This window comes from Ruegeria sp. A4 (assembly GCF_056543025.1).
This window is the reverse complement of record NZ_JBQGAW010000003.1, coordinates 223346-281016: the sequence shown is the minus strand read 5'-3', so window position 1 is coordinate 281016 and position 57671 is coordinate 223346. Positions and strand designations below refer to the sequence as shown.

The window sequence follows — 57671 nt, the reverse complement described above, 5'->3', positions numbered from 1 at the left end:
TCGGTCCCGTCCGAAGGGTTGATCAAGGGCAGGCTGTCGCCCGCAGCCGCCTGGCTCCAACGCCCGCCGATCAGGCACAAGGTGGGATCAAACCAAATCTTCTGGGTCATTTTGGGCCTCCATTCAGGCTCTAACAAGGAACTTTATGCCATCAGTGGCCTTATCCCGGGCAACCGGGGCGCAGCGGCAATCAGGGTTTGCGTATAGGGATGTTGCGGATTTTCGAACACCTGCTTGGTCTGACCCTGTTCGACGATCCGCCCGGACTGCATCACAAGCACACGGTCGGTGATCGTGCGCACAACGCTCAGGTCATGGCTGATGAACAGATAGGTCAGGTCATAGGCGTCACACAGTTCAGCGAGCAGATCGAGGATCTGAGCACGGACCGAAACGTCAAGCGCCGAAACCGCCTCGTCGAACAGGATCAGATCGGGCCGGATGATCAGGGCGCGCGCAATGGCGATCCGTTGCCGTTGCCCGCCCGAGAATTCGTGGATGTACTTGCCCGCGTCGTCGGGGCTGAGGCCGACGGCCGTCAGTATTTCCGAGATCCGATCCTGTCGATCTGATCCGGTGGGCGGGGTGTCCAGCAGGTGGAAAGGCTCGGTGATCAGGCGCGCGACGCGGTGGCGGGGGTTGAAGCTGCCATATGGGTCCTGAAACACAACCTGCATCCTCCGACGCACGGCAAGGTTGGGTTTGTGACCGGTGAATACCGGCTGACCACCCAGCCGGATTTGACCGGACTGAACCTCCTCCAAGCCCAAAATTGCCCGTGTCAGGGTCGATTTTCCGCATCCGGATTCCCCGACCAGCCCCAACCGCTCGCCTCGGTTGAGGCAGAAGCTGACACCATCCACCGCCCGGTGATGGCGCGGCGCGACCAACAGGCCTTTTCGGGGCAATCGGTAGTCCCGGACAACCTGGGTTACCTCCAGCAACGTGTGCGGTTGCGCGGGTTCCGGCAAAGTGACCTGATGGCCAGACGCCTCGAACAGCATTCGGGTATAAGGGTGTTGCATGTGACGCAGCAGGTGCTGTGTGGCCCCGCTTTCAACCACTTCTCCGTGGCGCATGACGATGATCTGGTCGGCCATATCAGAGACAACGGCCAGATCATGGGTGATCATCAGCAGCCCCATGTCGTATTCGCGCACCAACCCCTGGAGCAGGTCGAGAATCTGCGCCTGTGTCGTGACGTCCAGCGCTGTCGTCGGCTCGTCCGCGATCAGCAGCCTGGGGCGCAGAGCGATGGCCATGGCAATGACCACGCGTTGCCGTTGCCCGCCGGACAGTTCGTGCGGATAGCGGGAAAGGGGGAACCGATCAGGTGGCAGGCCGACGCGGGTCAGCACCTCTTTGGCGCGTGTTCGGGCCTGGGTCGGGGGCATCGCCTTGTGGATCAGGATCGTCTCCATCACCTGATCACCGATGGTTTTCACCGGATTGAGCGCTGTCATCGGTTCCTGAAACACCATCCCCACGGACGCGCCGCGCAAGGCGCACAAATCGGGCTCTGACCGTGTCAACAGATCCTGACCGTCCAGCCAGATCGCACCTTCCGTGCTGGCCCCATGCGGCAGCAGTTGCATCACCGCCAATGCGGTCATCGATTTGCCCGAGCCGCTTTCACCCGTCACCGCCACGATCTGGCCGGGGGCGATGGAAAGGCTGACCTGTTTCAGGATCGGTATCCCATGGATCGTCAGCGACAGGTTTTCAATCTGCAACAAACTCATGCCCGCGCCACCCTGATCCGGGGATCCAGCCAGTCCCGCATTCCGTCACCCAACAGGTTCAGACCCAGCACCGTGACGATGATCGACAGACCCGGAATCAGAGCCAAATGCGGGGCAAAACTGACCATCGTCTGCGCGTCTGCCAGCATCCGGCCCCAGCTGGGCGTTGGAGGTTGAGCGCCCAGACCGACATATGATAGGCCCGCTTCGGCCAGAATGCCAAGGCTGAACTGGATGGTCCCCTGCACGATCAGCAGATTGGCCACGTTGGGCAGAATATGTTCAGCCGATATCCGCGCGGCCCCTTTGCCCGACACACGGGCGGCGAGGATGAACTCTCTCTCCCAAAGCGACAAAGCAGCCCCGCGGGTGATACGGGCAAAGACGGGGATGTTGAAAATACCGATCGCAACAATGGCGTTGATCGCTCCGGCTCCATAGACGGCCGTGATCAGGATGGCGATCACCAGCGAAGGGAAAGCGAAGACCAGATCGTTGCCACGCATGATGACCTCATCCAGCCATGAACCTTTGCGCGCGGCCGCTGCCAGGCCAAGAGGAACGCCAAGTGCCATGCCGATGCCGACGGCCACCAGCGCCACCGCAATTGACGTACGCGCACCGACCATGATCATCGAGAACATGTCGCGGCCGAAATGATCGGTCCCAAACCAATGCTGCCCGTTTGGTGGCTGCAATTTATTGGGAATATCCAGCGCGGCATGGTCGTAGGGGGTCCAGATGAACGAGACCAACGCGGCCAGAACTACCAGCGACGACAACAAGGCCCCAACGATCAGGTTCCGGTTCATGTCCTGCTCCTCAGTCGTGGGTCCACGGCCGCATAAGCAAGATCGACAAGGAAATTGACCGTTATCACGGCAAAGACCAGCAACATCACGACCGATTCCACGACGATGAGGTCTCGGGCAGAAATGGCCTGAAACACCAGCCGCCCGAGGCCCGGCAGATAGAACACCTGTTCGATGATGATCGATCCCGCCAGCAGAAAGGAAAACTGCAAGCCGATGATGGTCAGCACCGGAATCAGCGCATTTCGCACCCCATGCCGCCAAAGGGCCTGACGACGGGACAGACCCTTGGCCCGAGCCGTACGCATGAAATCCTCACCCAGAATGTCCAGCAAGGCCGACCGCATGACGCGCGCCAGAATCGCCGCCTGTGGCAAGGCAAGAGCCACGGCAGGCAGGGTCAGGGAATGCAGGCCGACCCACAGACCATCGTTCCAACCGGCAAACCCGCCCGCATTGAACCAGCGCAGATTGATGGCGAAGATCAGCACAAGCATCATCGCGAACCAGAAGTTCGGGACTGCGATGCCAAGCTGCGTCGCCCCCATCACTGCAAGGTCCCCCGGTTTGCCCCGACGCGCAGCGGCATAGATTCCGGCGGGAAAGGCGATCAACGTGGACAGTGTCAGCGCGTAAAGCGCCAGGGGTAACGAAACCCACAGCCGGTCAGCGATCATCTGCGCCACTGGTGTGCGATAGGTGTATGACGTGCCAAAATCGCCCACCAGCATGCCGCCAACCCAGTGGAAATAGCGCTGTATCTTTGACCCATCCAGGCCCAGCTCGGCCCGCAGCGCCGCCAGCGTGTCCTCCTGCGCGTTGACGCCCAGCATGAACGAGGCCGGATCACCCGGGGCAACCTCGATTACGGCGAAGATGACCACCGAGGCGACGGCCAGGCTGACAAGCAAGGAAATCAGTCGTTTGAGGACGTAGCGGAGCATTGGCACCACGTTAGGGTCACATCAGGCACGGGTCCAGCGTCTAAGGCACCAGAAGGAAAGCGGAAACCGCATAGGCAACGATCGCGGCATAGCCCAGTGGATAGATCCACTTGATCGCATAGTTGTCCAGGATGCGCGCCGCCCCCTCCTTGCCGGACACTTTCAATCGTCGCAGCGCGACGTTGAACACGATCAGCGCCCCGGTCATCAGGAACATGCACTGAAGGACAAAATCCAGAAAAGTCAGATAACCCAGCTTGGGCAGATCTGCGGATATTGCCCAGTTGAACGCGACGAAGACCAGCAGGTTGCCGCCCGCAATCTCGATCCTCCGGCGGTATTCATCCAGAAAAAACAGCGCCCAGCCGACCGATATCAAGACAAGCATCGGCAGGAAAACCCGAATGACGTAATAGGTCAGGTGTCGATTGCCCTCAAAAACAAGCGCGACCTGATCGCTTTCTTTGCCGGATAGACCCAGGACCCTGGATGTTTCCAACCGTGCATTGTTCAGAATCCATTCTTCTTCGCCCAACTGATCTCCGAGGCCAGAGAATTCGTTCAACGGATGGTAAGTGACGTATTCAGAGGGAAAGACCGAAACGACCTCGAAATGAAACTCCTGCGTGTCGAACGGGTATTTCCGGAAATCGAAATGAGGCGCCTGGAGTGTAAGAGACGATTTTTCGACATACAGCACCCGCCCGTCGTAACGCAGGGATGCAGCGGATTCGTGGATCCACTTGTTGGACTGCTGATTGTGAATGACAAAAGCCGGCAGAACGGACCCGATACTTGCCGCATGATTGGCAAGGTCGGGCGGGTTGAAGACCCTGATATCCCTCCCCAGTTCCTCGGGATCAAACGCCAGCGCCGGATCGGTCCATTCCACCCGCAAGACCACAACCGCGCCATAGTTTTCGGCCTTTTGATCAACACCGGTGATCTGGTCGATGCGAATTCCGATCCCAACATTCAACGGGTTCTCGGGCGTTCCGGGAAGGGCATCCATCCGACCCCCCAACACATTCTGCGCCGTGGCCGCGACAGAGGAACCGAGCACCAGGAAAAAACCTAAAACCAAGACGGGAATGGCACGGAGCAAGAACATACTTGAGAACACCCTGACACAATGGAAGGCCCGGGCCGCCCGGCGCGGCCCGGGCTGTAACATTACTCGGACCAGCTGATCTGAGTCAGATCGATTGCAGCGGTGGGCGCGTTCTCCCAAAGGCCCTGAACGCCGACTTTCGCAACGCCCAGTTTGGCCAACTGGAACAGGTAGCCATTGACATAGTCGCTTGCGATCAGGCGCTGCGCCTCACCCAGCAAACGGGTGCGTTCTTCGGGGTCGGTGGTGGTGTTCAGAGTGTCCATCAGCGCCTGAAAATCCGTGCTGTCATACTGAAAGTAATAATCAGGCCGCGCATAAATACCGATATCCATAGGCTCGGTATGGCTGACGATGGTCAGACCGAATTCCTTGCCCTTGAACACGGATTCCAGCCATTGGGCCCATTCCACATTGATGATCTCGGCCGTGATGCCGACCTCGGCCAGCTGCGCCGCTATGATTTCGCCCCCACGACGGGCGTAAGACGGCGGAGGCAAATGCAATGTCGTCTCGAACCCATTTTCGAATCCCGCCTCTGCCAGCAACTGTCTGGCTTTTTCGGGGTCGTAAGCGGATTGCGCGGTCAGATCGACGTAAGCCGGATTGTGCGGCGCAAAGTGGGTTCCGATCGGCGTGCCATAGCCAAACATTGCGCCGTCGATGATCGCCTGCCGGTCAATGGCATGGGCCAATGCCTGACGAACAAGGATATCATCAAACGGAGGCTGCTTGTTGTTGGTGGACAGGATCGTCTCACCTTCGGTCGACCCCACAAGGACCTGAAAGCGCGGGTCGGCCTCGAACTGGGGCAGGTTTTCCGGCGCCGGGAAGTTGTCAAACACGTCGACATCCTCTGCCATCATGGCGGCAAAAGCGGCGGTCGGGTCCGAGATGAACTTGAACGTAGCAGTCTCTAATGCGGGCTGTTCGCCCCAGTAATCGGGGTTTCGGTTCAGCGTGATACTGTCGCCCTGCACCCAGTTTCCAAAGGTATAGGCACCGGTACCAACTGGATTGGTCTTGATGTTTTCAATGCTCTCAGGCGCGACGATGACTGCGTCCCCCCAGGCCAGGTTGAACAGGAAATTTCCGTTCGGTTCTGACAGGGTGACTTTCACCGTCAGCGGGTCGACGACCTCGACGGTTTCGATACCGGCAAACAGGGCCTTCTGCGCATTGGCGCTGTCTTCAGCGGTTGCGCGGTCAAGGCTGAATTTGACATCCTCGGCGTCCATGGTGGTGCCATCATGGAAGGCCACCCCGTCATGCAGGTTAAAGGTATAGACCGTCCCGTCTTCGGAAATCTCCCAGCTTTCCGCCAATCCGGGCACAACCGAGCCGTCGCCCATAAAACGTGTCATGCCTTCGAAGATATTGGTGTAAACCACCGAGTCGATGGCTTGCGCCGCGGCGCTTGTCGGGTCCAGATGCGGAGGCTCAAGCTGCATCGCAATGGTGATGTCCGACTTGGCCAAAACCTGCGTAGCAAGCAGGCTGGCCCCTACGGCCAGGGTCGATGCAAATGTCCGGAACAGGAATTTTGTCATGTGAACTCTCCCTACTGAAATGGGTTGTGCCCTTGTTTTCAGGGCCATTTTACTGACAGTCTTCCTGTAAACCTCAGGTCAATCAAGGGAATGTTCGCGCAACCGGGGTTTCTTCGGCCCCTCCCGATCTGCTATGCCGCACTGCAACATAATACTGCAGGAGCGATCCATGAGCGCCACCGCCCGCAAGAAAGCCCCGAACGCCGAGGACATTCGCGCCCGAAAAGGCGGCGAACCTCTGGTCTCTTTGACCGCCTATACCACGCCAATGGCGCGCCTGATGGACGCCCATTGCGATTTCGTGCTGGTCGGTGACAGCGTCGGCATGGTGCTGCACGGGCTGGAATCCACGCTGGGGGTCACGATGGAGATGATGATCCTGCATGGTCAGGCCGTATCACGCGGTCTGGAAAGTGCGATGATGGTCATCGACATGCCTTTCGGAAGCTATGAGGAGAGCCCGGCACAGGCCTTTCGCAACGCCGCACGCCTGATGGCGCACACAAATGCCGGCGCGGTCAAACTGGAAGGCGGTGTGGAGATGGCTGAAACCATCCGCTTTCTGGTGAAACGAGGCATCCCGGTGATGGCTCATATCGGACTGACGCCGCAGTCGATCAACACGCTGGGCGGCTACAAGGTGCAGGGCCGTGACGAGCAGGCTGAAGCCGTCATGGCGGATGCCCGCGCCGTGACCGAGGCTGGCGCGTTCTCGGTCGTTCTGGAGAAAGTGCCCCAAGGTCTGGCGAACCAGATCACCGAAGAGATTGCAATCCCGACCATCGGCATCGGTGCATCTGCGGGCTGTGACGGGCAGATTTTGGTCGTGGACGACATGGTGGGCTTTTTCACCGCCTTCAAACCCAAATTCGTCAAACGCTATGCCGAGCTTGGTCCGTTGGCCGAAGCGGCCATCGCGGAATACGCGGCCGAAGTCCGCGCGCGGACCTTCCCGGCGGACGAACATGTCTTTGCCGATCAGGCTCCGGCCACAGGACAAAATACATGACCGCACCGATTCTGCGCTCTCTGGCCGAGCTGCATGCCAACACCACCACATGGCGCCGAAACGGTGAGGTGATCGGCGTGGTTCCGACCATGGGTGCGCTGCACGAGGGGCATTTGTCACTGGCGCAGGCTGCGAAACAGGGCTGCGACCGGGTGATCGTGACGATTTTTGTGAATCCCAAGCAGTTCAACAATCCCGAAGACTTGGCAAATTACCCCCGCACCGAACATGAAGACGCCCAAAAGCTGGCCCCGTATGGCGTGGATGCGATCTATGTGCCGGACCCGCAGGAAATCTATCCGGAAGGTTTTTCGACGACGGTATCGGTTGCCGGTCTGACCGACGTGATGGAAGGACCTTTCCGCCCCGGACACTTCGAAGGCGTGGCCACGGTGGTCGCCAAACTGTTCCTGCAAACACAGGCGGATCGAGCCTATTTCGGGGAAAAAGACTATCAACAGCTGCTGGTTGTCCGCCGGATGGCGCGCGATCTGGACATCCCAATCGAGGTGATCGGCTGCCCGACTGTCCGAGAACCTTCGGGCCTGGCGATGTCGTCGCGCAACCTTCTTCTTTCCCCCCAAGGGTTGAAGATCGCAGAGCAAATGAACGGCGTCATGCGGCAGGTGGCGTACGATCTGGCCAAGGGCGCGGACTTTGCCGTGCTGGCGCAGGATGCCAAGGAAACCCTGCTGAAGGTCGGGTTCACCGAAGTCGAGTATGTCGACCTGCGCTGTGCCGAGACGCTGGAAAGCCTGTCCAGCGCAAGTCAACCCGCGCGTCTGTTCGTCACAGCTTGGGCCGACGGTGTTCGCCTGATCGACAATATTCCTGTCAATCCGGCCTGATTTCTGCACTGGCCCCTGCGCCGTTGTTTGCGCTAAAGTCCGGCAAAACGATACCGGGGGAGAGCGGAAATGACCCATATTCTGGCAATCGATCAAGGCACTACGTCTTCGCGCGCCATTCTGTTTGACGCGCAGATGCGGCCTGTTGGCACCGCCCAGCAGGAGTTTCCTCAGCACTTTCCGCAGGAAGGCTGGGTTGAACACGACCCCGAGGATATCTGGTCCAGCGTTCTGCACGTGTGCCGCGAGGTGATGGAAACCACCGGTGTTTCAGCGGATCAGATTGCCGGTATCGGCATCACCAACCAGCGCGAAACGACGGTTGTCTGGGACAAACAGACCGGCAAGGCCATCCACAATGCCATCGTCTGGCAGGACCGCCGCACCGCCGATATCTGCGCGCGCTACAAACAGGCCGGGTGCGAGGATGACGTCACAGCCCAAACCGGTTTGCTGCTGGACCCGTATTTCTCGGGCACCAAGGTCAAATGGCTGCTGGATACCGTTTCCGGTGCACGCGAGCGCGCAGAAGCCGGAGAGCTGCTGTTCGGCACGATCGACAGTTTCCTGATCTGGCGGCTGACCGAAGGCCGTGTTCACGCAACCGATGCCACCAACGCCGCCCGTACTCTGTTGTTCGATATTCACTCGGGCACGTGGAGCGCCGAGATTTGCGACCTGCTGGATGTGCCTTTGAACCTCTTGCCCGAAGTGAAGGATTGCGCTGCGGATTTCGGAACCACCACTTTGCTCGGGGGCGACATTCCCATTCTGGGCGTTGCAGGCGACCAGCAAGCCGCCACCATCGGGCAGGCCTGTTTCCAGCCCGGTATGATGAAATCAACCTATGGCACGGGCTGCTTTGCGCTGCTGAACACCGGCGCGCAGCCGGTTCAGTCGAAAAACCGCCTGCTGACGACGATCGCGTATCAACTGGACGGCCAGCGAACTTATGCGCTGGAGGGTTCGATCTTTATCGCGGGGGCCGCAGTGCAATGGTTGCGCGACGCGTTGCAGATCATCGACGCGGCACCACAAAGCGGCGAACTGGCGGCTCAGGCCGATCCGAACCAGCATGTGGTGCTTGTGCCCGCCTTCACCGGCCTCGGGGCGCCTTATTGGAAACCTGACTGTCGCGGAGCACTGTTCGGGCTGACGCGCAATTCCGGCCGGGCCGAGATTGCCCGCGCCACGCTGGAAAGCATCGCCTTCCAGACCCGCGACCTGTGGCATGCCATGCAGGGCGACTGGGGCGCCGATGCCGATGTCATCCTGCGCGTCGATGGCGGGATGGCCGCGTCTGACTGGACCATGCAAGGCCTGTCGAACTGTCTGGGCGCGCCTGTGGACCGCCCTGTCATGCAAGAGACGACAGCCCTTGGCGCCGCATGGCTGGCAGGCATGAAAGCCGGAATTTATCCCGATCAGGCCGGGTTTGCGGAAACATGGGCGCTGGACCGCCGGTTCGAGCCAACGCAGGAACAAGTCGAACGCGATGCGGCTTATGAGCGTTGGCAACGCGCGGTACAGGCTGCGATGGCGTTCTAACCGTGGTCTTTCAACAAACGCTGTTTCTGCCGTGACCAATCGCGCTTGGCCTGGGTTTCGCGCTTGTCATGGGTTTTCTTACCCTTGGCGATGCCGATCTTGATCTTGGCCAACCCCTTGTGGTTGAAATACAAAACCAGCGGCACCAGCGTCATGCCCTTGCGCTGGGTTGCATTCCACAAATCGGACATCTGTTTGCGGGACACCAGCAGCTTGCGACGGCGGCGTTCTTCGTGCTTGAACACTTTGGCCTGCTCGTATGGCGCGATATAGCTGTTGACCAGCCACAGCTCGCCATCATCGACGGTGGCATAGCTTTCCGCGATGTTGGAGCCACCCGCGCGCAGGGATTTGACCTCGGATCCTTGCAGAACGATACCGCATTCGATGTCGTCCTCGATGGCATAATCGAAGCGGGCGCGCCGGTTTTCGGCGATCACTTTGTAATTCGGGTCTGTCTTCTGCTTGGCCATGACGCGTTGATTTAGGCGGCTTGCGCCGCCCTTGCAAGGCACGGATTTCCAGCCGAGGTCATGATTTGGCAGAAATGATCAGATCCGGGCCAAAAATCGTGTCCGCGTGGTTGTGAAGATATATCTTCAACCAGGGCGTAAACCGGTCCGGGTGGCGTTTCACCTCGGCCAACAGATCGTGATAGTCGATCCAACGGATATCCATGACTTCATCCGGGTTGGGCGCGATTTTCAGCGGGCCGCGGACATGGGCCAGAAAGACGTCGACAACCTCGTTTTCCACCATGCTGTTGCCGACATCGGCGTGATATTCCAGCCGGTGTCGGTATTCGGGATACAGACCTGTGATCCCAAGCTCTTCACGCAGGCGGCGCACGGCACAGGTGGACGAGCTTTCGTCCCAATCGGGATGCGTGCAGCAGGTGTTCGCCCAAAGGCCGGGCGTGTGGTACTTGCCCAATGCGCGACGCTGTAACAGGATCTCGGTCCCCCGTACGACAAAAACCGACACAGCCTTGTGCTTGAGCCCCTTCTCGTGAACTTCAAGCTTGTCTACAGGGGTCAACTCACCATCGACCCAAGCTGGGATCATGATACCCATCTGTCCTCTCCTGCTGCCAATCCGCCTGACGAGCCCTGATTTTGATTATTGCTGTTGCCGGATCGGCTTGGCTTTGCGGCGTTGCTTGGCAATCCGCCGTCTGACTTCAAAGTGCGGCTGTTCCACATTGTTATCAATCGCACCAAAGGCCGCAGGGGCTGCGGCCTTTGGTCCTTGTGCAGTGGTGCACAATATCAGATGTTATTCACCCGACACGCTTGCGATGTAGGCATAGACGTCTTCGGCGCCCTTTTTCAGCTTGAAGGTCATTTTCGATTTGGCGGATGTGTCATCCAGATAGGTTTTCAAAAATGCCTTGGGGTCCTGAGCATACTCGACAAAAGTAGTTTCGTCCCAGACCAGACCCTTCTCACCGGCGGCAACGATGCTGTCTCCGTATTTGAAACCCTCAACGGTACCAGCGGTGCGGCCCGCGATTCCATAGAGGTTGGGGCCGGTCTTGCCACCTTTGACGATCACTTCGCCTGCCGGGTCGGCGATCATGTGGCAGGACTTGCATTTGTTGAAGGTTTTCTTGCCCGCCTCAGCGTCACCTTCAGCATAAGCAGGAAGGGCCAGAAGGCCGACGATTGCGGTAGCGAGGATGCGATTCATAGCTTTTGCTCCGATAGAAATTGGCTGCACCGAATGGACCGTCGGCGCAAAAAAGAGTCAACGCGCAGATTGCCGCGCGCGCTTAATGTGCCACTGCGACAAATAGGATGTCCTTAACTTTTGTCATGTACCTCGGACCAGCAAGGCAACAGATCGCCCGCGGCCGGAGTCGCCAGATACACGGCGCGCGCAATAGCTCGCGCCAGGCACAGCGAGGCCGCATGCCCGATGACACCTGGTTCGGTGTCGGTGGCGACACTCCGCGCGCCCGTGCTGACCCCGAATACCAGATCACCATCCCCCGGCGTGTGGGCGGGTACAATGGCGCGGGCAATACCGTCATGGGCGGCAACGGCCAGTCTCTGACATTGCGGTTTGGTCAGGGCCACATCCGTCGCAACGATGGCAATCGTGGTATTGGCCTTGTCCGGGTTCGCGGACTGCATCACCTGCGCCTTGCGACTGACCGTTGGTTGGCCAAGTCCGGCATTGGAATCAGGCCCCAACCCGCCGAATTCGCCGCCCACTTCAAAGGGGGCTGCCCAGAAATGCCTGTCACCCGGCGTGGTGACACTGCCCAGCGGATTGACCGCAACCAATGCGCCAACGGTAACACCACTGTCCAAAACAACCGAGGCCGAACCCAACCCGCCTTTGTGCATCGCGGTCAAAGCCCCGGTTCCTGCACCTGCAGTTCCGAGTTCGAATCGGTCCGACGCGGATTCGAACGCCGCGCGGCCCAAGGCGCGATAGGGATTCTCGTGCCACGCCTTGTCGCCGCCATTCAGCAGGTCGAACAGGATTGCCCCGGGCACGATCGGCACCACGGCGGAACCCACCTTGAACCCGCGGCCCAGGGCATGCAGCGCATCCATGACGCCCGAACAGGCATCCAGCCCGAAGGCCGACCCGCCCGAAAGCACGATCGCATCCACCTGGTCAACGGTCTTGTCGGCGGCCAGCAAATCTGTCTCGCGTGTGCCGGGTGCGCCACCCATCACGTGCACCGAGGCGCGGAGTGGTTGCGCGCCGGTCAGGACGGTGACGCCTGATTTCAAAGTTGCGTTCTGTGCGTTGCCGACCTTCAGGCCGGGGACATCCGTGATCAGGTTTCTGGGTCCGGGGATCATGCAAGCCTCGGTGGTCGAGCGGGAAAGCGCGCTGGCGCGCGCTGCCTCCGGCGGGGATATTTTTGGCCAGATGAAGAGCGGATCAGATGCATCGGCCTCCGTCCACCTCGAGCGCGGCGCCGGTGATCATGCTGGCCTCGTCCGAACACAGGAAACAGGCGGCATTGGCCATATCTTCGGGGGTTGAAAAGCGGCCCAACGGGATGGTCGACAGGAATTTGGCACGGATTTCGGGCGTATCCTCGCCCATGAAGGATTTCAATAGCGGCGTTTCCCCGGCGACCGGGCAGATCGCGTTCACCCGCACGCCGGACGGGGCGAGCTCGACCGCCATCGTTTTGGTTGCGGTGATCATCCAGCCCTTGGAAGCGTTGTACCAGTTCAGGTTAGGGCGCGGTGACAGGCCCGCGGTTGAAGCAACATTCAGTATTGAACCCGCCCCGCGCGCCTTCATGGGTGGAACCAATGCGCGGGCGGTCAGATAGACGGATTTCATGTTCACGTTGAAAACACGGTCGAAATCCGCTTCGCTGACCTCCTCCAGCGGCGTTGGCAGGTGGGTCACACCGGCGTTGTTCACAAGGATGTCCAGATGGCCGAAGGTTGAGAAAGCCGCATCCGCCATCTTTTGAACCGAAGCGCCCTCGCCTACATCGACCTGCTGGGCAACCGCCTCGGACCCAAGCCGGGTTGCGAGTTCATGCGCAGCATCGCCATTGATGTCAGCGATCATGACACGCGCGCCTTCGGCCAGGAACTTCCTTACGATCCCAGCACCAAACCCGGATGCACCGCCAGTGACGATTGCGGTTTTTCCCTCCAGCCTCATGGTGTTACTCTCCTGCACCTTTTGCAGGCCAGACTATCAACGCCCGGACGAGATGCCAGATCAATCTTCGGACACCTTGCCGCGCAGCGCCTTGACGTCGCCCCGCGCCTTTTTCGCCGCAAGCCTGCGTTTGACCGAACCATAGGTGGGTTTCGTCGCGATGCGCCGCTTGGGTTTGACCAGCGCCTTGCCGATCAGCTCGGCCAGCCTTGTTCGCGCAATTTCCCTGTTGCGGGCTTGGGAACGTGTTTCTTCGCACTGAATGATGATCGCGCCATCCTTGGTCCATCGGCGCCCGGCCAGCCGTTTCAGCCGCGCCTTGACCGGATCGGGCAGCGAGGGTGAGCGCGCGGCTTCGAAGCGCAGTTCAACGGCGGTCGAGACCTTGTTCACATTCTGCCCGCCAGGCCCGGAGGAACGCATGAAGCTCTCGGTCATTTCCCAGTCTTGCAGAGTGATTTCGTCAGAGATGTGCAACATGGGTGAGACCATAGCTGGAGCGGTTAAAAACAGAAAGGGCCGCCCCGGTGGGACGGCCCTTCGAAAGTTTAGGAGGTCGGGTCGGTTAGATCAATCGACCAGCCGGAGCGTACGCTCGGCCAAGGGCTGCCCTAGCAGGCTTTCCCCCCGGTTGTTCCGACACCTCTCTCCAATCTCTTTCTCGACACTGGATCACCTCCTTTTCTATCTGTTGCGGTTGAAAAGTAGCGTGACACAAGATGCGCCATTCTCAAAGCACTTTTTTACGCAGGCTGTGCAGCGGTCAGTCGCGCAACGATCACCTTGAACGGGATCAGCGCGATCAGGGCCAGCGACAGTTTCACCAACCAGTCGGCAAAGGCCAGCGTCACCCACAGCGGCGCCTCGGGGCCCGACAGCATGAAGGGCACGGGCTCCCACGCCCAATTGATGGCCGCATCCGCATCGGCACCAAAGAAGGTGACCGAGGCCGAGAAGGCGATGGTGAAGAAGATCGCGGTATCCAGCGCTGAACCTACCAGGGTCGAGACCAGCGGCGCACGCCACCATTGACCGCCGCGCATGGCGTTGAACACTGTGACGTCGGTCAGCTGTGCGATCAGGAACGCGGTGCCCGAGGCGACGGCGATGCGCAGCGGCACGGCGGCATAGGTGAACCCGTCGCCCTGAAGCATGATCTGGCTGCCGATCAGCGAGCAGATCACCCCGGTGACGAAGCCCGCGAAGACAACCTTGCGGGCCGGGCCCACACCGTAGACGCGGTTCATGATGTCAGTGACCAGAAAGGCCAGCGGATAGGTGAAGGCACCCCAGGTCAACAGGCCATCAAAGATCAGGAACTGGACCAGGATGTTCGAGGCCACGACGATGGCGGCCATGGCAAGAATGCCGGGAATATAGTTGCGTTGCATTTTTTGATGCCCGTTTTGACAAGGTAGCGGCGACTTGGCCAAGGGACCGTCCCAAGGCAAGCTGTGCGTTTAGACCTTCATCTGCCGCGTGTCAATCGGGCAGCAGATACTCGACCAATTCGGTCCGTTGCAGCGCCAGAAAGTTGTCGTCCGAGATCATCGTGGCCCGCAAACGTCCCTGACCATCCCGCCAGATCGTCAAACCTTCGAGGTTGTCATGCGCGCCGGTTCCGGTTTCGAACAGGGTTTCCTCGGCGTTTGGCACGTCGCCTGTCAGATCCCATCGCCGCAGGCGCGAGCGAAAGCCGATTGCCGAGAGGCTTCGCTCCAACACGTAGAACCGCCCATCAGGACCGAAATCAGCGGCAACCGGCTTGAACCAACCACGCTGGGGCAGAACAAATGGGGTCGACCAGGTTTGGCCATTCCAGCGGTAGACGGGAATATCTCCGTCCGGGGTGCGGTTCGTTTCCGGCAGCGTATACACCCGCCCGCGCCTGTCGATGGCCAGACCTTCAAAGGACCCGTTGTCGGCGAGATGCTGAAATGCCCGCGGGCGTGGCAACACACGCGCCTTCGTGCCCAGAGCGGGGTAATGGGCGACGCGGTGCACCCCTTCGAATGAGATATAGAACCCACCGTCAGGAACCGCCGCAATCCCTTCGGAATCGCCAACGCCGCCGGACATGCGATGCCCGTTGCTGGACAGAACCGGCCATTGCCCCAGAATGCGAATGCCGGTGATCTCGCCATCAAGACGGTCAATGCGCGCCGTCACCAACCGTGCCCGGTCGCTCAGCGCCATCATCTGCTGCCCATTGTCCGAAATGTGCAGCGCCGAGAATCCACCGAACCAATCCGCCTTGTGACGCCATGCAAAACTGCTTTGATGTGTGGCGGTTTTTACATCCACTCCAGGGGCTGCCGTGGCCAGAAACAGTGCCGCACCTACTTGGATTGCAAGACTGAGGCGCATTGTTTCGGCAAATCGGCCAGCACATATTCCCGGCGTTTCTTGGGCGCCGGCGCGTTCGGGTCGGGCGGCGGCGGGTTCAGGATGTTACGCACCCATTGTTGCGCCTCGGCACAGCCATCGCCCTTGGGTGGTGCATCCTGGTTGACGCATCCCTTTGATCCTCTTGGGCATTTCAGGCGCACGTGAAAGTGGTAGTGATGCCCCCACCAGGGCCTGATCTTGCGCAGGTAGGCCCGGTTGCCTTTTTCATCGTTGCACATCTGAACCTTAGCCCCGGGGAACACGAAGATACGTGCCACGCGCTTGTCCTTGGCGGCTTCGCGCAGTACCGCGTGGTGCTGTTTGGTCCAGTTGCTGTTGACATAGGCACCGTTCGAGCGGCGCAGCGATATGGACGAAATATTCTCGCGCGCCTTGCGCGACAGGCGCATGTTGTCACCCGGAAGCATCCAGATATCGATATCCAGCCCCAGCTGGTGCGAGCGGTGGCCCGAAGTCATTGGCCCGCCCCGCGGCTGGCTGATATCCCCGACATAGAGACCGTTCCAACCCGGCTGTTTCGCCGCGAACCGGCTGAGGTCCTGCACGAAATCGATCGCTTCGGGATGCCCCCAGTTGCGATTGCGCGACAGTCGCATTGCCTGCCACGTGGGCCCGGTCTCGGGCAATTGAACCGATCCGGCCGCACATCCGCGCGAATAACTGCCGAACGCCGCTGCTTTTTGTTGCGAGCTTACCTTCTGTGCCCCGAACAACTGCTTTGCCAAGGGCTGCGCCGATGCCGTATTCGCCAGCGCGGTTATTACCAATAGTGCCAAAAAACGTAGTAAAATCATCTGCTCTGATCCCCTTCAGGTCTGACCCAGCGCATCAGGAATAGACCCAGAATAAACAACAGAATGATTGGTGACACCCCCAGACGCGCACTGCCGGTTGCGGTTGTTGCAATCCCGATCAACAACGGGGCCGCAAAAGCGGTCGCGCGCCCCGACAGACCATAAAGACCAAAGCTTTCGACCGGGGTTTCGGGGTCGGTGTGGCGCACCATCATCGAACGGCTGGCCGATTGCAGAATGCCTCCCATGCCACCGATCAGCACACCACAGCCAAAGAAGACCAGGTCAGGCAGGTTGGATCCGTCAGGCAGGCCGATGCCGTAGATCTGCGTCCGGTCCATCGACACCACTGTGACGCAGACAAAAATCAATACCCAGATCGCCACCAATATCACTGGTTTCGGGCCGTATTTCTTGTCTGCCTTCCCTCCGATCCACGCAAAAACGGCCGAAGCGAGAACGCTGACGATCCCGAATACTCCGATCTTGATCAGATCCCATTCCAACACCAGCCGCGCATAGACACCACCAAAACTGTACAGCCCGTTAAGTGCGTCGCGATAGAACATGGACGAACCGAGGTAACTGGCCAAACTGACGCGATAGCGCAAGTTAGACACTGATTTCGACAGCAGGCGCAGCGCCTCACCCACGCTTCCCTTCCTGTCCGTCGCCGCATCGTCGCGGACCCACAGGAAGTACGGCACCATGAACAAAATGAACCACATTGCGGTAAAGGGGCCGACAAAACGCGTGCCTTCCCGGGTGGCGGCATACAGACCAAAGGCGGGCGTCATCCCGATCAGGGTTTTGCCGTTTGGCTGTTCCACAAACAGCGCCAGCATGATCGCCAGCGAAATCAGCCCTCCAAAATAGCCAAAGGCAAAGCCCGAGCCCGAGATCTCGCCCACTTCGCTGTCATCGCCCAAATCGGGTAGCTGCGAGTTGATGAAGATCAGCGCATATTCTGCACCTACGAAGCCGAAACCGAAAGCCGACAGCATCAACCACATGTTCGAGCCATCGGGCATCGTATACCAAAGCGCCGCAGACCCGACCGCATACATGACCGAAAAGGCAAATATCCACGGGATACGCCGCCCCGAAACATCCGCCATCGCCCCCAGCAGCGGCGCGCCAAAAGCGATGATCAACCCGGTGATCGTCAGACAGTTGGCCCAAACGGTCTGCGCGCGCGCCGCGGCCGCCTGCGCATCCAGCCCTTCAGCGGTGAAATACCCGGCGGCGACGCCTGCGAAGTAAGGGCCAAAGACAAAGGTGACCAGAAGGGTGTGATAGGGCTGGCTGGCCCAGTCAAAGAACCACCAGCCCCAGATGCGCCTGCGCTTGGATATTTCTGCCATCTCTGCCCCTGTTTATCGTTGCGATTATATGACTGGGCTTTAATTCAAATCGCAAGCGTTGAGTGCCAGACACTTGCTCTTTGTCGCCATGGTGCTTAGGTCTCGGCCAACAAGAATACGGAGAACCCATGCTGTCGCTGATCCAAATCCTGCTGCTGATCCTGGACATTGTCTGGTTCATCATCCTGGCCCATGTGATCATGAGCTGGCTGATCAACTTTCAGGTGCTCAACCTGCACCAACAGCTGGTCGCGCAAATCTGGTACGGGCTGAACCGCCTGTTAGAGCCTATTTATGGCCCGATCCGGCGTATCTTGCCCAATATGGGCGGTCTGGACCTGACGCCGCTGGTGGTGCTGATCGGGGTCTATGCGCTGCGGATCATCCTGATCAACAACGCGGTCTATTTCTACTGACCTCTTGTTCCCCGATTCCGACTGTGTGATTGTCCTTTCAAGAGCAGTCAAATCTTGAAACAGGGCACCCCCGCACATGTTCGACGCCGCGCCTCTGCTGCGAGATGTCTTTGGATTCGATGACTTCCGCCCCGGGCAGGAAGAGATCGTCGATGCCGTAACCGCCGGCCAGAACGTGCTGGCCATCATGCCCACGGGCGGCGGCAAATCCCTGTGTTATCAACTGCCTGCCCTGCTGCGCGACGGGGTGACGGTGGTGATTTCGCCGCTGATCGCGCTGATGCGCGATCAGGTGCGGGGGCTGCAAGAGGCCGGGGTCGAGGCCGGCGCGCTGACCTCGGGCAACACACCCGAGGAAACCGACGCCGTGTGGGAAGCGCTCGAAGCCGGGCGGCTGAAGCTGCTGTATATGGCGCCCGAACGGCTGGCGGCGGGCTCGGCGCTGGGGATGCTGCGGCGGATCAATGTCAGCCTGATCGCCGTGGACGAGGCCCATTGCGTCAGCCAGTGGGGCCACGATTTCCGCCCCGACTACCTGCGGATCGGAGAACTGCGGCGCGCGCTGAACGTGCCCCTGGCCGCCTTCACCGCCACGGCGGATGCGGAAACCCAGGACGAAATCGTAGAAAAACTGTTCGACGGCACGCCCCCGCGCAAGTTCCTGCGCGGCTTCGACCGGCCGAACATCCACCTGGCCTTTGCCGCCAAGGACAGCCCGCGCAAGCAGATCCTGGATTTCGCCGACGCCCGCCGGGGCCAGTCGGGCATCATATATTGCGGCACACGCAACAAGACCGAAGTTCTGGCGCAGGCGCTGCGCGAACAGGACCACAGCGCCTGCCACTATCACGGCGGGATGGAGGCCGAGGACCGCCGCATCGTGGAAACCCGTTTCGCGCGCGAGGACGGGCTGATCGTGGTAGCCACCGTGGCCTTTGGAATGGGCATCGACAAGCCCGACATCCGCTGGGTCGCCCATGCGGACCTGCCGAAATCCATCGAGGCCTATTACCAGGAAATCGGCCGCGCCGGGCGCGACGGCGGGCCGGCCGAGACCCTGACTCTGTTCGGCCCCGACGATATACGTTTGCGGCGGTCCCAGATTGACGAGGGGCTGGCGCCACCCGAACGCCGCATGGCGGATCATGCGCGGCTGAACGCGCTGCTGGGGTTGGCCGAGGCGCTGGAATGCCGCCGCCAGACCCTGCTGGGCTATTTCGGGGAACAGGCCGCACCCTGCGGCAAATGCGACCTGTGCGATACACCGCCCGAAGTATTTGATGGCACAACACCCGTCCGAATGGCCTTGTCCGCGATTCTTCGCACCGAGGAGTGGTTTGGCAGCGGTCATCTGATCGACATCCTTCTGGGGAACGAGACCGACAAGATCCGCGCCCGTCGTCATGATGGTCTGTCCACCTGGGGCATCGGCAAGGACTGGTCGCGCGCGCAATGGCAGGCGATATTCCGCCAGATGATGGGGCACGATCTGGTGCGCCCCGACCCCGAACGCCACGGGGCCTTGCGCATGACCGAGGCCGCCAAACCTATTCTCAAGGGCGAGGCAAAGATCAATCTGCGCAAGGACGCCCTGCGCAAGGCAACCCGTCGCCCCGCCGTGAAAGCCATGGTGTCCGATGAAGATGCGCCCTTGCTGTCGGCTCTCAAGGCCAAAAGACGCGCTTTGGCAGAATCCGCCCGAGTCCCGGCCTATGTCATTTTCCCGGATCGCACCCTGATCGAAATGGCGGAAAAGCGCCCCATGACGCTGGACGAGATGGCCCGGATCGGCGGCGTCGGCGCCAAGAAGCTGGAGCGCTATGGCGACACCTTCCTTGAAGTGATCGCGGGCGAGGCCCAGGCGTTGCACCCGGCGCGCCGCAAACTGGCCGGTCGCGATCAGGGCGACATCTATGACCGCTTGCTGGAAGTACAGTCCCAATTGTCCCGCGGCCCCGACGGGATAGACAAGCCTCTGACCTGCTCGGCCTCGCAACTGGCAAAGGTGGCGCAGATACGCCCTGACGACCTGCGTGGACTTGAACAGGTGCTGGGCGACCGGCGTCACGAAAGGTTTGGCACTGCCTTTCTGGACGTGTTGCGTGGCGCGGGCTAGATACGTCAGAGCAGGCAAGAAAAGAGGGCAGGTATGCTGGTAGTGATTTCCCCGGCCAAGCGGCTGGACTGGGCAGAGCGGGACGTTCAAGTCACACAGCCGGATTTTCAGGATGATGCGATCAGACTGTCCAAAACCGCGCGCAATCTGACCCTTGGCGATCTGAAAAAGCTGATGGGTCTGAGCGATGATCTGGCGCGCCTGAACCGCGATCGCTATCGTGCTTTTTCCGACATGCCAGACGCCGATGCAACGCGCCCGGCCGCGCTGGCCTTTGCGGGGGACACCTATCAGGGTCTGGAAGCAGCTTCGCTCGATCCTGACGAACTGGCATGGGCACAGGATCATCTGCGCATCCTCTCCGGTCTCTATGGTGTGTTGCGGCCACTGGATGCGATACAGCCTTACAGGCTGGAAATGGGCAGCAAGCTGAAAACACGGCGCGGCAAGAACCTTTACGAGTTTTGGCGCGACCAGCTGAGCAAAGCTCTGAACGCACAAGGCAACATGATCGGCAGCGACGTTCTGATCAACTGCGCCAGTCAGGAGTATTTCGGCGCCGTGGACCCGAACGCGCTGAAATTGCGCGTCATCTCGCCGGTGTTCATGGAAGACAGGAACGGCACACCGAAGATCGTGAGTTTCTTTGCCAAAAAGGCGCGTGGCGCAATGGCGCGATATGTCATTCAGCACCGCCTGACCGACCCCGATGCCCTGCTGGATTTCGATACGGGCGGTTACGCGTATCGTGCTGACCTGTCGGAAAAGGACAAACCTGTCTTTGTTCGACCTTATTCGGCCTGAAACCGTGACAGCCTGATCGATGCTTCCCTCCACGGTTTTGGGCCGAGGGTCCGGGCGAGGGGCCAGCCCCTCGCGCTCCCCGGGATATTTTCAGCCAGATGAAGTGGGATCCTGTTTGCGGTCACACATGGGTGCGTGTTCCTGGGCGAGGTGATTGTCCATGACTTCGCTTACGCCATCTGGTTGGTGTTGCAGGATCATTTGATGAATGTGGTTTTTGCGCAGCGGTTTCGTCATGTAGTGATCCAACCCCGCGGACAGGATGCCCTGATCGTCACCGGCCATTGCATGAGCCGTCAAGGCGACGATCGGGACATGACGCCCTGTTTCGACCTCAAGCCTGCGGATTTCAGCAGTGGCTTGTTTGCCGTCCATTTTTGGCATCGATATATCCATGAAGACCAAGTCCGGGTCAAATTCCTGAAAGATCTCGACGGCTTCTATTCCATTGGACGCAAATCGCAGATCTATATGCAGGTCTTTGACCATCTTTTTCAGGATCAGCTGGTTGGTAAGATTGTCCTCGGCCGCAAGTACCTTCATGCGCCTTGTTTCCAAGACCTTGGTTTCTCGGCCGTCGGCAACGGGTTTTCGCTGCGTCGAACGACGTTCTGGCGGCGGGGTGTCCTTGAGAGCCACGAGCCTGGAATACAACTCGGCCCTGGGGATCGGCTTCTGCAACACACCGTCGATCAGTTCGCGGGCTGGGTGCGTGTGGATCAGAGATGGATTTGCAGACATCACGATGACCGAAGCGTCGCCCCACCCACGGTCTTTGAGGGTGACGGCAAGATCCAAGCCATCCATATCCGGCAGATCATGATCGCACAGGACAAATTCAATCGCGTCATGCATTTCTGCCAGCGCCTCGGCCGCTGATGCGCAAACCGTCACTTCGGCCCCCAAACGGCCAAGTTGTTTCGCCAGAATGGCCCGGTTTACGGCCAGATCCTCGACCACCATGACGTGTTTCACGCAATCCGCCAGTTTCGGAGGCTCGGGCTGTGGGCCTTCTGCCGTGGGCAGCGACACCCTGAACCCGAAACAGGATCCCCGACCCGGTTCGCTTTCGACCCAGACTGAACCGCCCATCATGGTGATCAGGCGCCTGGTGATCGCAAGACCCAACCCGGTACCTTCAAATTGACGATTGCGTTCATCTTCGACCTGATTGAACTCACCAAAAACGTGGTTGATCTTGTCCGCATCGATACCGATGCCGGTATCTTCGATGGCAACATGGATGTCGCATGTTTGAGCCTGGGCATGCGGAACGCCTGTCACACGGACCAGGACATGCCCTTCCGTGGTGAATTTGACTGCGTTGCCGACCAGATTGGTCAGAACCTGCCGTATTCGGCCCGGATCGCCCACGAAAAGGGTGGGCAGGAACAGGTCGTAATCCACAAGCAACGTGAGCCCCTTGTCACGCACGCTTGGCTGCAACAGCATTGCGACTTCAAGAATGCAGCGCTCCAGATCGAAGGGTTCAGGGTGCAAAACCAATTTGTCCGCCTCGATCTTGGAGTAATCAAGCACGTCGTTGATGATAACCAACAATGCCTCACCCGAATTGCGGATGGTGTTGACATAGAGCCGCTGTTCTTCGTCCAGCGGAGATTCATCAAGCAGTTCGGCCATACCCACGATACCATTCATCGGCGTGCGGATTTCATGGCTCATATTGGCGAGAAAGGCTGATTTGGCCCTGTTGGCCGCTTCCGCCCGTTCGCGGGCAGCCTTCAGTTCTGATTCGTGCCGGACCGACGCGGTGATGTTGAGCGCCAGGCTGACCACGTCACCGCCGCTGCCACGCTGATCGATCAGGCGGATGTAGTGACCGTTCCACAGTTGCATGACGATCGGAGGTGGATTGGCCCGATTCCAGCGTGCCTGCATTCTGGCCTGCCATTCCTCGGCAGTTTCGTCACCGGTATCGACAATTCCTTCGGTGGTCAGCAATTGCAGAATGCGCTGGTAGGAAATCCCTGGCGCCACCTCATCCAGCCCTTCAAACACGCTGAGATACGCAGCGTTTGCGCTGATGAGCCTGCTGTCGCCGTCAAAGAATGCAAACCCGTCCTGAATGGTCTGGATCGAATGCCAAAGGCGGCGTTCGGCAATCTCGATCTTGGCATGAGCGACGGTGAGATCCGATTTGACCTTTTCGTTTTCGCCGCGAACAGTTTCAACTTCGGCCTGAGTTTCACCAATGCGCCTGGTCAACGCCATGGCGTGTTGGCCCAGTTTGCGATTGGCGGCCGAAAGTTCGGCCTGTTTCAAGGCAAGCATTCGTTCGGCTGCCAGACGCGCACGCCGTTCCTGTGCCAGTTTGTTTGCAAGACTCATTTTGATCGTTTCCGGGACGTTCGGATCTCAGCATCGCGACAGAGAATGAAAAACTGTTTAAGCCGTTGCGCTACAGGCGCGCGCCATGCAAGGTTGAGCGCAAAGAGGAGAGCACGATGCACCGCTTTGTTTTTATTTCAATAACTTACTTAGTTTTCCTTCTGATCCTTCCCGCTGCCGTTCTGGCGCAGAGTGCGGTGCCTGAGTTCCGCTATGTCACCTCTCGGGATACGGATTTTTACGGGGCGGATCTGGATCCGTTGTTCGACACCGATCTGAAGTCCTGTATTCAGGCCTGCTCGGCCAACGCGCAATGTACGGCGTTCACCTACAACACCCGATCCGATGCCTGCTTTCCCAAAAGTGGCGTGAACCGACAAGAGGCGTATCAAGGCGCATTGTCCGCGCAAAAGGTGCCAAGCGCTGAACAGACCCTAACCTTGGGAAAAACGCGCGAGCAAGCACTGAGCGTCCTGAGTTCTGACGATCTGGTGCACGCAAGAAAGCAAGCCCGCGATCTGGGATTCCTGCACCCGGCAGGGGGGTATGACCTTCAGGCCGTTCTGGATGCGGCGCGCGACACGGGCAGTGTCGCACAAGCGATGCAGTGGATCGGTGTCGCCGTATCGCTCAGCGACAGCGCGGATCTTTGGGTGGAATATGCGCGCCTGCTGCTGGCCATGAACCCTTCGGGTTGGAATGAGCGGCGCGACCTGCGCAACCGCGCGCTGAATGCGTCGATCAATGGCTATCTGCGCGCCGAAACCCCCGGCACCCAGATCGCTGCCCTGATGACCCTTGCGGAAGCCCTGGAAGAGGTTGAGCGCGGGCGCGACATGATTCCCGTTCTTCGGCTGGCCGAGCAAGTGCAGCCGCGCGAAGACGTGCTGTCCGCATTGGACAAAGCGATCGGCAAATACGGTTTCCGCGTGGTCGACGGCTCGGTCGAAAGCGATGCGGCAACACCCAGGATCTGTATCGAATTCTCGGAATCGCTGGTCAAGGCCGGGGTCGACTATGATCCCTTCGTTCAACGTGACGCCGACGGGCTGGTCGTGCAGGCCGAGGACAGCCAGCTTTGCGTCGATGGGGTCGCGCATGGCCAGCGTTATCGCCTGACGCTGCGCGAAGGCTTGCCTGCCGCCTCGGGCGAAGCACTGAATCGCAGCATCGAACTGACCCATTATGTACGCGACCGGACGCCTTCGGTTCGGTTTCCCGGACGCAGCTATGTCCTTCCGAAATCTGCCGACGTGGCCTTGCCCGTCGAAACGGTCAATGTCACCGAACTTGACCTGACCCTGCGGCGGGTCAGCGACCGGAACCTGTTGCGAGCCGTGCAACAGGGTTTTTTTGGCCGCCCGCTCAGCGAATGGCAGGAGGAAGAATTCTCGGACCAGATTGCCCAGGACATCTGGACGGGTACTGCCGAGGTTTCAAACCAGTTGAACCAGACCATGACGGCACGTCTTCCCATGGCCGAAGCGATCTCGGATCAACCTGCGGGTATCTATGCATTGACCGCCCGGGTTCCGGGGGCCGATCCCTATGACAATCCCGGCGCAACGCAATGGTTTGTGCTTTCTGATCTGGGGATCAGCACCGCCCTGGGCACTGACGGGCTGCACGTGACCGTGCGCGGGCTAAGCGACGCGGCACCGCGCGAGGGTGTCGAAGTTTCGCTGGTCTCAGGGGCGAACGCCGTTATCGCATCGGCACAGACCGATGAAACCGGCTATGTAAGGTTCGATCCGGGCCTGACACGCGGCAAAGGGGCCAGCGCGCCTGCTTTGGTGACGGCGGCAATCGATGACAGCGATTTCAGCTTTCTCTCGCTGACCGATCCTGCCTTTGACCTGTCGGATCGCGGCGTTGAAGGGCGCGCACCGGCGGGGCCGGTCGATGTCTTCCTGACCACCGACCGAGGTGCCTATAGGGCCGGCGAAGTGATCCATGTCACCGCCCTGTCCCGCGATGGCAAGGCGCAGGCCATCGAGGGCCTGCCTCTGACGGCGATCCTGTATCGCCCGGACGGGGTGGAATACCGCCGGTCTGTCTCGGATGGCGGTGTTGCCGGGGGCCATGTCTTTGCCCTGCCCGTGGCCGCAGACGTACCGCGCGGCGCATGGAAAATTGAAATCAAATCCGATCCAAAAGGCGATGCGCTGGCGCGTCAGACCGTTCTTGTCGAGGATTTCCTGCCCGAACGGATCGATTTCGAACTGACCCTGCCCGACGCACCCTTGCGCCCCGGCGACAGCCCACCGCTCTCGATCGACGCGCGCTATCTATTTGGAGCGCCGGGGTCGGACCTGAGCATCGACGGGCAGGTCATCGCACGCCCGGCGGACACGGTCCCGGGCTACGACGGATATCGCTTTGGTCGCTATGATGCAGAAACCTCGATCAAGAGCACATATTTCGGAGACACGCGCACAGACGCGACGGGGCACGCGACCGTGGCGGTCAAAGTCCCCGTGTTAGAGACTGAAGGAAAGCCAATCGAGGCCGAAATCATCGCCCGGCTGGCCGATGGCTCGGGCCGCCCGGTCGAGCGTCGCCTGACCGCGCCCGTCCTGCCGCCGCAGCCTGTTATTGGTGTCAAACCCCTGTTCGACGAAGTCATCCCAGAAGGCACCGAGGCTGCGTTCGAGATCGTTGGCCTCTCGCCCGGGCTGACGCCCATTCCGATGCGTCTCCGCTGGACGCTGAACAAGATAGAAACGCGCTATCAATGGTACCAGCTTCACGGCGACTGGAACTGGGAACCGACAACGCGCCGCAGCCGTGTCGCCACCGGCGAGGTGGACGTCTCCTCTGACCCTCTGACGCTGACCCAACCGGTGGAATGGGGGCGCTATGAACTGGTCGTGCAGCGAGTTGACGGCACATATACCGAAACCGCCGTCGATTTCTATGCGGGCTGGTATCAGGCCGCCGATGCATCGACCACGCCGGACCGGCTTGAAATGTCGTTGGATCGCGACAGCTATCGCATAGGGGATACCGCGCAGTTGCGGATCGTGCCCCGCATGGCCGGTGTCGCTCAGATCGAAGTCCTTTCGAACCGTCTGATCCATCGCCAGATCGTGGAGGTGCCCGAAGGGGAAACTCTGATCCCGATTGAGGTGACCCAGGATTGGGGCGCCGGGGCTTATGTCACCGCAACCGTGATCCGCCCAATGGATGTTGCAGCTGGTCGGAACCCCGCGCGGGCGATGGGCGTGGCCCATGCCAGCATCGATCCAGGGGACCGCAGACTTTCCGTAACTGTCGATGTGCCCGAGGTCACCGCACCGCGTCAGACGCAAAAAGCCCGTATCAGGGTCGAAAATACCGTGGGTGATGAGCCGGTCTGGCTGACGCTGGCCGCCGTCGACCTGGGCATTCTGAACCTCACCGGGTTCAAAAGCCCGGACCCGCAAGGATACTATTTCGGGCAGCGCCGTCTGGGTGTTGATCTGCGGGATGTCTACGGGCGACTGATCGACGGCATGAACGGAGCCATGGGCACAGTGCGCTCGGGCGGCGACAATGACAGCGGGATGCGTCGCCAGTCTCCGCCACCGACACAAGACCTGATGGCCGTGTTCAGTGGCCCGGTCGAGATCGGCGCGGATGGCGAAGTTGAGATCGACATTCCCCTTCCTGCCTTCAACGGAACCGTCCGGCTGATGGCGGTCGCGTGGTCGCGCAAAGCCGTCGGTCAGGCCGAAGCTGAAATGATCGTCCGCGACCCGGTGGTCGTCACCGCCAGCCTTCCGCGCTTCCTTGCCCCGGGCGATCAAAGCCGGATGCGTCTTGAGATCGTCCATGCGGATGGCACATCCGGAGAAATGGCACTTGGCCTGACCGCCTCCGATGGTTTGGAACTGGGCGCGGCACCGGCCAGCTTTGTGCTGGAGGACGGTGGCAAGGCGGTTTTCGAGACCCCGATCACGGCCAGCGCCATCGGCGATCCTGAAATCAGCGTATCGATCACCACACCTGATGGGCGCGACCTGTCGCAAACCTTGCGCATGCCGGTGCGGGCCAATGACCCGGTGATTGCACAGACGCGGCGTTTTGCCTTGGGCGCAGGCGATAGCTTCCTGTTTTCGCAGGATGTGTTTGACGGGTTCCAGCCGGGTTCAGCCAAGGCCATCCTGTCCGCCGGAGCGTTGGCCAAATTCGACACGCCCGGTCTGCTGGATCAGCTGAACCATTACCCCTATGGATGCACCGAACAGATCACCAGCAAAGCGCTGCCGTTGCTGTACCTGTCATCCGTTGCGCAAGCCACGGGGCTGGGGGATGGCCCGGTTGTGGATCAACGCATCGCCGATTCGATCCGCAGTATCCTGACCCGTCAGGCCGCAAACGGCGCCTTTGGCCTGTGGCGCGCAGACAGCGGGGATTTCTGGCTGGACGCCTATGTGACCGATTTCCTGTCCCGTGCCCGCATTCAGGGGCATCCCGTGCCGGACCGGGCGTTTGCTCAGGCGATGGACAATCTTCGGAACAGGGTCAATTCCGCGCCTGATTTCGACGAAGGCGGTCGGGACATAGCCTATGCCCTGATGGTTCTTGCGCGGGAAGGCGCGGCCTCGATGGGCGATCTGCGCTATTACGCGGATGTCAAAGGGGATGCCTTCGACACCCCTCTGGCGGCGGCGCAACTGGGCGCAGCTCTGGCCTCTTACGGCGACCAGACCCGCGCGGATGCGATGTTCAACCGTGCCGCGCGGATGCTGGATCGGCAACAGAACCAGCAACAGAACGTCTGGCGCGCTGACTACGGCACCCACCTGCGGGATGCAGCGGGCTTGTTGAGCCTTGCCCTGGACGCGGGCAGCGAGGCGATTGACCGCGATGCTTTGATCCAACGGGTGAGCACGGGCCGCACGCCGCTGTCCACTCAGGAGGCCACGTGGTCATTGCTGGCGGCGCACGCGCTTGTGTCTGACCCAACGGGGTCGGGCTTGATGGTCAACGGGGCGCCGGTTTCCGGTCCGTTCGTGAAAGTTCTGCAATCCGGACAGGCGGACGAGATCAACGTCACGGCCGCCGACGGTCAGGCGACGGATATCACCTTGACGGTCACAGGCATCCCTGAGATTCCGCCCGAGGCAGGCGGCACCGGCTATGCAATCGAACGGCGGTATTACTCGATGGATGGCGATCTGATCGATTCAGACAGCTTTGCCGTGGGTGATCGGTTCGTCACTGTGCTGCAAGTTACACCGTTCGAAAACGGCGGTGCGCGGCTGATGGTGAACGATCCACTGGCCGCCGGGATCGAGATTGACAACCCAAGCCTGCTGCGCTCGGGCGATGTCCGCTCGCTGGACTGGCTGGATCTGTCCGACGCCACCCATACCGAGTTCCGCTCGGACCGGTTCCTGGCCGCCGTTGATTTGTCCGGTCGTGAAACCGTGACGCTGGCCTACGTGGCGCGCGCCGTGACACCTGGCGTGTTCCATCATCCGGCGGCCTCGGTCGAGGACATGTACCGCCCACAGAACCGGGCGCGGACATCTACCGGACGGGTCGAGATCCAGTGACCGGCCATGCGCCATACCCTTGTTTGGGTGGTCGTCATGCCTAAGCGGTCGCGGCTCTTGTTTGCGCTGGCCGGAGCACTCTACTTGACGGCACTGGCACGGGATGGTGTTGACCGCTGGGTCGATGCCACAACCCTGCCTTCCGTTCTGGCTGAAACTTCAGTCGAGATGCGGGACCGGAATGGCGAGCTTTTGCGTGCGTTTCCAGTCGAGGATGGCATCTGGAGGCTGCGGCCCGGCGCAGTTGACCCGGATTTCATCGCAATGCTGATCCGGTACGAGGACAAACGGTTCTGGACCCACGCCGGAGTGGACCTCATCGCGATGCTGCGGGCTGCCGGGCAAAGCCTGTGGAACGGGCGCAACGTGTCGGGCGGGTCCACCCTGACCATGCAGGTGGCGCGGTTGATCGAAGATGGCCCAACCGGGCGCTGGAGCGGGAAATTTCGCCAGATCCGAGTCGCATTGGCGTTGGAGCGGCGTCTGAGCAAACAGCAAATCCTGAACCTTTATCTGACCCATGCCCCCTATGGTGGCAATCTGGAAGGGCTCCGTGCCGGCGCCCGCGCGTGGTTTGGAAAGGACGCCGCGCGGCTGACACCCGCGCAAAGCGCCCTGTTGGTTGCGTTGCCGCAATCCCCCGAGGCCCGGCGCCCGGATCGCAGGCCAGAGGCTGCCCGACAGGCCCGCGACCGGGTTCTGAACAGGCTGGTGCGCCACACCGTCCTGACCGATGCCGAAGCGCGCGCGGCCATGACCGAACCCCTTCCGGATCGGATGACTCCGTTTCCGCGCTTTGCACCCCATCTGACTGACCGCGCAAGGCGGCAAGCACCCGCAATCCAGGCCTTCGATCTGACCCTGGATGCCGGATTGCAGGCCCGGCTGGAAACCTTGGTGGCCCAGGCCGCCACCCGCGTCGGACCACGCGTTTCCGGGGCTCTGATCGTGGCCGACCATCGCAGCGGCGAGGTTCTGGCATCGGTCGGATCTGCCGGGTATCAAGATGCCCGTCAGGGGTTCGTGGATATGACCCGGGCCGTACGGTCGCCCGGATCGACCCTGAAACCTCTGGTCTACGGGCTGGCCTTCGATCAGGGGCTGGCCCATCCCGAGACCCTGATCAGCGACAGCCCCGTGATGTTTGGCCGATACGCACCGCGCAATTTCGACGGCGCTTTCCGTGGCGATGTCCGGGTGCGGGACGCCCTACAGCTGTCGCTGAACATCCCCGTCGTGCGCCTGACGAATGAGCTGGGGCCCGCTCGGTTGATGACGGCTTTGCGGTTGGCAGGGTCAGAGCCACGCCTGAATGGCGCAACACCCGGATTGGCGATTTCTTTGGGTGGCGTGGGGTTGAGCCTGCACGATCTGGTGCAGCTTTACGCCACTCTGGCAGCTGGCGGAACAGGCCCGATCCTGCATCATGACGTTCTGGCAGACGCCCAGCGCACCCGGCGCGTTCTGTCGGAAAGCTCGGCCTGGCAGGTTTCGGACATTCTGGCCGGGCTTGCGCCACCGGCAGGCGGTGCAACAGGGTCGCTGGCCTACAAGACCGGCACGTCTTATGGCCACCGCGATGCCTGGGCCATCGGCTTTGACGGGCAGCACGTCATAGGGGTCTGGCTGGGCCGCGCCGATGGAACGCCTGTTCCCGGTGCATTCGGGGGCGACCTTGCCGCACCCCTGTTGGCCGAGGCTTTCAACCTGTTGAAACCCGAGCTCACGCCCCTGCGCCCACCGCCGCCTTCGACCCTGCTTGTGGGCGCGGCCCAATTGCCTCAGCCGTTGCAGCGATTTCGCCCCCGCGCGACAGCTTTCAAGGATGATCCTTCGGCGCCAGACCTGCTGTTCCCGCCCGATAACGCCGTGTTAGAGACATCAGGAGCACCTCTGACGGTCAAACTGCGTGGCGGCGTCGGGCCGTTTTCCGTACTGGCGGATGGCGTGCCGGTGCTGACCGGGCAGCGGCGACGAGAGTTCGAAATCCCCAATCCGGGAACCGGCTTCACCTCACTGGTCGTGGTGGATGCGCAAGGTCAATCCGACAGGGCGTCAATCAGGCTCGATTAGCGCCGCCCCTCGCGCAGCCAACCGCCCAGCAGGAAACCTCCTGCCAACAGCAAAACCAGCCAAGGTGGCAGCAGCCCCGCCTGGGTAACATCCCGTGTCTCGTAGGCATCGCGCGGGGTCAGACCGATCCAGCCCCGACCAGCCGCCGGGCGCCCGGCGCGCACGTTGCGGATCGACGGCAACCCATCTTCCACCCGGATCACGCCGCCCCGCAGGCCAGCCAGAACCGGTTCAAGAACATCCCCCGTTGCGATGGTGCGTTCAAACTCCTTCGGCGCGGCAGGACCAAGCCCGATCACGGCCAAGTGGTCACCTTCCTGCAAACGGTAAAGACCAATCTCGGGCCCATAGTATTGCGCTTCGAACCGCCCCGGAGAGACCTCTTGCAAGGTGATTTCCAGCGTTTCGCCGTTCGGGCGCGTCACAGTCACCGGACCCACATCATCCCCAAGCGTCTGTCGAATGATGCGCATGGACTGGCCGTTGGCTTCGGCCCACAGCGCCTCCTCCTCGAGTTCGGGTTCCTTCATCATCCAATGGGCCAGCCGGCGCAAAAGCTCCAGTTGCGGGCCGCCACCTTCAAAGCCGCGGCTCCACAGCCAGGCATGGTCCGATGCAAGCATCGCAACACGTCCTTCGCCCACTCGGTCCAGAACCAGCAGGGGGCGTTCGTCAATGCCCGTCATCAGAACCTCGCCCGAGCGATGGTTCACATCGATCTGGCGCAACCAGGCCCCCCAATCCTCGGAATCGCCAAGATTTGTTGTCACCGGATGGCGCTGACCCAACGCGCTGACATTCGGAACAAAGCGTTCCTCGAAGACACGCGCGGAAGGTTGCGCCGGCAGGATCGGCGCCAGCGGCGACCGGAAAATGCTGTCAGCTCCGGCGAAATCAGGACCGGCCGCAATCAGAACGGCGCCGCCGTCATTGATATAACTGGTGACGTTGTCCAAATAGATCGCAGGCAGGATGCCGCGCCGCTTGTAGCGGTCGAATATGATCAGATCGAAATCGTTGATCTTTTCCAGAAACAACTCGCGGGTCGGGAAGGCGATCAAAGACAATTCGTCCACCGGCACACCATCCTGTTTCTCGGGCGGGCGCAGGATGGTGAAATGCACCAGATCGACCGAGCTGTCGGATTTCAAAAGATTGCGCCATGTGCGCCCGCCCGGATGAGGTTCACCCGAGACCAGCAGAACGCGCAGGCGATCCCGAACGCCGTTCATCTGGATCAGCGCGGTGTTGTTGCGGTCGGTCAACTCGCCTTCGGCCAGGGGCACGGAAAACTGAATCACGTTGCGCCCGCCATGAGGCAGGGTGACAGGCAGTTCGACATCCCGACCGATTGGAATACTCAGCTGCTGAGGCTCACCACCATCCACGGAAATCTCCAGCGGCGCTGTCGCGGCACCCGCGGGGGCTGCTCCGCTGTCTTCAACGCGCAGGGTCAAAGTCACCGATTCACCGATGATGGCAAAAGCAGGCGCATTTCGGACGACAAGCCGGCGATCCCAGTCGTCCGCACGCCCGGTTTGCAGCAGATGCATCGGCGCCGGCAATTCCGGGGCCTGATCGGCATCGTGCACGATCCCGTCCGATACCACCAGAATGCCCGCGATGCGCGCACGCGGTTCTTCGGCCAGGGCCTCATTCAGGGCAGCCATGACCTGTGTGCCCTCATCCCCGTCACCGTCGCCGACCCGAATGCGGCGCAGTTCCGTATTGTCCCGCGCCTCGATCTCGGCGGCCAGATCTTCGGCGGCCTGCGCGGTTTGTTCGGCCCGGTCCGAAAGTGTCTGGCTGGCGCTTTCATCCTCGATCATCAAAACAATATCCGTCAGCGGCGCGCGGTCTTCGACTTGATAGACCGGACCGGACAGTGCCGCGATGACAACCAGGGCCGCCAATCCCCGCAGGGCCCAGCCCGACAAACCGCGCCACAAGGCCAGAGCTACTCCGACAGCGGCAATCGCCCCCACAGCAGCCAAAAGCGGCCACGGGATCAGCGGGTCGAATATGACGGTTCCGGTCATTGTCCCAACCTGTCCAAAAGGGCGGGCACGTGGACCTGATCGGATTTGTAATTCCCGGTCAGCACGTGCATCACCAGATTGACGCCAAAACGATTGGCCAGTTCGCGTTGCCGTTCCCCGGCATACCCACGACCGACAGGCAAAAGGGCCTGGCCGTTGCGATCCACGGCCCAGGCCCCGGCCCAGTCATTGCCGCCGATAACCACCGGTGTCACGTTGTCATTGAGGTTGCGGAAAGGCATCCCTTCGATCTGTTCTGCATCCCCGGGCGCAGCTTCGACCCAGACTTCTGCGCCGGAATAGCGGCCCGGGAAATCCTGGAGCAAATAAAATGTTCTGGTCAGGACGTGATCGCGGGGAATCGGCTCTAATGCAGGGATATTCAACGGTCCGGCCAGTTGCTGCAACTTGCGGCCATTCGGACTGGAAGCGCCGAAACCGGCAATATCCGCATCGCGTGTATCAAACAGGATCATTCCACCCGAACGCAAATAGGCGTTCAGTTTGATATACGCCTCGGCCGAAGGTTGCGGCTGGTTCGGCGTAATGGGCCAATAGAGAAGCGGAAAGAATGCCAGCTCGTCTCGTTCCAGATCAACGCCGATTGGGTCCGCCGGTTCGACAGAGGTGCGAAAGAACAGGGTTTGCGCCAAGCCCCGCAATCCGGCCTCGGCAATATCGTCCACCTGCGCCTCACCGGTCAGCACATGCGCCAGCACAAGCTCTTGCGTTGCGGCAAGGGCAAATTCGGTATCTTCGGGCGTCTGCGCCTGTACGTCCGGCACCAGCAGAAAAGCGGCCAGCGCGGCAGCCGCGGTTCGCGCCAGACCCAGCCTGCCCGACAAGGCCAGCGAGGCAATCACGTCAACCGTCAGCAAGATCAGAGCTAGGCCGAGCAACAGGCCACCAAGCGGGGTTTCCGTGCTGACCTCCTGCCCTTTGATCGGCACATTGGCGGGCCAGGTCACCGGGCGCAGCTCGGTTTCTTCCGAGACCACGTTCAATGCCAGCTTCTGTTTTCCGCTTTCATAGAGACCCGGACGCAAATCCGGCCCGATCCGGCCCGAGATCAGCTGAACGCCATCCACACCGGCCAGAGTTCCGGCATCTGACAGGGCGCCAAACCCGTCCATGATCTGAACCGGCTCCCACGTGGTGCCTTGCAGTTGCGATTCTTGCCGCGACTTGGCCGCCGACGCCACGGCCAAACGATCCAGCATCTCGACGAACAGGCCCGACAACGGCAGGCTGGACCATTCGGCATCCGCAGTGACGTGAAACAGCACCACCTGCCCAAGCCCCAGAGCCTTGCGTGTCACCAACGGAGTCCCGTCGGACAGCGAAGCAATCACGCGATCCGCCAAGTTAGGGTCTGGTTGCGCCATGACTTGGGTCGAAACAACCACGTCCTTTGGGATATCCAGCCCGAAAAACGGAGAGCTTTCGGGGAACGGCGCCAGCGTCTTGGCTTCGCCCCAGCTCATCGCACCGCCGACGGATCGTCCACCGCTGCGCAGCCGCGCCGGCAACAGGGTGTCTTCGGTGTCCCTGCCCAGATCGCTGGCCGCCATGCGCGGGCCTGCAAAACGCAGCAGAAGCCCGCCCTGTTCGACCCATTCGATCAAAGCGGCCTCTTCCGGCTCCGACATCTGCGCCACGTCCGACAGGACGATCACATCCGGGTTGGCGGGCAGAACCTCAAGCAGGCCGCCATCGACAAAATCCGCGGTCGGGACCAGGACCTGCGTCAGGTAATGCAGGGGTGACAACAGCTCCAGCCCTTCACGGTTGCGGGTTCCGGCAATCAGCGCAACCTCGCGCCGGCGCAGACTGTCATCGGTCAAAGTCACGGCCCCGGCGGACCTTTGGCCCTGTATTTCAAACCGCGTGATACGGGCGCGCAATTCCGACGGCAGCGCCAGATCGGCCTGCGCCGTGGTTTCGCCGGCTTCAAGGGTCAGCTCAACGGAATGCAGCACCCGGGCCGTACCCGCCGGATCACGGCCTTGCGCCAGTACCGTCACGCGGTCTTCCGGTCCGGGGCCCGCGCGCTGAACGGTCAATTGGATCAGCCCGTCCTGATAGGCCGCAGGCCGAATCGCAACGGGCCGGGACGCCGCCTGATAGACCGTCACATCTCCGCGCGCCTGAAGGCTGGACACCAGTTCAGCGTGGTCTGCATAGTCCAGCCTGTCACTGAACCAATGTGTATCAAATCCGCCGTCAACGGCGTTCAACGCGGCAATGGTCTGAGCAACCTGATCCGCATTCGGCTGCCAGGGGTTCGGGGTCAGCCCAGGCAAACGCCCGCGCCACGCTTCCGCAGCCTGAAATACCGGTGTTTCCGGTTCTGTCAGGCGCAAAATTGCAACCGTTCGGCCCGCGCGCCCGGCCTCCGACAGTTGCGTGTCGATTTGGTCAAGTGTCGCCGGCCAGCGCGCGGCTCCGGCCCAACTGGCGTCCAGCACCAGCAGCAGCGGCCCGGTTCCGGTTTCATCCCGTGACGGGTTCAGAACCGGCCCTGCCAGCCCGATGATGATCGCAGCCGCCGCCAGCATCCGCAGCAGCAGCAGCCACCATGGGGTGCGGTCGGATACGCTTTCGTCATCTTTCAGGCCCAACAGCAGCGTGACCGCCGGGAACAAGCGGCGGATCGGTGCCGGCGGAACCGCGCGCAGGATCAGCCACAGGATCGGCAGGGTCAGAAGACCCAGCAACACCCATGGCGCGGTAAAGCCGATGCCCGCCAGAACCGTCATCGCGTGCCCCCATCCAAGGCCCGATAAAGCCATAACAGAGCCGCTTGTGCGCTGTCGCCCGTGTGGTGCAGGCCCAGTTGCCAACCCGTCGCTCGGCACAGTTGCCTCAGCGCGTCCTTGCGGTGCGCCAGGCGTTCCAGATAACGGTCCCGCAGCTCGGCAGCCTTGAGCGTTTCGTGTCGGACAGACCCTCCGACGCTTTCGAAAATGGTGCGCCCGCGATAGGGAAACGACTCTTCACCCGGATCCAGCACTTGCAGAACTACGCCGCGCACGCCACGGTCGGCGGCTTTGGTCAGGGCAAGTTCAACCTCATCCATGGGGCCCAGAAAATCCGAGATGAACACGGCGCGGGCATGAGGGATCATGGCGCGGTGTTCGGGCGGGGCGTAATCCGCTTGATTATCCTCGGACCAGGCCTGCGCCAGCCGGATGATCTGCGCATTGCCGCGCCGGGGCGGCAAGGTGGTGCCCGTCAGACCTACGCGTTCACCGCCGCGCACCAGAAGGATGGATGTCGCCAGCCCCAACAGCCGCGCGCGATCCGCCTTGGTCGGCAGGATCTTGTCGGACGCAAACCGCATCGAAGCCCCCTGATCGACCCATAGCATTACGGATTGCGCGATCTGCCATTCCCGTTCACGTACAAACTGCTGATCCCCCCGCGCCGAGCGGCGGTGATCGATCATGCGACGGCTGTCGCCGACCTGCGCCGGGCGGTATTGCCAGAAATCATCCCCCATCCCGGACCGCCGTCGACCGTGGTCGCCCAGCAGAACGGTTCCGGCCAAGTGCTCGGCCCGCGCCAAGAGGGGCGGCAGCCGTGATGCCTCGGCTTCGGATCTTTCGCGAAGGGTCAGCTCGGCATTCACGCCGCGGCCTCGGTCCGGATCAGCCCGACAGCGGTCGAGTCAATCAGCTCTGCAAGGCTGTCACCACGCGCCCTTGCCGCAAAGTTCAGTGCCATCCGGTGGCTGAGCACCGGGCGCGCCATATCCAGAACATCCTCGGCATTTGGTGCCAGGCGTCCCTGCAACATGGCACGCGCCCGCACCGTCATCATCAGCGCCTGCGCGGCACGGGGGCCCGGACCCCAGGCCACGGTTTCGGCAACCCGTTCGGACACACCGGGTTCTTCGGGGCGGAAGGCCCGCACGAGATCAAGAATCAGTTCAACGACGGATTCTCCGACCGGCATCCGGCGCAACAAGACCTGCGCAGCCAGCAACTCTTCCTTGCTGAAAATCTGATGCGCCTCTTCCTCTTCAACCCCGGTCGTGGCCAGCAGAATATCCCGCTCGGTCTGGCGGTCGGGGTATTCGACGTCAATCTGCACCAGGAACCGGTCAAGCTGGGCTTCGGGCAGCGGATAGGTGCCTTCCTGCTCAATCGGGTTTTGCGTTGCCAGCACGTGGAACGGCGTACCCAACGAACGATCCTCGCCTGCAACGGTAACGGTGCGTTCCTGCATCGCCTGCAACAGCGCCGATTGTGTCCGCGGGCTTGCCCGGTTGATTTCATCCGCCATCAACAACTGACAGAAGATCGGGCCGGGAATGAACCGGAAATGGCGGCTGCCATCGTCGGCAGTGTCCAGAACCTCGGAACCAAGAATATCGGCGGGCATCAGGTCGGGCGTGAACTGAATGCGGCTGCCATGCAGGCCCATCACCGTCGACAAAGTCTCGACCAGGCGTGTCTTGCCCAAACCCGGCAGACCGATCAACAGGGCATGGCCGCCGCATAAAAGTGCGGTCAGCGTCAGGTCCACGACCCTCTCCTGCCCGATGAAGCGGCGGGTGATCGAGGCCTTGGCCTCTTGCAGCTTGTTTTCCAGCGCTTCGATCTCGGCTACGAGGTCGGCAGGTTCGGTCATGACTTTCCCTTCCGTGGACTATTATGATTGAAGTGTATCGCGCTGAGAGGAAATGGCAAAAGCAATGAGCGGACAAAAACCTGTGAAACCGTCGCCAGATGGTCTGGCGGCATCGGTCAAGGCGGCCAAAACCAACGGTTTACCGCCCGTTCACCTCTGGAATCCTCCGTTTTGCGGCGATCTGGACATCAAGATCGCAAAAGATGGCACATGGAGTTATTTAGGCTCAGCCATCAACCGTTTCGAGCTTGTGAAGCTTTTTTCCTCAATTCTTAAGAAGGAAGACGGCAAATACTTCCTCGTCACCCCGGTCGAGAAGGTGGGAATCACTGTCGAAGACGCGCCGTTTGTCGCTGTGGATTTCGACCGGGACGGGGATGGAAAGAACCAGTCCTTGACCTTCACAACCCATGTTGGCGACCGGGCCGTGGCCGGAGTTGATCATCCGATCCGAATTGTAATCGACCCGGAGACGGACGAACCCTCACCCTACGTATTGATCCGCGACAACCTCGAAGCCCGCATAGACCGCAAAAGCTTTTACCGCCTCGTCGAGATCGGAACGCACCATGACGGCTGGTTCGGTGTTTGGTCAGGCGGGCAGTTCTTTGGCCTGATCCCCTCAGCCGACCTGAGCTGACCGTGGCGCGCGATCCTGTGCCAGCACGACAGCCATTGCAACAATGCTCGCACCCAATGCCCTGGTCCAATTCCATTCGTCCCCCAGCATCAGCATGATCAGCATCACGTAGAACGGGGCAACATTGATGTGAAAAGAGGCCAGCGCCACGCCCAGCTTGCCTACGGAGGTGATGAAAAACACCTGGCTGAGACCCATGGAGACAAGCGCATAAATCATCAGCATGCCTGCCTGCTGCATGTCGAACGCAGTTGCAGGCATCACGTCCAGACCAAACTGCGCCGATCCGAAAACCAGCAGCGATGCCATGGCCAGCCCTCCGACAAAGGTGATCGTCGTGCGTCCGGTCTGGCTCAGTTCGGCGAAATCCCGGGCGGTTGCCATGCTGGCCCAGCAGAACAGCACTGTTGATCCAACTGCACAGGCCGCGCCCAGACCCAACTGGGCCGGGGCCAAGGCGCTGGTGGCGATCAACCCGCCGACAATCGACACAAGAACGCCCAGCGCAAAATTCCACTTCAGCCGGCGTGTGCCAGCAGCCAATTCAAGCAATGTGGCCACCAAGGGTGCGCAAGAGGCGATGATTGCCACCGTCACCGGGTCGGTCAGCTTTTGCGCCAAGATCAACAGGAACATTCCCGACCCGATTCCAAGGCCCCCGACGGTCATTGCATGACCCCAGCGGGCTGAAACAACCCGGCGCGGTCCATCCAGAATCACCCAGACCGGCACCATCACCAACACGGCCAGCGCCAGTCGCGCGGCCAACAGGGCGACGGGCGGCCATGTTTGCAACAGCACTTCGGCCGCCGGAAACCCGGCCGCCCATGTCAGCATCGAAGCTACGGCCAACCCGTTGCCCGACAAGGCAGAATGCTGTCCCGTCGGCGCAGAAAGGCTGCTCCCGCGGACGGGGTCTGGGCTCATCGCCATCGTTTTCAAACCTTCCATTGGCACGGCGTCAGAAAATTGATTCGCCGCAATGCAGGAAGCGTTTCCGATTTCATCGGGTCGATCTGGTCGAATTTCGACAAACTGTCGTTTTCCGTCACTTTCACAGAAATCAACGCGCGGATAAGGTCGGGCCACCTGAAATCCATGGGCCGCCTATGCCAAAATTCGCCGCTAATATCTCTTTGCTCTTTGCCGAACTTCCGTTTCTGGACCGGTTTCAGGCAGCGGCAGATGCCGGGTTCAAGGCGGTCGAGATTCTGTTTCCGTATGAACTTGCTGCAAAAGAATCCCGGCGTGCCTTGCTGGCCAACGGGCTCGAACTGGTTCTGATCAACGCGCCCCCGCCGAATTATACCGGTGGCGCACCGGGTTATGCCGCCATCCCCGGCGGTGCGTCCCGGTTTCAGTCTGATATCCGCCGCGTTCTGCGCTACGCTCAGGTGCTGCGGCCGGGTTTCATTCATATCATGTCCGGATACGCGACCGGGACCGATGCGCTGGACTGCTTCGTGCAAAACTTGCAGTGGGCCGCCGATTTCGCACCGCAGCAGACTTTCACGATCGAACCCCTCAATCCGATGTCCCAGCCCGGTTATTTCCTGAACGACTATGATCTGGCGACCGAGGTACTGGGCCGCGTGGACCGCCCGAATGTCGGTCTGCAATATGACAGTTTTCACGCACATATGATCCACGGCGACGCGTTGGCCGTCTGGGAGCGTTTTCACCCCAGTGTTGTCCACGCCCAGATCGGGGCCGCCCCCGAACGTTCTGAACCGGGGCGCGGGCCTACGGATTTCGCGCAGCTTTTCGCGGCAATGGATGATGCTGGTTACACCGGTTGGGTCAGCGCCGAATACGCGCCTTCGACGGCTCGAACGGATGCGACACTGGCTTGGATGCGACGTTGACGCCGTTCATCGGGCTGGAATTCGCTGCCCGAAAGGCGCACAAAACGGGCAAATCGCTTTCGAGGATGCCCGATATGATTCCTGCCCGCTTTGCCCATGCCATCTTTGGACTGATCATGTCAGGGCTGATGTCGTGCATTGTCACCGGGATCGCTACGGTCAAGGCAGTGGGGTTCCATCCTGAAACGCTTGGTGACTGGATGGCGTCCTGGGCCTTTTGCTGGCCCATCGCGTTCACGGTGATCCTGGTCCTTGGACCTTCGGTGAAACGTATGGTCGAAGGGTGGGTCAGGCCACAGGGCTGACCCGGAAGGCCGACCTGGCGCTAGTGCGCCTCGGCCCAGTTCGCGCCCTGGCCGGCATCCACGCTCAGCTTCACATCCAGTTTCACCGCCGGGTCCGAGGCACCCTCCATCACCTCGCGCGCCACGTCGATCAGCGGATCCACGGAATCCTCGGCGACTTCGAACAACAGTTCGTCATGGACCTGCAACAGCATCTTGGCGGGCAGCCCGTTGATCGCGCCCGGCATCCGCACCATCGCGCGCCGGATCACATCCGCGGCCGTGCCCTGAATCGGCGCGTTGATCGCCGCCCGGCGCGAAAATCCTGCGTGCGGCCCCTTGGCGTTGATCTCGGGCGTGTGGATCTTGCGCCCGAACAGGGTTTGGACATAGCCGTGCTCTTTGGCAAATGCCACCGTGTCATCCATATACTGGCGAATGCCCGGAAAGCGTTCGAAATAGCGGTCGATGAAACCCTGTGCCTCGGCCCGCGGTATGCGCAGGTTGCGCGCCAGGCCGAAACCCGAGATGCCATAAATCACACCAAAGTTGATCGCCTTGGCCTGACGGCGGATGTCCGGCGTCATCTCGTCCAGCGGTACGTCGAACATCTCCGACGCGGTCATGGCGTGGATGTCCAGACCATCGGCAAAGGCCTGTTTCAGGGTCGAAATGTCGGCGATATGCGCCAGGATGCGCAGTTCGATCTGGCTGTAGTCGAGGCTGACCAGAACATTGCCCGGCTCGGCGACAAAGGCCTCGCGGATGCGGCGGCCCTCCTCGGTGCGCACGGGGATATTCTGCAAATTGGGGTCGGTCGAAGCCAGACGCCCGGTATTCGCCCCGGTGATGGCATAAGACGTGTGCACCCGGCCCGTGTCGGGGTTGATATGGGTCTGAAGCGCGTCGGTATAGGTTGATTTCAGCTTGGACAGTTGCCGCCAATCCAGCACCCTGCGCGGCAGTTCATGCTCGGTCGCCAGATCTTCCAAGATATCGGCCCCGGTCGAGTACTTGCCGGTCTTGCCCTTCTTGCCGCCTTCCAGACCCATCTTGTCGAACAGGATCTCACCCAACTGCGCGGGGGAACCGACATTGAAATTCTCACCCGCCAACTCGTGGATTTCAGCCTCTAAACCGGCCATTTTCTGGGCAAAGGCGTTCGACATACGGCTCAGCACATCACGGTCGACCTTGATGCCATGCATCTCCATCTCGGCCAGAACCGGCACAAGTGGTCGTTCGAGCGTCTCGTAGACAGTCGTCACCTGCACCCGGTGCAATTGTGGTTTGAACAGTTTCCACAGGCGCAGCGTTATATCCGCATCCTCGGCGGCATAGGCGGTGGCCTCGTCGATCGGCACCTTGTCGAAGGTGATCGCAGATTTGCCTGACCCCAGCAGCGGCTTTATCGGGATCGGCGTGTGGCTGAGATACCGTTCCGAGAGTGTATCCATACCGTGCCCGTGCTCACCGCCATGCATGGCATAGGACATCAGCATCGTATCATCGATGGGGGTCACATCGATACCGTGACGCCGGAAAATCTTGGCATCGTATTTCATGTTCTGCCCGATTTTGATGATCGACGGATCCTCAAGCACCGGCTTCAGCAGCGTCAGCGCCTCATCCAGCGGCATTTGCCCTTCAGCCAGCGCGTCCGACCCGAACAGATCATCCGCCGCGCCATCGTGGTGGGTCAGCGGGATGTAACAGGCTTCGCGGGCCTCGACACAGAGCGAAATACCGACCAGATCGGCGATCATTTCATTCAGACCGGTGGTTTCGGTATCAACCGCGATCCAGCCTCGTTCATGGGCCTGATCGATCCATTTTTGCAAAGCCGCTGCATCACGGACACATTCATACTTTGCCGCGTCAAACGGGATCGTCTCGGCCTCAACTTCCTTGGACGCAGGCGCCGGAGCGTCGGCGATGGCCGGTGCTTCGGCCCCCAGCTTGTCGGCGATCCGTTTGGTCAGTGTGCGGAATTCCATATCCGCCAGAAAACCCAGCAGGGTCTCGGCATCGGGCTCTCTCACTTCAAGGTCATCCAGCGTGAAATCCACCGGTGTGTTCTCGTCCAGCTGCACCAGTTTCTTCGACAGTTCGATCTGATCGCGCTTTTCGATCAGGGTCTGCCGGCGCTTGGGCTGTTTGATTTCTTCCGCGCGATCCAGCAGCGTTTCCAAATCGCCATATTCATTGATCAGGAGGGCCGCCGTTTTAACGCCAATGCCCGGAGCGCCCGGCACATTGTCAACGGAATCCCCGGCCAGCGCCTGAACATCCACAACGCGCTCGGGGCCAACTCCAAACTTCTCGATCACGCCGTCCCGGTCGATACGCTTGTTCTTCATCGCATCCAGCATCTCGACGCCGTCACCGACCAACTGCATCAGATCCTTGTCAGAGCTTACGATGGTCACGCGGCCCCCAGCCTCGCGCGCCTGCACGGTCAGGGTGGCGATGATGTCGTCGGCCTCATAGCCTTCGAGTTCCTTGCAGGCGATATTGAACGCTTTTGTCGCCTCGCGGGTCAGTGGAATTTGCGGGCGCAGGTCCTCGGGCATCGCTTCGCGGTTGGCCTTGTACAGGTCGTACAGATCATTCCGGAATGTGTGCGACCCCTTGTCGAAAATCACCGCCACATGGGTTGGCGCATCCGGCCCGGTGTTCCCTTCGACATATTTCTGAAGCATGTTGCAGAACCCGGACACCGCCCCAATCGGCAGACCATCCGACTTGCGGGTCAGCGGAGGCAGCGCGTGATAGGCCCTGAAAATAAAGGCCGATCCGTCGATAAGATGCAGGTGACATCCTTTTCCGAAATTGCTCATGCGCGCGCTCCCTGTCGGTCAGGGATGGTTCTGCCACAGGGTCGCGCGGGTGACCAGCCAAGAACGCAGCCTAACCGCCAAACAATCCCGAGAAGACGTCAGAGAAACTGTTCAGCAAAGCCATGATCACCAACACCCCCAGCAAGGCAAAAAACGCAAAGGCAAAGAACTGGAACAGGATTGCCCCCGTACCTATAACCATTCCGGCGATGGCAGGGCGCCGCTTTTCGTGACGCAGGATGCCAACGGCTGATATGACGATCGCAAGCCCGCCAAGCATGGCGACACCGATCCGCAGGAAATCATCCAGATCGCGGGCGCGGGCAACGGGCTCGGGTTGTTCCATCCCCGCGGCGGCCCTCAGTGTCGATTTGCCGATTTCGGCCGCCAGTTCGCCCAGCGACACACCCGCAGTCTGCTGAGGTGCAAAGGGCCCCGCCCAGAATACGAACAACGCAGCAAACAACGCCAAAGATGCGATGCAGAACCCAACCCAGCCGAAAACCGGGTTAACATTGTCAGTGGCCGAAATTCCGGTCATCACGTATCCCTGCTTTGGTTGCGCCAAAGCACTAACATGAAAACCGAGGCAAGATTTGGGCAAAACCCGGCTGGTCGGGCAATCAGCCCTGTTCACGGCCCTTCAACACATATTTGCAGTCGCAATACGGGCATTCGACCCAGCCTGTATCCTCGGGGATTTGCAGCCAGACGCGCGGATGGCCCAATGCGCCTTCGCCGCCGTCACAGGCGACACGGGCGGTTTCGACGATCTTGGTTTCCGGCGCTTCGATGGTCACGGCTGGCGATCCTTCTTCGGTTGTCGGCCTCGCGGGCATGTATTAGGTGCGTTTATGAGCGATGAGCAATCCGGGGGCAAGAGCCACATGAGCGATGCGGCAATCAGGATCGAAGGTCTGCACAAGACCTATCGTGGCGGCAAGGGTCAGCCTGAGAAACACGCGCTGAAAGGCATTGATTTGACTGTTCCGAGGGGTTCGGTTTTCGGGCTGCTGGGCCCGAACGGCGCCGGGAAATCGACCCTGATCAATATTCTGGCCGGGTTGGTGGTGAAGTCCTCGGGCCGTGTGTCGATCTGGGGCTTCGATCAGGATCAGAATCCGCGGCAGTCCCGCGCCGCGATTGGTGTGATGCCGCAAGAACTGAACCTTGACCCGTTCTTCACCCCGCGGGGCGCCTTGGAAGTACAGGCAGGCCTGTACGGCGTACCGAAATCCGAACGTCGCAGCGATGAAATCCTTGAACTGGTCGGCCTCAGCGACAAGGCCGAGGCCTATGCCCGCACGCTGTCGGGCGGGATGCGGCGGCGGCTGCTGCTGGCCAAGGCGCTGGTGCATCACCCCAAAATCCTCGTGTTGGACGAACCCACGGCAGGCGTGGATATCGAACTGCGCCAGATGCTGTGGGCCAATGTGCGCAAGCTGAACCAGCAGGGCGTGACCATCATCCTGACCACCCACTATCTGGAAGAAGCGCAGGAGATGTGCGACGAAATCGCCATCATCAACCACGGTGAAAAGATCGCTCAGGACAGTACCGCCAACCTGCTGGGCCGCATGGACAGCCGGACCATGGTCATTGTGCCGGACACCCCGGTGGTCGACCTGCCGGTGACCGAAGGCGTCGAGGCCAGCTTACGTGAAGACGGCAGCCTTATACTGCAATATCGCAGCGCCCGGACCAGCGCCGAGCAGGTTCTGGAATCCGTCCGGGCGGCGGGCATCCGCATCCGCGACGTGCGTACCGAAGAGGCCGATCTCGAGGATGTGTTCCTGGCCCTGACCTCCTCGCGGACCGACGATGCTCCGGCCGACGATCAGGACCAGCCGCGCCGGGGCCTGCACCGGGTCAAGCTCTAAGCCCGGTCTATCCGCGCTTGGTAGCAGTTGTTCCGCGCCGATCTGACGTGGATATAGGCCACATCCAGGCGGGCAAAAATATCGCTGACTTTTGCGCCGATCTGATCTTTGGGCGTGATTGCCCCGGTGCCATAGACGATCCGGTCATCTGGTCCATACCCCTTGATCAGATAGTCGGGTGCAGTGGTCAAGATCTCGGGCAGGGCGTCGCCTTCATAGCGCTCGCAAGGCGTTGCGCACAGAAAGATCGGCCCTGTTTCAGCGTATGGATGTGGCTCTAAAAAGGGGCGATGCGCCAATATCAGCATCTCTGCGCCTTCGGGAATGTTCTTCAGGCAGTGGCGACAAGGATTGCCAGCCCCTGACGAAACGGCGCGCTCGGGCGCGGCGCCATATGCATCAGGCTGACCTGCCTGAAGGGCGCGGACTTCGTCAGTGGGCAGAGCGGTGATCTTGAACATATCAGGTCTCCTTTTTCTACAACCATGCGCGCCTGGCCTGGTCCAGGCGACCCGTTTCCTGCGCAAAGGACTCGAAAAAGAACAAAACGTGAATATAATGTGGAATCGCCATGTATGCCGAGCTGTCGATCACGTCGAACTTCACCTTTCTCACCGGGGCTTCGCACCCCGAGGAGTACATGGAGCGCGCCGTCACCCTGGGCCTGCCCGCCATCGCCATCGCCGATGACAACTCGGTGGCCGGCATCGTCCGCGCCCATACCCAGGCGCGCGAGATCGCCCGCAAGGTGCGCGAGCGCCGCGCGTGGGAGGAGCAGAACACGCCCATCGGCCCGCCCTGCCCCGATCAAATCCCGAAACCGCCCTCGTTCCCGGTGCATGCGGTGCCGCGCCTGATCCCGGCGGCGCGGCTGATCTTTACCGACGCCCCGCCCGTCACCGCCCTGCCCATCAACCGGCAGGGCTGGGCCAACCTGTGCCGCCTCCTGTCCACCGGACGGCTGCGCGCGGCCAAGGGCGACTGCATCCTGCACCTGTCCGACCTGCTGGAATTTTCCGACGGTCTGCACCTGCTGCTCTGGCCACAGGCGGGCCGTCCGAGCGGCGGCGCGAGCGGGTGGCGGACACAGGCGCAACAGCTGACGCGCCGCTTTGCCGAGCGCATGCATCTGCTGATGCATCCCCGCTATGACGGGGCGGATGCGGCATTTTTCCATTTGTTAGAGACTGAATCATATCATCTGGGCCTGCCCACAATCGCCAGCGCCGCACCGATGATGCATCACGGGTCGCGCCGCAAACTGGGTGATGTGCTGACCGCGATCCGCCTGCGCCGCAAGGTGGACGATCTGGGCTGCCACGCGCTGGCCAATGGCGAACAGCGCCTGCGCTCGGAACCCGAGATGCTGCGCATCTTCAAGGGCTTTGAGGACGCCGTGGCCCGCGCTTATGCGCTCAGCCAGGAACTCACATTCTCGCTGGACGAGCTGCGCTATGAATATCCCAGCGAGGGCAGCGACAAGGAAACCCCGACCCAGCGCCTGCATCGGCTGGCGCATGAAGGATTGAAATGGCGCTATCCCGCCGGGGCGTCCGAGAAAGCCCAAAAGATGCTGGCGCATGAACTGACGCTGATCGGCAAGCTGAAATACGAACCCTACTTCTTGACCGTCCGCGACATCGTCCATTTCGCCCGCGGCCGCGGGATCCTGTGCCAGGGGCGCGGGTCAGCGGCGAACTCTGTCGTCTGTTTCTGTCTCGGCATCACCGAGGTCAGCCCCGAGATGGGCACCATGGTGTTCGAGCGTTTCGTCTCCGAGGCGCGGGACGAGCCGCCCGACATCGACGTGGATTTCGAACATGAACGCCGCGAAGAGGTGATCCAGCACATCTATGAACGCTATGGCCGCCACCGCGCGGGGCTGTGCGCCACGGTGATCCACTATCGCGGCAAGCGCGCCATCCGCGAGGTGGGCCGCGCCATGGGCCTGACCGAGGACACGATTTCCGCCCTGTCCTCGCAGCTGTGGGGGTTCTTCTCGGCCTCGGGGCTCGAGGCGGAACGGATGCGCGAAATCGGCCTCGACCCCGAGGATCGCCGCCTGAAACAGACTCTAACATTGGTGCATCAGATCAACGGGTTCCCTCGCCACCTATCCCAGCATGTGGGCGGGTTCATCATCACCGAGGGCCGTCTGGACGAGCTGGTGCCCATCGAGAACGCCACCATGGAGGACCGCACCGTCATCTGCTGGGACAAGGATGACATCGATTCCTTGGGCATCCTCAAGGTCGATGTTCTGAGCCTGGGGATGCTGACCTGCATCCGCAAGGCCTTCGACCTGATCGGCCAGCATCATCAGACCAGCTATACGCTCGCCACCCTGCCGCCCGAGGACCCGGCGGTCTATGACATGCTGTGCAAGGCAGACTCGGTGGGCGTGTTCCAGGTGGAATCACGTGCGCAGATGAACTTCCTCCCCCGGATGCGGCCGCGCAATTTCTATGATCTGGTGATCGAGGTCGCCATCATCCGCCCCGGCCCCATCCAGGGCGACATGGTGCATCCCTATATCCGCCGCCGGAACGGGGAGGAGGAGGTCAGCTTTCCCTCGGACGCACTGGGCGAGGTGCTGGGCAAGACGCTGGGCGTGCCGCTGTTTCAGGAACAGGCGATGCAGATCGCCATCGTCGGCGCGGGCTTCACGCCGGAACAGGCCGACCGGCTGCGGCGGTCGCTGGCGACCTTCAAGAAACACGGCAATGTCAGCGAATTCCGCACCCTGTTCCTGCGCGGGATGCAGCGCAACGGCTATGACGCCGAATTTGCCGAGCGCTGTTTCTCGCAGATCGAGGGGTTCGGCTCCTACGGCTTCCCCGAAAGCCACGCGGCCAGCTTTGCGCTGCTGGTCTATGCCAGCGCCTGGATCAAGTGCCACCATCCGGGGATTTTCTCCTGCGCGCTGCTGAACTCGCAGCCGATGGGGTTCTATGCCCCCGCCCAGATCGTGCGCGATGCGCGTGAACATGGCGTGCAGGTGCGCCCGGTCTGCATCAATGCCAGCTTCTGGGACAACGTGATGGAGCCCGACGGCCATGGCGGGCTGGCCCTGCGGCTGGGCTTCCGCCAGATCAAGGGCCTGAGCGAGGAGGACGCCAGCTGGCTGACCGCCGCGCGCGGCAACGGCTATCATCAGGTTGACGACGTCTGGCGCCGCGCGGGCCTTGGCCCCTCGGTGATCGAGCGGCTGGCCGAGGCCGATGCCTTTGCCGCCTGCGGCCTGACCCGGCGCGAGGCGCTGTGGCAGGCCAAGGCGATCGCCACCGCCCGGCCTCTGCCCCTGTTCGCGCAGGATCTGGAAGGCGAGGCGCTGGACGAACCCGCCGCCCATCTGCCGCAGATGTCGCTGGGTGAACAGGTGGTCGAGGATTACGTCGCCACCCGCCTGAGCCTGCGGGCACACCCGGTGGCCCTGTTGCGGCACCTGCTGACGCCGGGGCAGCGCGACAATACCACCTCTGTCACATAACGCCGGAACCGCCTATCTGCCAAAAAAACAGAGTCGAAAACAGGCCACCATGACCAGACCAATCCTTCCGCCGCGCTTTCCCGCGACGCCCGAGCAGATCAACGCACAGGTTCGCGCCTTTTACGCCCGTGTGCGGCAGGACGCGGTACTTGGCCCGGTATTCGCCAACCATGTCACCGACTGGCCCGCGCATGAGGAAAAGATCGCATCCTTCTGGCGCAACGCCATCCTGTTCGAGCGCAGCTATGACGGCAACCCGCAGCGGGTGCATATCGAACGACCGGACGTAAAGCCCGAGATGTTCGCCCATTGGCTGGACCTGTTCGAAAAGGTCGCCACCCAGACCCTGCCTCCGGAAACCGCCACACCATGGGTCGCTCTGGCGCGCCGCATCGGTGTTGGGATGAAGGCTGGGGTGCAATCGGCCCGCCAGCCCAAGGACGCGCCACCGATCCTGCGTTGAGCCCACGTCATGGCTGCCTTGCGATGTTAGCGGTAAATTAGGGGCTATGCGGGTCGAGGAAATAGGGTTAGTCAGAGACAAGACAGCCCCTTTTGCGCTGCCCCTTCACATCGACACATCACCCGAGGCCGACCCATGAGCACTCAGAACACCACCCTCCGGGGTCTTGGCTATGCATTCGCGGGCTTTGCGGTCTTTGCCACCCATGACGCGCTGATCAAGACGCTGGGCGGGACCTACTCGGTGATGCAGATCATCTTTTTTGCCACGCTGTTTTCCTTTGTCCCGATGGCAGTGACGATCTTGACGGACCGGACCACGGGCAACTTCCTGCCGCATCACCCCTGGTTGGTGTTGCTGCGCTCGGGTCTGATGGTCACGGCCATGTCCTGCGCGTTCTATGCCTTTTCGGTCCTGCCCCTGGCCGAGGTCTATTCGTTGCTGTTTTCTTTCCCGCTGATCGTCACGGTCCTGTCGATTCCGATACTGGGCGAAGTCGTCCGGGCCCAGCGCTGGGCTGCGGTTGGCGTGGGTCTGATCGGGGTGCTGATCGTTCTGCGCCCCGGCGCAACGGATATCACGCTCGGCCATCTGGCCGCCCTGATGGCCGCATTCTGTAGCGCCTTCGCATCGGTGCTGGTGCGCAAGATCGGGAACGAGGAACGCTCGGCCGTCCTGATCCTGTATCCGATGCTGCTGGCGATCGTGGTCATGAGCCTGGCCCAACCGGCCGTTTATCAGCCGCCGTCCCTGTTGCATCTGGCCATGATGGCGCTGGTCGGCGTGTTTTCCGTGATCGCCCAGCACCTGATCATTCTGGCCTATCGGGCTGCGCCCGCCGGCGTCATCGCCCCCAGCCAGTACAGCCAGATCATCTGGGCCACGATATTCGGCATGATGTTCTTTGGCGAAACGCCCGACATGTGGGTCGCAGTCGGGGCCAGCATCATCATCGCGTCCGGTGTGTTCGTTGTCTGGCGCGAGAGCCGGGCCAATGTATCGCCGAACAAGCCGGTTCTGCGTGTCCGCTCGCCGCGTTCCGACACCGGCGCCTCGGCGCGGCCGGGGTCGTAGGGCGGCCGCTACTGATCTTTCAGTCTGATCTTCCGGCCACCGTTTTCGCCTGTTTCCTCGAACTTCCCGGTGGCTCGTACCAAGTCGCTCAGCCGCTTGAAGCCGTAGGTTCGCGTGTCAAAATCCGGATAGTTCATGCCGAGCTGACTGCCGACCCAGCCAAGGCCCGCCCATCCGTCCGGTTCCTCGGATTTGAGCACGACATTCCGGATCAACTGATAAGCATGGTTCAGCTCTTGTTTGGCAGAGGGCTTCTTAGCTTTCTCCGGGGAATCGTTCGCCTGCACCTCCTCCTTTTTGATATTCTCGATGTAGATGAACCGGTTGCAAGCCGCGACAAAGGCTTTTGGCGTCTTTTCCTCGCCGATCCCGAACACGCTCAGCCCTTGTTCTCGGATCCGGCTGGCAAGTCGGGTAAAGTCGCTGTCTGACGACACCAGTACAAACCCACCGAACCGGCCGGAATGCAATATATCCATGGCATCAATCACAAGGGCGATATCCCCGGCGTTCTTGCCAGTGGTATTGGCGAATTGCTGGTGCGGTACGATGGCGTATTCCGCCAGTTTCTCGGCGCTCCAACCCTGCGGCGTACCGCCCGAGAAATCTCCGTAGATCCGGCGCAGGCTTGCCTCACCCAATGTGGCAACTTCTTCGAAAATCTCGGCAACATGCTTTGCCGGAACGTTTTCGGCGTCAATCAGAACGGCCAGGCGTTCCGTTGCTTCAGTGGTCAATTTAGTCACTCTATTAAATATTTATCAATATCCTGAAGATAGGAGACAAAAAGGGCGGGTTAAACCCCGCCCTTGCAATTTCTGGGTGTCAGTAAATCACCACCGACCGAATGCTTTCGCCCTTGTGCATCAGGTCAAAGCCGGTGTTGATGTCGTCCAGACCCATGGTGTGGGTGATCATCGGGTCGATCTCGATCTTCCCTTCCATGTACCAGTCGACGATCTTGGGCACGTCCGTGCGCCCACGTGCGCCGCCGAAAGCTGTACCGCGCCACGACCGGCCTGTGACCAGCTGGAACGGACGGGTCGAGATTTCGGCCCCCGCGGGCGCCACGCCGATGATGATCGACTCACCCCAGCCTTTATGCGCCGATTCCAGCGCCGCGCGCATCACGCCGACATTGCCTGTTGCATCAAAGGTGTAATCCGCGCCGCCCTTGGTCAGGTTCACCAGATAGGGCACCAGATCGCCCTCGACCTCGGACGGGTTGACGAAATCGGTCATGCCGAACTTGGTGGCCATCTCGACCTTGGCGGGGTTCAGGTCGACGCCGACGATCTGATCGGCCCCGGCCAGACGCAGGCCCTGAATCACGTTCAGACCGATCCCGCCCAGACCGAACACGATGGCGCGGCTGCCGATTTCAACCTTGGCAGTGTTGATCACCGCGCCGATGCCCGTGGTCACGCCGCAGCCGATATAGCAGATCTTGTCGAACGGCGCGTCTTCGCGCACCTTGGCCAGTGCAATCTCGGGCAGAACCGTGTGGTTCGAGAAGGTCGAGCAGCCCATGTAATGCAGGATCGGATCGCCATCCAGCGTCGAAAAGCGCGAGGTGCCGTCGGGCATCAGCCCCTGGCCCTGCGTCTCGCGGATGGCCTGGCACAGGTTGGTCTTGGGATGCAGACAGTATTCGCACTCGCGACATTCGGGGGTGTAGAGCGGGATCACGTGATCGCCTGGCTTCAGGCTGGTCACACCCGGGCCGACCTCGACCACCACGCCGGCGCCCTCGTGCCCCAGAATGGCCGGGAACAGGCCTTCGGGGTCGGCGCCCGACAGGGTGAATTCATCCGTATGACAGATGCCAGTGGCCTTGATTTCAACCAGAACCTCGCCCGCCTTTGGGCCTTCAAGGTTCACATCCATCACTTCCAAAGGTTTGCCCGCCTGTACGGCGACGGCAGCACGGGTACGCATGGTACTTATCTCCCTGTCACTTTTGCCCCGACCCTGCGTCAAATACAGGGTGTTTTCAACTGTGCTTTCTTGGCAGGTTGGCTAATTGTTTGATATTGCAGAAACGACATTGCCAGAATGAGGAACGCCAATGCACCGTTTTTTACCGATCTTTATCTTTCTGGCGGCCTGCGCAGACACAAGCGTTCCGCAGGATGTCGCCACCACCTCAGAAGACGCTCCTGTTGATCTGGCATTTTGCAAGGGCGAGCCCTTTGCCGAAACGGTCGGTCAGCCCGTGTCGACGATTCAGGCCGATCTTCCCGAACGGTCTCGTGTTTTGGGCCCGGATGACATCGCCACACAGGATTACCGTATCGACAGGCTGAACGTCTATGTGAACGACGCTGGTGTTATTCAGCGTCTGACCTGCGGGTAAGCGTGGACTCGGCAGGTGATTCTGGATTAAGAACAAAATAAGAACATCAATGATGCCTGCCGATGCCCAAACGCCGAATTCTTTCGCTGTGGTTTCCCCGTCTGGGGGCCGAACGGCTGGTCCGCGCCGCGCGGGGCCTGCATGCCGGGCCTTTGGCCGTTGTGGCCGAACAGTCGAACATGCAGATCGTCACGTCATTGAATGCCGAGGCACAGGCCGCCGGATTGCGCGTGGGTCAGCCGGTACGCGATGCCCATGCCATGTGCGCCAGCTTGATCACCCGCCCTCGCAACGCCCCGGTCGAGGCTGCGTTTCTGACCGCGCTGCGCCGCTGGGCGGGCAAGTTCAGCCCATGGGTGGCCGAAGAGGCCCCCGATGGCCTGATCGTTGACCTGTCGGGCTGTGCCCATCTGTTCGGCGGTGAAGAGACCTTGCTGAGCGTGCTTGAGACCGACTGCGCCGACATGGGCCTGAGCGTGCAGATGGGTATCGCCGACACGCTGGGCGCGGCCTGGGCGCTGGCCCGCTATGCCGGGCAAGAGGCCACGTCTTACCGCAACGGCGACGCCATCAACCAAGAGGCCCGCGCCACCCGCGCCCGGGCAAGCAAGCGGCGGCACTGGACCAGGGGCGGGGCCGCGCCACAGGTGATGGCGCTGGGCGGTGGCGCGCGGATTGCCACGCCGGGGCAGGCCTATGGCGCGCTCAGCCCCCTGCCCATCGCGGCGCTGCGGCTGGACGATCAGACCGTGGCGCAACTGAACCGCCTGGGCCTGCGCCGGATCGGTGATCTGCTGGGCCAGCCGCGTGCCAGTTTGGCACGGCGGTTCGGCCGCGGGCTGGTGTTGCGTCTGGATCAGGCGATGGGCAGCGCGCCCGAGCCGGTCTCGCCCGCCCGTCCGCCACATCACTTTGCGGTGCGGATGACTCTGCCCAACCCGATTGGCCTGGTCGAAGACGTGATGGCCGCTGTCGATCGGATTCTGCCAACGCTCTGCACCAAACTGGAAGAGAAGGGGCGCGGGGCCCGCACGCTGCGGCTGGAAGCCCACCGTGCGGATCAGGCCGCTGAAATCATCGAGATCGGCCTGGCCCGTCCGACCTATGACAAAAATCGCATTCGCCCTTTGTTAGAGATGAAAGTTGACAAGATCGACGCAGGCTATGGCATCGACTTGCTGCGGCTTGAAGCGATCCAGACAGAACCCATCCACGCCCGCACCATCGCCGGTCATGCCGAAGCGCGCCGCGTGGCCCGCAACCGGCTTGAGGGCAATACAGCCGTGGATGACCTTACGGCCAAGCTGGGCGCGCGGGTCGGGCTGGACGCGATCACCCGGCGGCATCCTGCGGCCTCTCATATCCCCGAGAAAACGGCGCAAACGCTGGCGGCTGCGTGGTCGGAACCCGCGCGCGACTGGCCTGCCCCGCCGCGCCCCCGGCCCTTGCAGATGTGGCAGCCCGAACCCGTGATGGCCCCGGAAACCCCGAATGTGCCCTGCACCTTTCGCTGGCGTGGACGGGATTGGCAACTGGCGCAGGCCACCGGCCCGGAACGCATCGCGCCGGAATGGTGGCTGGATGACCCCAACTGGCGCAGCGGGGTACGCGATTACTGGGTGGTGGTGACAGAACAAGGGGAGCGCCTGTGGTTGTTCTATGGCCATGGCGGCACCATGTCCGCAGGCTGGTTCTGTCAGGGACAGTTTTGTTAGAGTCTATTTTCCACGATAAACCAGCAGATCCGGCAGACAGTCGATCAGACGAATGAACCAGGAAAACGGTGCCGGAAAATCCGTACGGAAACGACGACGCGCCATCGCCTTGACCACGCGATCCGCCGCATCCTCGGGCGACATCAGCATCGGCATCTTGAAACTGTTCTTTTCGGTCAGGCGGGTCTTGATGAAGCCCGGATTGACGATACGCACCGTCACGCCAGTACCCGCCAGGTCGTGTCGCATCGTCTCGGCCAGAGAAATCAGCGCGGCCTTGCTGGCTCCGTACCCGATTGCGGCGGGCAGCCCGTGATACCCGGCCAGTGACCCGATCAAAGTAACCTCTCCCTGGCCTGCCCGGACAAAACCCGGAACGGTTTCACCCAGAACCCGTAGCGCACCCAGATAGTTCACATCGCTCATCCTGAGCGACGCCTCGGTGTCCCATTCGGCCGAACGCATGGGGTCATACGCACCTGCATTGTAAACCAGCCCGTCGACATGCCCCGCCTCGGCAACAGCCGAACGAACAGAGTCTAACTCGGTCACATCGCACCGGATCGCGCGCGCATCCGGCAGTTCAGAACACAGTTCGGACAACCGCTCAAGATTGCGCGCAGACAGGATCAGGGAAGCACCCTGTTGGCCAAGCGCATGCGCCAAAGCGCGACCCAGCCCTTCGCTTGCGCCGATGATCCAAATGGTTTTCCCGTCAAAGCTGCTCATGTGTGGGCCGATTCAGTTGTGTTTCACGATAATACGGCCTCGCATCCGCTTCGGATCAAAACGGTAGCGCAGGTCACGGAAGCTCAAACCAGAAGCCATAAGGTAGTGCATCTGTTAAAAACTTCTAATCGGATTGATCCACTTATGCCTACCCTGCGTATCTTTTTGTAAACTGTCACATAAAGAGGCTGGAATGTTCGACGAACCCCGGGGCGTACGGAAGAAAATCGCGATTGTAGGTGCAGGCATTTCGGGACTTTCCGCCGCTTACTATCTTTCAGAAAACAACGACGTGACAGTCTATGAGGCCGAACCTCGGCTTGGTGGCCATGCCCGCACGGTGATGGCCGGAAAGAACGGGGATCAACCGGTCGATACGGGCTTCATCGTCTTCAACTATGCGACATATCCCTACCTGACCCGGCTGTTTGATGAGCTGGGCGTGCCCGTGATCGAAAGCGAGATGAGCTTTGGCGCGACAATCGACAATGGCCGCATTGAATACGGGTTGAACAATCTGCGCACACTGACCGCTCAAAAGCGCAATCTGGCGCGTCCGGCTTACTATAAAATGATCGCTGATATTCTGCGGTTTGGCAAAGAAGCCCCCGAAGCCGCCAAGGACGATGACACCACGATTGGCGAATTGGTGGACCAGCTGCGGCTGGGTCACTGGTTCCGGCACAATTATCTGATGCCGATGTGCGGTGCCATCTGGTCTACTCCGGTCGAGTTCGTGGATCAGTTCCCCGCACGCTCTTTGGTGCAGTTTTTCCGCAATCACGCTTTGCTGGCAAGTGGTCGTGCGAACCAGCATCAATGGTACACGGTCAAAGGCGGCAGCATAGAGTATGTCCGCCGGATCGACGCGGCCCTTCGTGCGCGGGGGGCGGAAATACGTCTGGCCAGCCCCGTTCAGAATGTATCCCGTGACGAGATGGGCGTCACCATCCACAGCCAGGGCGCCGTGGATCAGTTCGATGAAATCATCCTGGCCACCCATTCGGACCAGTCGCTTGCCATTTTAGGTGATGGCGCGACCCCCGCGGAAGCCGCTGCATTGGGCGCAATCCGCTACCAGCCCAATACGGCCATATTGCATTGTGACCCAGGTCAGATGCCAAAGCGGCGCGCCTGTTGGTCAAGCTGGACCTATCGTTCGCAAGCCGGAGATGTGGGGGTAACCTACTGGATGAACCGGCTTCAGAACATTCCGGACAGTGACCCGCTGTTTGTAACGCTGAACGCTTCATCAGAAATTCCCGCGGAAAAGATCTTTGACCAGGTCGAATTTGCCCATCCGGTCTTCGACAAGGCCGCCCTGAAGGCGCAGGGGCAAATCCGCGAGATGCAGGGACAGAACCGAACTTGGTTTGCCGGTGCTTACAACCGGCACGGATTTCACGAAGACGGGATAGCCAGCGCGATGCATGTCGTTGCTCGAATAAATGGCGCCCCGCAAACCATCGGAGCTGAAAATGGCATTCCTGGGAAAGACCCGGCCCTATCTGTTGCCGCTGAATAAGGCGATATGGCGCACAGCGTTTCTTGCACTTTCCTTGCTGATCCCCAATGGGCTGGTCGCGTCACCGGTCACGGAAGAACTGAACGATGCCCAACTGCGCGGAACCGCGACGTTCCGCTATCTGGGTTTGCCAATCTATGACGCCAAACTCTACACGCCCAAAGGTGCGCCGTTCAGTTGGAGCGAAGATATCGCCCTGCAACTGACCTATCGCAAGAACATCAAGAAGAAAGCGCTGGTCAACTCGACACTTGACGAGATGGACCGCATCGGCCGTTCAGCACCCGTTCGCGACCAACTGAACCGGTGTTTCAAAGCCGTGGCAAAAGGGGACAGTTATCTGGCGGTTTCTGATGGTCCCGACAAGGTCAGTTTCTGGCTGAACGGGCAAAAGACCTGCACCATGGCGTATCCGGGCATCAAGCGCAGTTTCATGTCCGTGTTCCTGGGAGACAACACGCGGTCCGCGTCTTTCACGCGCAGGCTACAGGGGCGGTGATGCTCTATCCCCGGGTCAGTCTCTATGCGTTGATGCTCGCTGCGGCGGGTATCCCGCTTTATATCCACTTGCCGCGCTTTGCAGCCGTGAACCTGGGTATTGGCCTTGGGGTCATTGGTACGGTGCTGCTGGTGATCCGTTTGGTGGATCTGGTGCAGGATCCGCTGATCGGTTGGGCAATCGACCGATGGCCCGGCGGCCAGCTTGCATTTGCGGCGATGGCGGCTTTGGGGCTGGCGATCGGGTTTCCCCTGCTTTTCAATCTGCCGCAGGGTGCCAGCGTGCCGGAACTGGTCGCGATCCTGATCTTGCTGTTCTCGGCGTACAGCCTGGGAACCATTCTTCTATATGGTCGCAGCGCAACTCTGGCGAAGCGAACCGATCCGAAAGAGCTGATGACACTGGCCGCCTATCGTGAAGGCGGGCAGTTGACCGGGGTGGTCATCGCAGCCAGCGCTCCGGCCCTGTTGGTTGCTTTCGGGGCACACTCCCAAGGCTACCCCGCATTCGGAGCGTTTCTGGGGCTGCTGTCCGTTCTGACCCTGATACTGACGATC

50 protein-coding genes (2 of these 50 running past the window's edge) are annotated in these 57671 nt (G+C 60.9%); 20 read left to right on the top strand and 30 right to left on the bottom strand.

Going from position 1 to position 57671, the window contains the following annotated elements:
- From ACR0E2_RS12710 to ACR0E2_RS12685, 6 genes are all read right to left on the bottom strand, one after another.
- Positions 1-110, bottom strand: the 5' portion of a protein-coding gene (locus ACR0E2_RS12710; protein WP_480446652.1) for an aldehyde dehydrogenase family protein. 1342 nt of this gene lie to the left of the window's left edge; the window shows 110 of its 1452 coding nt (coding positions 1-110); it begins with the start codon at positions 108-110; its stop codon lies beyond the left edge, outside the window.
- Positions 111-143: 33 nt separating this feature from the next.
- Positions 144-1742, bottom strand: a complete 1599-nt coding sequence (locus tag ACR0E2_RS12705; protein ID WP_480446651.1) for an ABC transporter ATP-binding protein — start codon at positions 1740-1742, stop codon at positions 144-146.
- Positions 1739-2554, bottom strand: coding sequence for an ABC transporter permease (locus tag ACR0E2_RS12700; protein WP_480446650.1), 816 nt, complete (start codon positions 2552-2554; stop codon positions 1739-1741). Before ACR0E2_RS12700 ends, ACR0E2_RS12705 begins: the two co-directional genes overlap by 4 nt.
- The gene (locus ACR0E2_RS12695) at positions 2551-3498 is read right to left on the bottom strand and encodes an ABC transporter permease (RefSeq protein ID WP_480446649.1); all 948 of its coding nucleotides are present in this window, start codon (positions 3496-3498) and stop codon (positions 2551-2553) included. The genes ACR0E2_RS12700 and ACR0E2_RS12695 overlap by 4 nt, the downstream gene beginning before the upstream one ends.
- A 40-nt stretch (positions 3499-3538) precedes the next feature.
- Complete coding sequence (locus ACR0E2_RS12690; protein ID WP_480446648.1) at positions 3539-4510, bottom strand: ligand-gated ion channel; 972 nt, start codon at positions 4508-4510, stop codon at positions 3539-3541.
- Between the two features lie 161 nt (positions 4511-4671).
- Positions 4672-6159: an ABC transporter substrate-binding protein gene (locus tag ACR0E2_RS12685; RefSeq protein ID WP_480446647.1), complete on the bottom strand. Its 1488-nt coding sequence runs from the start codon at positions 6157-6159 to the stop codon at positions 4672-4674.
- Between the two features lie 169 nt (positions 6160-6328).
- Between ACR0E2_RS12685 and panB the strand changes: the two genes are divergently transcribed.
- From panB to glpK, 3 genes are all read left to right on the top strand, one after another.
- A complete protein-coding gene (gene panB / locus ACR0E2_RS12680) occupies positions 6329-7168 on the top strand; it encodes a 3-methyl-2-oxobutanoate hydroxymethyltransferase (protein WP_480446646.1) in 840 nt (279 codons plus the stop codon).
- Entirely contained in the window at positions 7165-8016 is an 852-nt protein-coding gene (gene panC, locus ACR0E2_RS12675) for a pantoate--beta-alanine ligase (protein ID WP_480446645.1), read from the top strand. The genes panB and panC overlap by 4 nt, the downstream gene beginning before the upstream one ends.
- A gap of 69 nt (positions 8017-8085) precedes the next feature.
- Positions 8086-9564, top strand: coding sequence for a glycerol kinase GlpK (gene glpK, locus ACR0E2_RS12670; protein WP_480446644.1), 1479 nt, complete (start codon positions 8086-8088; stop codon positions 9562-9564).
- Here glpK and smpB read toward each other — a convergent pair.
- From smpB to ACR0E2_RS12620, 10 genes are all read right to left on the bottom strand, one after another.
- Positions 9561-10037 carry an SsrA-binding protein SmpB gene (smpB, locus tag ACR0E2_RS12665; protein WP_224858171.1) on the bottom strand — a complete coding sequence of 159 codons (477 nt, stop codon included), beginning with the start codon at positions 10035-10037 and terminating at the stop codon, positions 9561-9563. The two genes, glpK and smpB, sit on opposite strands and share 4 nt — an antisense overlap.
- Positions 10038-10095: 58 nt before the next feature.
- Positions 10096-10638 (bottom strand): isopentenyl-diphosphate Delta-isomerase, encoded by a 543-nt coding sequence (gene idi / locus ACR0E2_RS12660; protein ID WP_171172087.1) that lies wholly within the window; start codon positions 10636-10638, stop codon positions 10096-10098.
- A gap of 201 nt (positions 10639-10839) precedes the next feature.
- Entirely contained in the window at positions 10840-11253 is a 414-nt protein-coding gene (locus tag ACR0E2_RS12655; protein ID WP_171172089.1) for a c-type cytochrome, read from the bottom strand.
- A 113-nt stretch (positions 11254-11366) separates the two neighbouring features.
- Complete coding sequence (locus ACR0E2_RS12650; RefSeq protein ID WP_480446643.1) at positions 11367-12383, bottom strand: P1 family peptidase; 1017 nt, start codon at positions 12381-12383, stop codon at positions 11367-11369.
- A gap of 82 nt (positions 12384-12465) precedes the next feature.
- A complete protein-coding gene (locus ACR0E2_RS12645; RefSeq protein WP_171117063.1) occupies positions 12466-13212 on the bottom strand; it encodes an SDR family oxidoreductase in 747 nt (248 codons plus the stop codon).
- 60 nt (positions 13213-13272) lie between these two features.
- A complete protein-coding gene (arfB, locus tag ACR0E2_RS12640; protein ID WP_480446642.1) occupies positions 13273-13692 on the bottom strand; it encodes an alternative ribosome rescue aminoacyl-tRNA hydrolase ArfB in 420 nt (139 codons plus the stop codon).
- Positions 13693-13955: 263 nt separating this feature from the next.
- Complete coding sequence (locus tag ACR0E2_RS12635; protein WP_171640194.1) at positions 13956-14603, bottom strand: queuosine precursor transporter; 648 nt, start codon at positions 14601-14603, stop codon at positions 13956-13958.
- 91 nt (positions 14604-14694) lie between these two features.
- The gene (locus ACR0E2_RS12630) at positions 14695-15579 is read right to left on the bottom strand and encodes an esterase-like activity of phytase family protein (RefSeq protein WP_480446641.1); all 885 of its coding nucleotides are present in this window, start codon (positions 15577-15579) and stop codon (positions 14695-14697) included.
- Positions 15552-16415: a penicillin-insensitive murein endopeptidase gene (mepA, locus tag ACR0E2_RS12625; RefSeq protein ID WP_480446640.1), complete on the bottom strand. Its 864-nt coding sequence runs from the start codon at positions 16413-16415 to the stop codon at positions 15552-15554. The genes ACR0E2_RS12630 and mepA overlap by 28 nt, the downstream gene beginning before the upstream one ends.
- Positions 16412-17779, bottom strand: coding sequence for an MFS transporter (locus ACR0E2_RS12620; RefSeq protein ID WP_480446639.1), 1368 nt, complete (start codon positions 17777-17779; stop codon positions 16412-16414). The genes mepA and ACR0E2_RS12620 overlap by 4 nt, the downstream gene beginning before the upstream one ends.
- A gap of 128 nt (positions 17780-17907) precedes the next feature.
- On the opposite strand from ACR0E2_RS12620, the gene ACR0E2_RS12615 reads away from it, so the two are divergent.
- The 3 genes from ACR0E2_RS12615 (at position 17908) to yaaA (ending at position 21115) form a co-directional block, all read left to right on the top strand.
- Positions 17908-18195 carry a YggT family protein gene (locus ACR0E2_RS12615; RefSeq protein ID WP_005980077.1) on the top strand — a complete coding sequence of 96 codons (288 nt, stop codon included), beginning with the start codon at positions 17908-17910 and terminating at the stop codon, positions 18193-18195.
- Between the two features lie 76 nt (positions 18196-18271).
- Positions 18272-20311 carry a DNA helicase RecQ gene (recQ, locus tag ACR0E2_RS12610; protein WP_480446638.1) on the top strand — a complete coding sequence of 680 codons (2040 nt, stop codon included), beginning with the start codon at positions 18272-18274 and terminating at the stop codon, positions 20309-20311.
- 33 nt (positions 20312-20344) lie between these two features.
- Positions 20345-21115, top strand: coding sequence for a peroxide stress protein YaaA (yaaA, locus tag ACR0E2_RS12605; RefSeq protein ID WP_480446637.1), 771 nt, complete (start codon positions 20345-20347; stop codon positions 21113-21115).
- A 90-nt stretch (positions 21116-21205) separates the two neighbouring features.
- Here the strand turns inward: yaaA and ACR0E2_RS12600 are convergent, their stop codons facing one another.
- A complete protein-coding gene (locus tag ACR0E2_RS12600; protein ID WP_480446636.1) occupies positions 21206-23464 on the bottom strand; it encodes a response regulator in 2259 nt (752 codons plus the stop codon).
- A gap of 116 nt (positions 23465-23580) precedes the next feature.
- On the opposite strand from ACR0E2_RS12600, the gene ACR0E2_RS12595 reads away from it, so the two are divergent.
- Complete coding sequence (locus ACR0E2_RS12595) at positions 23581-29007, top strand: alpha-2-macroglobulin family protein (protein ID WP_480446635.1); 5427 nt, start codon at positions 23581-23583, stop codon at positions 29005-29007.
- Between the two features lie 6 nt (positions 29008-29013).
- Positions 29014-31080 carry a penicillin-binding protein 1C gene (gene pbpC, locus ACR0E2_RS12590; protein ID WP_480446634.1) on the top strand — a complete coding sequence of 689 codons (2067 nt, stop codon included), beginning with the start codon at positions 29014-29016 and terminating at the stop codon, positions 31078-31080.
- On the opposite strand, the gene ACR0E2_RS12585 is transcribed toward pbpC, so the two are convergent.
- From ACR0E2_RS12585 to ACR0E2_RS12570, 4 genes are read right to left on the bottom strand one after another with little or no spacing between them, the layout of a single operon-like run.
- Positions 31077-33119, bottom strand: coding sequence for a hypothetical protein (locus ACR0E2_RS12585; protein WP_480446633.1), 2043 nt, complete (start codon positions 33117-33119; stop codon positions 31077-31079). The genes pbpC and ACR0E2_RS12585 overlap by 4 nt on opposite strands.
- Entirely contained in the window at positions 33116-35878 is a 2763-nt protein-coding gene (locus tag ACR0E2_RS12580) for a DUF4159 domain-containing protein (protein WP_480446717.1), read from the bottom strand. Before ACR0E2_RS12580 ends, ACR0E2_RS12585 begins: the two co-directional genes overlap by 4 nt.
- Entirely contained in the window at positions 35875-36750 is an 876-nt protein-coding gene (locus ACR0E2_RS12575; RefSeq protein WP_480446632.1) for a DUF58 domain-containing protein, read from the bottom strand. The genes ACR0E2_RS12580 and ACR0E2_RS12575 overlap by 4 nt, the downstream gene beginning before the upstream one ends.
- Positions 36747-37754 carry an AAA family ATPase gene (locus tag ACR0E2_RS12570; protein ID WP_152459465.1) on the bottom strand — a complete coding sequence of 336 codons (1008 nt, stop codon included), beginning with the start codon at positions 37752-37754 and terminating at the stop codon, positions 36747-36749. The genes ACR0E2_RS12575 and ACR0E2_RS12570 overlap by 4 nt, the downstream gene beginning before the upstream one ends.
- Before the next feature lie 64 nt (positions 37755-37818).
- Between ACR0E2_RS12570 and ACR0E2_RS12565 the strand changes: the two genes are divergently transcribed.
- Positions 37819-38394: a DUF1285 domain-containing protein gene (locus ACR0E2_RS12565; RefSeq protein ID WP_480446631.1), complete on the top strand. Its 576-nt coding sequence runs from the start codon at positions 37819-37821 to the stop codon at positions 38392-38394.
- Here the strand turns inward: ACR0E2_RS12565 and ACR0E2_RS12560 are convergent.
- Together ACR0E2_RS12560 and ACR0E2_RS12555 are read right to left on the bottom strand one after the other, a co-directional pair.
- Entirely contained in the window at positions 38377-39321 is a 945-nt protein-coding gene (locus tag ACR0E2_RS12560; RefSeq protein WP_480446630.1) for a DMT family transporter, read from the bottom strand. The two genes, ACR0E2_RS12565 and ACR0E2_RS12560, sit on opposite strands and share 18 nt — an antisense overlap.
- An 11-nt stretch (positions 39322-39332) precedes the next feature.
- Positions 39333-39494, bottom strand: coding sequence for a hypothetical protein (locus ACR0E2_RS12555; RefSeq protein ID WP_171233359.1), 162 nt, complete (start codon positions 39492-39494; stop codon positions 39333-39335).
- A 9-nt stretch (positions 39495-39503) separates the two neighbouring features.
- On the opposite strand from ACR0E2_RS12555, the gene ACR0E2_RS12550 reads away from it, so the two are divergent.
- Positions 39504-40259: a hydroxypyruvate isomerase family protein gene (locus tag ACR0E2_RS12550; RefSeq protein ID WP_480446629.1), complete on the top strand. Its 756-nt coding sequence runs from the start codon at positions 39504-39506 to the stop codon at positions 40257-40259.
- 74 nt (positions 40260-40333) lie between these two features.
- The gene (locus ACR0E2_RS12545; RefSeq protein ID WP_171117031.1) at positions 40334-40564 is read left to right on the top strand and encodes a DUF2798 domain-containing protein; all 231 of its coding nucleotides are present in this window, start codon (positions 40334-40336) and stop codon (positions 40562-40564) included.
- A 20-nt stretch (positions 40565-40584) separates the two neighbouring features.
- On the opposite strand, the gene polA is transcribed toward ACR0E2_RS12545, so the two are convergent.
- From polA to ACR0E2_RS12530, 3 genes are all read right to left on the bottom strand, one after another.
- Positions 40585-43383, bottom strand: coding sequence for a DNA polymerase I (gene polA, locus ACR0E2_RS12540; protein WP_480446628.1), 2799 nt, complete (start codon positions 43381-43383; stop codon positions 40585-40587).
- Between the two features lie 70 nt (positions 43384-43453).
- A complete protein-coding gene (locus ACR0E2_RS12535; protein ID WP_171726035.1) occupies positions 43454-43951 on the bottom strand; it encodes a hypothetical protein in 498 nt (165 codons plus the stop codon).
- A 55-nt stretch (positions 43952-44006) separates the two neighbouring features.
- Positions 44007-44183, bottom strand: a complete 177-nt coding sequence (locus tag ACR0E2_RS12530) for a zinc-finger domain-containing protein (RefSeq protein WP_152459472.1) — start codon at positions 44181-44183, stop codon at positions 44007-44009.
- An 87-nt stretch (positions 44184-44270) separates the two neighbouring features.
- On the opposite strand from ACR0E2_RS12530, the gene ACR0E2_RS12525 reads away from it, so the two are divergent.
- Complete coding sequence (locus tag ACR0E2_RS12525; RefSeq protein WP_480446716.1) at positions 44271-45263, top strand: ABC transporter ATP-binding protein; 993 nt, start codon at positions 44271-44273, stop codon at positions 45261-45263.
- Here the strand turns inward: ACR0E2_RS12525 and ACR0E2_RS12520 are convergent.
- Complete coding sequence (locus ACR0E2_RS12520; protein ID WP_480446627.1) at positions 45260-45724, bottom strand: DUF1203 domain-containing protein; 465 nt, start codon at positions 45722-45724, stop codon at positions 45260-45262. The genes ACR0E2_RS12525 and ACR0E2_RS12520 overlap by 4 nt on opposite strands.
- A 110-nt stretch (positions 45725-45834) precedes the next feature.
- On the opposite strand from ACR0E2_RS12520, the gene ACR0E2_RS12515 reads away from it, so the two are divergent.
- The 3 genes from ACR0E2_RS12515 (at position 45835) to ACR0E2_RS12505 (ending at position 50290) form a co-directional block, all read left to right on the top strand.
- The gene (locus tag ACR0E2_RS12515) at positions 45835-48753 is read left to right on the top strand and encodes an error-prone DNA polymerase (protein ID WP_480446626.1); all 2919 of its coding nucleotides are present in this window, start codon (positions 45835-45837) and stop codon (positions 48751-48753) included.
- Positions 48754-48802: 49 nt separating this feature from the next.
- A complete protein-coding gene (locus ACR0E2_RS12510) occupies positions 48803-49216 on the top strand; it encodes a group III truncated hemoglobin (RefSeq protein WP_480446625.1) in 414 nt (137 codons plus the stop codon).
- A 135-nt stretch (positions 49217-49351) separates the two neighbouring features.
- Entirely contained in the window at positions 49352-50290 is a 939-nt protein-coding gene (locus ACR0E2_RS12505) for a DMT family transporter (protein WP_480446624.1), read from the top strand.
- 8 nt (positions 50291-50298) lie between these two features.
- On the opposite strand, the gene ACR0E2_RS12500 is transcribed toward ACR0E2_RS12505, so the two are convergent.
- Positions 50299-51027: an NYN domain-containing protein gene (locus ACR0E2_RS12500; RefSeq protein ID WP_480446623.1), complete on the bottom strand. Its 729-nt coding sequence runs from the start codon at positions 51025-51027 to the stop codon at positions 50299-50301.
- A gap of 88 nt (positions 51028-51115) precedes the next feature.
- Positions 51116-52228 (bottom strand): S-(hydroxymethyl)glutathione dehydrogenase/class III alcohol dehydrogenase, encoded by a 1113-nt coding sequence (locus ACR0E2_RS12495; protein ID WP_171233384.1) that lies wholly within the window; start codon positions 52226-52228, stop codon positions 51116-51118.
- A gap of 130 nt (positions 52229-52358) precedes the next feature.
- Between ACR0E2_RS12495 and ACR0E2_RS12490 the strand changes: the two genes are divergently transcribed.
- Positions 52359-52646: an I78 family peptidase inhibitor gene (locus ACR0E2_RS12490; protein WP_171117012.1), complete on the top strand. Its 288-nt coding sequence runs from the start codon at positions 52359-52361 to the stop codon at positions 52644-52646.
- A 62-nt stretch (positions 52647-52708) separates the two neighbouring features.
- Entirely contained in the window at positions 52709-54361 is a 1653-nt protein-coding gene (locus ACR0E2_RS12485; protein WP_480446622.1) for a Y-family DNA polymerase, read from the top strand.
- Between the two features lie 3 nt (positions 54362-54364).
- Here ACR0E2_RS12485 and ACR0E2_RS12480 read toward each other — a convergent pair whose 3' ends face one another.
- Positions 54365-55090, bottom strand: coding sequence for an SDR family NAD(P)-dependent oxidoreductase (locus ACR0E2_RS12480; protein WP_480446621.1), 726 nt, complete (start codon positions 55088-55090; stop codon positions 54365-54367).
- A 193-nt stretch (positions 55091-55283) separates the two neighbouring features.
- Here ACR0E2_RS12480 and ACR0E2_RS12475 point away from each other — a divergent pair, with 193 nt between their 5' ends.
- The 3 genes in view from ACR0E2_RS12475 to ACR0E2_RS12465 are tightly spaced (each overlapping or abutting the next) and all read left to right on the top strand, a layout consistent with a single transcriptional unit that may run on beyond the window.
- Positions 55284-56615, top strand: a complete 1332-nt coding sequence (locus ACR0E2_RS12475) for an NAD(P)/FAD-dependent oxidoreductase (RefSeq protein WP_480446620.1) — start codon at positions 55284-55286, stop codon at positions 56613-56615.
- On the top strand, positions 56569-57114 hold the full coding sequence (locus ACR0E2_RS12470; protein WP_253283522.1) for a hypothetical protein: 546 nt from the start codon (positions 56569-56571) through the stop codon (positions 57112-57114). Before ACR0E2_RS12475 ends, ACR0E2_RS12470 begins: the two co-directional genes overlap by 47 nt.
- Positions 57114-57671, top strand: partial view of an MFS transporter gene (locus ACR0E2_RS12465; RefSeq protein WP_480446619.1) — the 5' portion only. The gene runs 666 nt beyond the window's last position; 558 of the gene's 1224 nt are visible here — the first part of the coding sequence; its start codon is at positions 57114-57116; its stop codon lies off the right edge, out of view. Before ACR0E2_RS12470 ends, ACR0E2_RS12465 begins: the two co-directional genes overlap by 1 nt.

Excerpts from the sequence above, each read along its gene's own strand:
- ACR0E2_RS12705 (WP_480446651.1), bottom strand. The coding sequence starts at position 1,742 with ATGAGTTTGTTGCAGATTGAAAACCTGTCGCTGACGATCCATGGGATA.
- ACR0E2_RS12700 (WP_480446650.1), bottom strand. The coding sequence starts at position 2,554 with ATGAACCGGAACCTGATCGTTGGGGCCTTGTTGTCGTCGCTGGTAGTT.
- ACR0E2_RS12695 (WP_480446649.1), bottom strand. The coding sequence starts at position 3,498 with ATGCTCCGCTACGTCCTCAAACGACTGATTTCCTTGCTTGTCAGCCTG.
- ACR0E2_RS12690 (WP_480446648.1), bottom strand. The coding sequence starts at position 4,510 with ATGGATGCCCTTCCCGGAACGCCCGAGAACCCGTTGAATGTTGGGATC.
- ACR0E2_RS12685 (WP_480446647.1), bottom strand. The coding sequence starts at position 6,159 with ATGACAAAATTCCTGTTCCGGACATTTGCATCGACCCTGGCCGTAGGG.
- panB (WP_480446646.1), top strand. The coding sequence starts at position 6,329 with ATGAGCGCCACCGCCCGCAAGAAAGCCCCGAACGCCGAGGACATTCGC.
- panC (WP_480446645.1), top strand. The coding sequence starts at position 7,165 with ATGACCGCACCGATTCTGCGCTCTCTGGCCGAGCTGCATGCCAACACC.
- glpK (WP_480446644.1), top strand. The coding sequence starts at position 8,086 with ATGACCCATATTCTGGCAATCGATCAAGGCACTACGTCTTCGCGCGCC.
- smpB (WP_224858171.1), bottom strand. The coding sequence starts at position 10,037 with ATGGCCAAGCAGAAGACAGACCCGAATTACAAAGTGATCGCCGAAAAC.
- idi (WP_171172087.1), bottom strand. The coding sequence starts at position 10,638 with ATGGGTATCATGATCCCAGCTTGGGTCGATGGTGAGTTGACCCCTGTA.
- ACR0E2_RS12655 (WP_171172089.1), bottom strand. The coding sequence starts at position 11,253 with ATGAATCGCATCCTCGCTACCGCAATCGTCGGCCTTCTGGCCCTTCCT.
- ACR0E2_RS12650 (WP_480446643.1), bottom strand. The coding sequence starts at position 12,383 with ATGATCCCCGGACCCAGAAACCTGATCACGGATGTCCCCGGCCTGAAG.
- ACR0E2_RS12645 (WP_171117063.1), bottom strand. The coding sequence starts at position 13,212 with ATGAGGCTGGAGGGAAAAACCGCAATCGTCACTGGCGGTGCATCCGGG.
- arfB (WP_480446642.1), bottom strand. The coding sequence starts at position 13,692 with ATGTTGCACATCTCTGACGAAATCACTCTGCAAGACTGGGAAATGACC.
- ACR0E2_RS12635 (WP_171640194.1), bottom strand. The coding sequence starts at position 14,603 with ATGCAACGCAACTATATTCCCGGCATTCTTGCCATGGCCGCCATCGTC.
- ACR0E2_RS12630 (WP_480446641.1), bottom strand. The coding sequence starts at position 15,579 with ATGCGCCTCAGTCTTGCAATCCAAGTAGGTGCGGCACTGTTTCTGGCC.
- mepA (WP_480446640.1), bottom strand. The coding sequence starts at position 16,415 with ATGATTTTACTACGTTTTTTGGCACTATTGGTAATAACCGCGCTGGCG.
- ACR0E2_RS12620 (WP_480446639.1), bottom strand. The coding sequence starts at position 17,779 with ATGGCAGAAATATCCAAGCGCAGGCGCATCTGGGGCTGGTGGTTCTTT.
- ACR0E2_RS12615 (WP_005980077.1), top strand. The coding sequence starts at position 17,908 with ATGCTGTCGCTGATCCAAATCCTGCTGCTGATCCTGGACATTGTCTGG.
- recQ (WP_480446638.1), top strand. The coding sequence starts at position 18,272 with ATGTTCGACGCCGCGCCTCTGCTGCGAGATGTCTTTGGATTCGATGAC.
- yaaA (WP_480446637.1), top strand. The coding sequence starts at position 20,345 with ATGCTGGTAGTGATTTCCCCGGCCAAGCGGCTGGACTGGGCAGAGCGG.
- ACR0E2_RS12600 (WP_480446636.1), bottom strand. The coding sequence starts at position 23,464 with ATGAGTCTTGCAAACAAACTGGCACAGGAACGGCGTGCGCGTCTGGCA.
- ACR0E2_RS12595 (WP_480446635.1), top strand. The coding sequence starts at position 23,581 with ATGCACCGCTTTGTTTTTATTTCAATAACTTACTTAGTTTTCCTTCTG.
- pbpC (WP_480446634.1), top strand. The coding sequence starts at position 29,014 with ATGCGCCATACCCTTGTTTGGGTGGTCGTCATGCCTAAGCGGTCGCGG.
- ACR0E2_RS12585 (WP_480446633.1), bottom strand. The coding sequence starts at position 33,119 with ATGACCGGAACCGTCATATTCGACCCGCTGATCCCGTGGCCGCTTTTG.
- ACR0E2_RS12580 (WP_480446717.1), bottom strand. The coding sequence starts at position 35,878 with ATGACGGTTCTGGCGGGCATCGGCTTTACCGCGCCATGGGTGTTGCTG.
- ACR0E2_RS12570 (WP_152459465.1), bottom strand. The coding sequence starts at position 37,754 with ATGACCGAACCTGCCGACCTCGTAGCCGAGATCGAAGCGCTGGAAAAC.
- ACR0E2_RS12565 (WP_480446631.1), top strand. The coding sequence starts at position 37,819 with ATGAGCGGACAAAAACCTGTGAAACCGTCGCCAGATGGTCTGGCGGCA.
- ACR0E2_RS12560 (WP_480446630.1), bottom strand. The coding sequence starts at position 39,321 with ATGAGCCCAGACCCCGTCCGCGGGAGCAGCCTTTCTGCGCCGACGGGA.
- ACR0E2_RS12555 (WP_171233359.1), bottom strand. The coding sequence starts at position 39,494 with ATGGATTTCAGGTGGCCCGACCTTATCCGCGCGTTGATTTCTGTGAAA.
- ACR0E2_RS12550 (WP_480446629.1), top strand. The coding sequence starts at position 39,504 with ATGCCAAAATTCGCCGCTAATATCTCTTTGCTCTTTGCCGAACTTCCG.
- ACR0E2_RS12545 (WP_171117031.1), top strand. The coding sequence starts at position 40,334 with ATGATTCCTGCCCGCTTTGCCCATGCCATCTTTGGACTGATCATGTCA.
- polA (WP_480446628.1), bottom strand. The coding sequence starts at position 43,383 with ATGAGCAATTTCGGAAAAGGATGTCACCTGCATCTTATCGACGGATCG.
- ACR0E2_RS12525 (WP_480446716.1), top strand. The coding sequence starts at position 44,271 with ATGAGCGATGCGGCAATCAGGATCGAAGGTCTGCACAAGACCTATCGT.
- ACR0E2_RS12520 (WP_480446627.1), bottom strand. The coding sequence starts at position 45,724 with ATGTTCAAGATCACCGCTCTGCCCACTGACGAAGTCCGCGCCCTTCAG.
- ACR0E2_RS12515 (WP_480446626.1), top strand. The coding sequence starts at position 45,835 with ATGTATGCCGAGCTGTCGATCACGTCGAACTTCACCTTTCTCACCGGG.
- ACR0E2_RS12510 (WP_480446625.1), top strand. The coding sequence starts at position 48,803 with ATGACCAGACCAATCCTTCCGCCGCGCTTTCCCGCGACGCCCGAGCAG.
- ACR0E2_RS12505 (WP_480446624.1), top strand. The coding sequence starts at position 49,352 with ATGAGCACTCAGAACACCACCCTCCGGGGTCTTGGCTATGCATTCGCG.
- ACR0E2_RS12495 (WP_171233384.1), bottom strand. The coding sequence starts at position 52,228 with ATGCGTACCCGTGCTGCCGTCGCCGTACAGGCGGGCAAACCTTTGGAA.
- ACR0E2_RS12490 (WP_171117012.1), top strand. The coding sequence starts at position 52,359 with ATGCACCGTTTTTTACCGATCTTTATCTTTCTGGCGGCCTGCGCAGAC.
- ACR0E2_RS12485 (WP_480446622.1), top strand. The coding sequence starts at position 52,709 with ATGCCCAAACGCCGAATTCTTTCGCTGTGGTTTCCCCGTCTGGGGGCC.
- ACR0E2_RS12480 (WP_480446621.1), bottom strand. The coding sequence starts at position 55,090 with ATGAGCAGCTTTGACGGGAAAACCATTTGGATCATCGGCGCAAGCGAA.
- ACR0E2_RS12475 (WP_480446620.1), top strand. The coding sequence starts at position 55,284 with ATGTTCGACGAACCCCGGGGCGTACGGAAGAAAATCGCGATTGTAGGT.
- ACR0E2_RS12470 (WP_253283522.1), top strand. The coding sequence starts at position 56,569 with ATGGCATTCCTGGGAAAGACCCGGCCCTATCTGTTGCCGCTGAATAAG.